The sequence below is a fragment of the Erythrobacter epiphyticus genome (assembly GCF_034653295.1).
In the GTDB taxonomy this organism is placed as follows: Bacteria; Pseudomonadota; Alphaproteobacteria; order Sphingomonadales; family Sphingomonadaceae; genus Erythrobacter.
The window spans coordinates 56,384-106,045 of the sequence record NZ_JAYEEU010000001.1 but is presented as its reverse complement, the minus strand read 5'-3'; the positions used below and the strand labels follow the sequence as shown (position 1 = coordinate 106,045).

The 49,662-nt window shown below is 63.8% G+C and carries 43 protein-coding genes and 1 tRNA gene (1 of these 44 running past the window's edge); 28 read left to right on the top strand and 16 right to left on the bottom strand.

What is annotated here, in order from left to right:
- The 6 genes from SOQ14_RS00500 to SOQ14_RS00475 all read left to right on the top strand — a co-directional run.
- Nucleotides 1-2,444 (top strand): SPM autocatalytic domain-containing protein (locus SOQ14_RS00500; RefSeq protein ID WP_322895758.1); only part of this gene is annotated, 2,444 nt, incomplete at its 5' end.
- A 130-nt stretch (nt 2,445-2,574) separates the two neighbouring features.
- Nucleotides 2,575-3,225, top strand: coding sequence for an OmpA family protein (locus SOQ14_RS00495; protein ID WP_322895756.1), 651 nt, complete (start codon nt 2,575-2,577; stop codon nt 3,223-3,225).
- A 66-nt stretch (nt 3,226-3,291) separates the two neighbouring features.
- Nucleotides 3,292-4,635, top strand: a complete 1,344-nt coding sequence (locus SOQ14_RS00490; RefSeq protein WP_322895754.1) for a TolC family protein — start codon at nt 3,292-3,294, stop codon at nt 4,633-4,635.
- Between the two features lie 28 nt (nt 4,636-4,663).
- On the top strand, nt 4,664-6,802 hold the full coding sequence (locus SOQ14_RS00485) for a type I secretion system permease/ATPase (protein WP_322895752.1): 2,139 nt from the start codon (nt 4,664-4,666) through the stop codon (nt 6,800-6,802).
- Nucleotides 6,802-7,836, top strand: a complete 1,035-nt coding sequence (locus SOQ14_RS00480; protein ID WP_322895750.1) for a cell wall hydrolase — start codon at nt 6,802-6,804, stop codon at nt 7,834-7,836. Before SOQ14_RS00485 ends, SOQ14_RS00480 begins: the two co-directional genes overlap by 1 nt.
- Nucleotides 7,833-9,098: an HlyD family type I secretion periplasmic adaptor subunit gene (locus SOQ14_RS00475; RefSeq protein WP_322895748.1), complete on the top strand. Its 1,266-nt coding sequence runs from the start codon at nt 7,833-7,835 to the stop codon at nt 9,096-9,098. Before SOQ14_RS00480 ends, SOQ14_RS00475 begins: the two co-directional genes overlap by 4 nt.
- On the opposite strand, the gene SOQ14_RS00470 is transcribed toward SOQ14_RS00475, so the two are convergent.
- On the bottom strand, nt 9,044-10,084 hold the full coding sequence (locus SOQ14_RS00470) for a transglutaminase-like cysteine peptidase (RefSeq protein WP_322895745.1): 1,041 nt from the start codon (nt 10,082-10,084) through the stop codon (nt 9,044-9,046). The genes SOQ14_RS00475 and SOQ14_RS00470 overlap by 55 nt on opposite strands.
- Nucleotides 10,085-10,187: 103 nt before the next feature.
- Nucleotides 10,188-10,940 (bottom strand): SDR family oxidoreductase, encoded by a 753-nt coding sequence (locus SOQ14_RS00465; protein WP_322895742.1) that lies wholly within the window; start codon nt 10,938-10,940, stop codon nt 10,188-10,190.
- A 154-nt stretch (nt 10,941-11,094) separates the two neighbouring features.
- On the opposite strand from SOQ14_RS00465, the gene SOQ14_RS00460 reads away from it, so the two are divergent.
- From SOQ14_RS00460 to SOQ14_RS00440, 5 genes are all read left to right on the top strand, one after another.
- Nucleotides 11,095-13,575, top strand: coding sequence for a zinc-dependent metalloprotease (locus tag SOQ14_RS00460; protein WP_322895740.1), 2,481 nt, complete (start codon nt 11,095-11,097; stop codon nt 13,573-13,575).
- A gap of 32 nt (nt 13,576-13,607) precedes the next feature.
- On the top strand, nt 13,608-15,062 hold the full coding sequence (locus SOQ14_RS00455) for a M20/M25/M40 family metallo-hydrolase (RefSeq protein WP_322895738.1): 1,455 nt from the start codon (nt 13,608-13,610) through the stop codon (nt 15,060-15,062).
- A 132-nt stretch (nt 15,063-15,194) separates the two neighbouring features.
- Nucleotides 15,195-15,425, top strand: a complete 231-nt coding sequence (locus SOQ14_RS00450; protein ID WP_322895736.1) for a hypothetical protein — start codon at nt 15,195-15,197, stop codon at nt 15,423-15,425.
- Nucleotides 15,422-16,444 (top strand): sensor domain-containing diguanylate cyclase, encoded by a 1,023-nt coding sequence (locus tag SOQ14_RS00445; RefSeq protein ID WP_322895734.1) that lies wholly within the window; start codon nt 15,422-15,424, stop codon nt 16,442-16,444. Before SOQ14_RS00450 ends, SOQ14_RS00445 begins: the two co-directional genes overlap by 4 nt.
- Before the next feature lie 267 nt (nt 16,445-16,711).
- A complete protein-coding gene (locus SOQ14_RS00440) occupies nt 16,712-18,202 on the top strand; it encodes a DNA primase family protein (RefSeq protein ID WP_322895732.1) in 1,491 nt (496 codons plus the stop codon).
- Between the two features lie 446 nt (nt 18,203-18,648).
- Here SOQ14_RS00440 and SOQ14_RS00435 read toward each other — a convergent pair whose 3' ends face one another.
- Entirely contained in the window at nt 18,649-19,287 is a 639-nt protein-coding gene (locus tag SOQ14_RS00435) for a TetR/AcrR family transcriptional regulator (protein WP_322895728.1), read from the bottom strand.
- Nucleotides 19,288-19,388: 101 nt separating this feature from the next.
- Between SOQ14_RS00435 and SOQ14_RS00430 the strand changes: the two genes are divergently transcribed.
- The 6 genes from SOQ14_RS00430 (at nt 19,389) to SOQ14_RS00405 (ending at nt 26,306) form a co-directional block, all read left to right on the top strand.
- Nucleotides 19,389-19,922 (top strand): TspO/MBR family protein, encoded by a 534-nt coding sequence (locus SOQ14_RS00430; RefSeq protein WP_322895726.1) that lies wholly within the window; start codon nt 19,389-19,391, stop codon nt 19,920-19,922.
- A gap of 225 nt (nt 19,923-20,147) precedes the next feature.
- The gene (locus SOQ14_RS00425) at nt 20,148-20,711 is read left to right on the top strand and encodes a TetR/AcrR family transcriptional regulator (RefSeq protein WP_322895724.1); all 564 of its coding nucleotides are present in this window, start codon (nt 20,148-20,150) and stop codon (nt 20,709-20,711) included.
- Between the two features lie 71 nt (nt 20,712-20,782).
- A complete protein-coding gene (locus SOQ14_RS00420) occupies nt 20,783-23,071 on the top strand; it encodes a TonB-dependent receptor (protein ID WP_322895722.1) in 2,289 nt (762 codons plus the stop codon).
- Nucleotides 23,072-23,157: 86 nt separating this feature from the next.
- Nucleotides 23,158-23,967: an alpha/beta fold hydrolase gene (locus SOQ14_RS00415; protein WP_322895720.1), complete on the top strand. Its 810-nt coding sequence runs from the start codon at nt 23,158-23,160 to the stop codon at nt 23,965-23,967.
- Nucleotides 23,968-24,290: 323 nt separating this feature from the next.
- Nucleotides 24,291-24,920 (top strand): alpha/beta hydrolase family protein, encoded by a 630-nt coding sequence (locus tag SOQ14_RS00410; protein ID WP_322895718.1) that lies wholly within the window; start codon nt 24,291-24,293, stop codon nt 24,918-24,920.
- A 156-nt stretch (nt 24,921-25,076) separates the two neighbouring features.
- A complete protein-coding gene (locus SOQ14_RS00405) occupies nt 25,077-26,306 on the top strand; it encodes a pyridoxal phosphate-dependent decarboxylase family protein (RefSeq protein WP_322895715.1) in 1,230 nt (409 codons plus the stop codon).
- A 728-nt stretch (nt 26,307-27,034) separates the two neighbouring features.
- Here the strand turns inward: SOQ14_RS00405 and SOQ14_RS00400 are convergent.
- Together SOQ14_RS00400 and SOQ14_RS00395 are read right to left on the bottom strand one after the other, a co-directional pair.
- Entirely contained in the window at nt 27,035-27,355 is a 321-nt protein-coding gene (locus SOQ14_RS00400; RefSeq protein ID WP_322895713.1) for a hypothetical protein, read from the bottom strand.
- Nucleotides 27,356-27,936: 581 nt separating this feature from the next.
- Nucleotides 27,937-31,146, bottom strand: coding sequence for a hypothetical protein (locus SOQ14_RS00395; protein WP_322895711.1), 3,210 nt, complete (start codon nt 31,144-31,146; stop codon nt 27,937-27,939).
- Nucleotides 31,147-31,283: 137 nt separating this feature from the next.
- Between SOQ14_RS00395 and SOQ14_RS00390 the strand changes: the two genes are divergently transcribed.
- The 7 genes from SOQ14_RS00390 to SOQ14_RS00360 all read left to right on the top strand — a co-directional run bounded on the left by SOQ14_RS00390 (nt 31,284) and on the right by SOQ14_RS00360 (nt 37,852).
- The gene (locus SOQ14_RS00390) at nt 31,284-31,883 is read left to right on the top strand and encodes an outer membrane protein (RefSeq protein ID WP_322895709.1); all 600 of its coding nucleotides are present in this window, start codon (nt 31,284-31,286) and stop codon (nt 31,881-31,883) included.
- Nucleotides 31,884-32,285: 402 nt separating this feature from the next.
- Nucleotides 32,286-33,365, top strand: a complete 1,080-nt coding sequence (locus SOQ14_RS00385; RefSeq protein ID WP_322895707.1) for a serine hydrolase domain-containing protein — start codon at nt 32,286-32,288, stop codon at nt 33,363-33,365.
- Nucleotides 33,362-34,261, top strand: coding sequence for a hypothetical protein (locus SOQ14_RS00380; protein WP_322895705.1), 900 nt, complete (start codon nt 33,362-33,364; stop codon nt 34,259-34,261). Before SOQ14_RS00385 ends, SOQ14_RS00380 begins: the two co-directional genes overlap by 4 nt.
- A 23-nt stretch (nt 34,262-34,284) precedes the next feature.
- Entirely contained in the window at nt 34,285-35,004 is a 720-nt protein-coding gene (locus SOQ14_RS00375) for a VV20781 family protein (RefSeq protein ID WP_322895703.1), read from the top strand.
- Between the two features lie 58 nt (nt 35,005-35,062).
- Nucleotides 35,063-36,550 (top strand): serine hydrolase domain-containing protein, encoded by a 1,488-nt coding sequence (locus SOQ14_RS00370; RefSeq protein WP_322895701.1) that lies wholly within the window; start codon nt 35,063-35,065, stop codon nt 36,548-36,550.
- A 57-nt stretch (nt 36,551-36,607) separates the two neighbouring features.
- Nucleotides 36,608-37,222, top strand: coding sequence for a hypothetical protein (locus SOQ14_RS00365; RefSeq protein WP_322895699.1), 615 nt, complete (start codon nt 36,608-36,610; stop codon nt 37,220-37,222).
- Nucleotides 37,223-37,324: 102 nt separating this feature from the next.
- Nucleotides 37,325-37,852, top strand: a complete 528-nt coding sequence (locus SOQ14_RS00360) for a dihydrofolate reductase family protein (RefSeq protein WP_322895696.1) — start codon at nt 37,325-37,327, stop codon at nt 37,850-37,852.
- Between the two features lie 269 nt (nt 37,853-38,121).
- On the opposite strand, the gene SOQ14_RS00355 is transcribed toward SOQ14_RS00360, so the two are convergent.
- Nucleotides 38,122-38,197 (bottom strand) — tRNA-Val (locus SOQ14_RS00355).
- Between the two features lie 84 nt (nt 38,198-38,281).
- Between SOQ14_RS00355 and SOQ14_RS00350 the strand changes: the two genes are divergently transcribed.
- Entirely contained in the window at nt 38,282-39,268 is a 987-nt protein-coding gene (locus SOQ14_RS00350) for an asparaginase (protein WP_322895694.1), read from the top strand.
- On the opposite strand, the gene SOQ14_RS00345 is transcribed toward SOQ14_RS00350, so the two are convergent.
- From SOQ14_RS00345 to fmt, 4 genes are all read right to left on the bottom strand, one after another.
- Entirely contained in the window at nt 39,269-40,381 is a 1,113-nt protein-coding gene (locus tag SOQ14_RS00345) for a zinc-binding dehydrogenase (protein WP_322895692.1), read from the bottom strand.
- A complete protein-coding gene (locus tag SOQ14_RS00340; RefSeq protein ID WP_322895690.1) occupies nt 40,378-40,779 on the bottom strand; it encodes a hypothetical protein in 402 nt (133 codons plus the stop codon). Before SOQ14_RS00340 ends, SOQ14_RS00345 begins: the two co-directional genes overlap by 4 nt.
- Nucleotides 40,776-41,531 (bottom strand): tRNA pseudouridine(38-40) synthase TruA, encoded by a 756-nt coding sequence (gene truA / locus SOQ14_RS00335; RefSeq protein ID WP_322895688.1) that lies wholly within the window; start codon nt 41,529-41,531, stop codon nt 40,776-40,778. The genes SOQ14_RS00340 and truA overlap by 4 nt, the downstream gene beginning before the upstream one ends.
- Nucleotides 41,532-41,634: 103 nt before the next feature.
- Nucleotides 41,635-42,540 (bottom strand): methionyl-tRNA formyltransferase, encoded by a 906-nt coding sequence (gene fmt, locus SOQ14_RS00330; protein WP_322895686.1) that lies wholly within the window; start codon nt 42,538-42,540, stop codon nt 41,635-41,637.
- A gap of 53 nt (nt 42,541-42,593) precedes the next feature.
- On the opposite strand from fmt, the gene recR reads away from it, so the two are divergent.
- The 3 genes from recR (at nt 42,594) to SOQ14_RS00315 (ending at nt 45,454) form a co-directional block, all read left to right on the top strand.
- Nucleotides 42,594-43,190, top strand: a complete 597-nt coding sequence (gene recR, locus SOQ14_RS00325; RefSeq protein ID WP_322895684.1) for a recombination mediator RecR — start codon at nt 42,594-42,596, stop codon at nt 43,188-43,190.
- Between the two features lie 44 nt (nt 43,191-43,234).
- A complete protein-coding gene (locus SOQ14_RS00320) occupies nt 43,235-43,807 on the top strand; it encodes a peptide deformylase (RefSeq protein ID WP_322895683.1) in 573 nt (190 codons plus the stop codon).
- A gap of 219 nt (nt 43,808-44,026) precedes the next feature.
- Entirely contained in the window at nt 44,027-45,454 is a 1,428-nt protein-coding gene (locus SOQ14_RS00315) for a DNA recombination protein RmuC (protein WP_322895681.1), read from the top strand.
- 219 nt (nt 45,455-45,673) lie between these two features.
- Here SOQ14_RS00315 and SOQ14_RS00310 read toward each other — a convergent pair whose 3' ends face one another.
- From SOQ14_RS00310 to SOQ14_RS00285, 6 genes are all read right to left on the bottom strand, one after another.
- Entirely contained in the window at nt 45,674-46,510 is an 837-nt protein-coding gene (locus SOQ14_RS00310) for a TrmH family RNA methyltransferase (protein WP_322895677.1), read from the bottom strand.
- Between the two features lie 30 nt (nt 46,511-46,540).
- Nucleotides 46,541-46,819, bottom strand: coding sequence for an HPr family phosphocarrier protein (locus SOQ14_RS00305; RefSeq protein WP_322895675.1), 279 nt, complete (start codon nt 46,817-46,819; stop codon nt 46,541-46,543).
- A 12-nt stretch (nt 46,820-46,831) separates the two neighbouring features.
- Nucleotides 46,832-47,257, bottom strand: coding sequence for a PTS sugar transporter subunit IIA (locus tag SOQ14_RS00300; RefSeq protein ID WP_322895673.1), 426 nt, complete (start codon nt 47,255-47,257; stop codon nt 46,832-46,834).
- 72 nt (nt 47,258-47,329) lie between these two features.
- The gene (rapZ, locus tag SOQ14_RS00295) at nt 47,330-48,292 is read right to left on the bottom strand and encodes an RNase adapter RapZ (protein ID WP_322895768.1); all 963 of its coding nucleotides are present in this window, start codon (nt 48,290-48,292) and stop codon (nt 47,330-47,332) included.
- 41 nt (nt 48,293-48,333) lie between these two features.
- Entirely contained in the window at nt 48,334-48,816 is a 483-nt protein-coding gene (locus SOQ14_RS00290; RefSeq protein ID WP_322895671.1) for an HPr kinase/phosphorylase, read from the bottom strand.
- Nucleotides 48,786-49,662: the 3' portion of a sensor histidine kinase gene (locus SOQ14_RS00285; protein ID WP_322895669.1), read on the bottom strand. 680 nt of this gene lie beyond the right edge of the window; the window shows 877 of its 1,557 coding nt (coding positions 681-1,557); its start codon lies off the right edge, out of view — the gene reads right to left on this strand; it ends in the stop codon at nt 48,786-48,788. Before SOQ14_RS00285 ends, SOQ14_RS00290 begins: the two co-directional genes overlap by 31 nt.

Genomic DNA, 49,662 nt, shown 5'->3' with positions numbered 1-49,662 from the left:
GTTCGCTGACCTATGCGCTGGACGTTGTGGCCGGTCCTTCGGGTCTGGTGGATACCGCGACCGGTCAGAACGTGATCCTCTCGCTGACGGCGGGCGGTGTGGTCGAAGGCCGCACGGCGGTCTCGGGTGCGCTGGTGTTCACGGTGACGGTGGCAGCCGATGGCACGGTGACGCTCGATCAGCAGCGCGCGGTGCGCCATGCTGATGCCAATAATCCCAACGACCCGTTAACGCTTTCGGCAGCGAAACTGATCACGCTGACAGCAACCGCGCGCGACTTTGATGGCGACACGGCCAGCGCCAGCCTCAACATTGCTCAAAGGCTGGTGTTCAAGGACGATGTCGGTACGCTCGGAACGTTCGTCGGGACGACTATTCCCAACGCAAGCGGCTCGGTGCTGGGGACTTTCTCCTACGTGCCAGGTGCAGACGGGCATGGCAACTTCTCGATCACTGGGCCTGACATCCCAGGCATCACCTATTCGACCGTACAGAACGCAAATGGTGCTTTGCTGACGGCGACAGCGATCTCTAATGGTAGCCCCGTGACTGTGTTCACCTTGCAGGTGAACACGGACGGAACCTATCAGTTCTCGCTTGTGACCCCTGATGCTGGCTCTACCGAAACCGTTTCGCTTCTCGGTTTGACTCCGGGTAGGCCGGTTGCGTTTGTCGAGACCCAGGACTTCAAGATTGAGTTCTCGAGCGATACAGGCGGCGTCAACTCTTCCACCCAGGGCTTCGGGATTGATAACCAGCGCATACGCAATGGTGAGAGCTTCACGATGGAGTTCTACAACCCCGGGCAGGCGGGCAACAACAATCCGACAGATCCGAACGCGGACTATGTCGATGCGCTGACATTCACGATTGAGAGTGTAAACGGCGGTGATGTTGAATTCCGGTGGACAGCGCGTAACACTGAAACCGGGCAAACCGATACCGGCACCTTCACGGTGAACAGTGCAGGCGCAGTCACCATTGATCCTGCGATTTCGTTTAACGTGATTGATATTGTTGCGATCGGCGGCTCTGCAACGTCAGGCCAAGGGGCGCGATTCACGTCCGTTGCTGTCACGCGGACAATCTTGCCGAACGACCTTAATCTGGATTTCGACATTACGGCCACTGACCGGGACGGCGATGCGACCGCGACCCAGACCTTGTCGATCTTTGTCGACGCCCACACCACCACCACCACCACCACGGTTATGCCCCCGATCGCGCTTGATCTCGACGGGGACGGCCAGATCGCCTTCCTTGGCCTCGAAGCGGGTGTCGCCTTTGATTACAATGGTGACGGTTCGTCCTTCAGCACCGCTTGGGTTGGCCCGCAGGATGGTCTGTTGGCTCGCTACTCCGAAGATGGCCGTTATGACATCGTCTTCACCGATGATGCATCGGGCGCCGAGACCGACCTTGAAGGTCTCGCCATGGCTTACGACAGCAACAGCGATGGCCAGTTCACCATTGATGACGCCGCCTTCACCAGCTTTGGCATATGGCAGGACGCAAACAGCAACGGCAAGGTCGATGCTGGCGAGTTCACCACCCTGGTCGATGCCGGTGTGTCCATCATCAACCTGTCGACCGATGGGCAAAGCTACACCGCGGCTGCTGGCGATGTGATCGTCTTTGGCAGCGGCAGCTTCACCATCAACGGGACGACCCATGTGCTGGCCGACGCCGGTTTTGTGGTGGGCAGCACCGCCAAAGCCATGGTCAACAAGGCTGAAATGCGCGCTCAGGATGGCGCGCTCAGCGCTGCGGCCATGGCCGGCTTCCTCGCGATCATGCCAACCGCGCTGGAAGCCTCTGTCGAAATGGGTCTGGCCCGACCGATCAGCCTGCCCAGCGAAGGCATTGCGGTCACCAGCGATCCCATCGGCGCGATCCGCACCGCTTCCGACGCTGCGTTCACCAGGCAAAGTGCCTGGGAGCAGGGCGACAATGCGGCAATGGCCGGCCCGGCGCAGGATAGCCTGTCGTCTGGCTGGGAGCGGGTGGACGTTCCGAGCAGTCCGTTTGACAATGTCGGCGCGCTGCTGGAGACGGCTGCGGCAGAGCCCTTCGCTGCAGACGGTGCTGCTGAGGTCGTCTCGGTGATGTTCAGCGGCCCGGATCTCGGTGCAGCGGGAATGATGGAGGCTTTGCTCCTGCAAGTTTCGGCCCCGGCGAATCAGGCAGAAGCGGGCATCATGGGCTTCGGGGACATCGCACAAGATGTGATGGCCGATGTTATCGCAGGCAAAATGGTCGACGAATTGCTCGATATTATGACGCCAAATGTTAACGAAGACAGTGCCGGTGCGGTTCAAATTGAGACGGGTCCACTTCTTGATCTGCTCTCGCAGGATATTTCAGGGATGAATGCGACAGTTCAGCCATTTACCTATGAGATATCGATGGACGAAGCTGCGCAAGCCGCGGTAGCCGTGGGCTAAGAGCGAATTACCAGAGGGGAAGGTACCTATGCGTCTTGCGAAGCGAGTCGTTACGTCGATCGCAGTTGGTGCAGCATTCGCGGCTTCGCCTGCTCTCGCGCAAACCACCGATGTTGCCACCCTTATGGCAATGGACAATTCGGGCCTGGTTGGTGAGTTGGACAGGCGATATCAGGATGGGCTCTCCGCATCGCTTGATCAGGCGGTGGTTGCGGCCAATAACTCGCGTTATCTGTGGGCCCTGGAAACCAAGGTGCAATGCGGGATCGCGCTCGGCTTCATGAAGTCGTCGCATCGTGACCCGACAAGTATCGGCAATTGCGCGCGGGCGCATGCCATGATGAACCGCGCCCCGGCGGCACCGCCGCGTGCAATCGCCCCGCCGCCGCGTGCGATCGTCCCGCCGCCGCCACCGCCTTCGCCGTCCCGGCGCGCGCCATTCTGCGAGGATGCGCGGGATACCACCGTATTCTTTGATTTCGACTCCTCCGAGCTCAAGCCTGGTTCGATGGTCACGCTTGATACGGTCGCCCAGCAAGCGCGCGATTGCGGCTGGGTGTCGCTGGCAGTCGTCGGGCATGCCGATCAGGCCGGTAGCGACGCCTACAATCTGGCGCTGTCAAGGCGCCGGGCTGATGTCGTTGCGGGCGTCCTGCGCGGCAAGTTTGCGCAGGGAATTGCGGTAAATGTCGATGCCAAAGGCGAAGCCAATCCGCGGGTCCCATTGGCCGATGGCACACCCAGCCCGGAAAACCGGCGCGTCGAAATCTCGGCACAATAAGGGGACGAGACAGTGAAAACTCTTCGCAGCATTGCAGTGGTCATGGCCTTGACCACCTGTGCGCCCATGGCTCTGGCGCAAAGCCAGACAGGCCCTGTCACCATGCGCGAGGCGATCGAAACCGCGATCACCTCCAACCCTGAAATCATTCAGGCGCAGATGAACACCGAGGCGATCCAGTTCGAACGGGAGCAGGCCCAGTCGCTTTACTTCCCGACGATTGATGTCGAGGCGTCCGCCGGCGTGCGGCGCCTTGAGAACCAGACGCGCCGCGTTCTGGGCATTGCCGATGACGAGCTGACCCCGCTGGAAGCGCAGGTGCGCGCCGACTGGACGCTGATCGATTTTGGTCGTCGTCGTGGCGAATTGCTGCGTCAGGCCGCGCGCGTTGATGGCGCGTCGCTGCGCGTGGTCGAGCGCTCGCAGTTCGTGGCCCTGCAGGTTGCCCGGCAATATCTGAATATTCTCCTCCAGGAGCGCATTCTGGCCGCTGCGACCGACAATGTCGTGTTCCACGAGCAAATGACGGTGAGCCTCAACGAAGGCGTCTCGCAAGGCTCGATCAGCGTCGCTGATCTCCAGCAGGCCGAGGAACGCCTTCAGGCCGCGCAAGTGCTGCGTGCTGAAGCCGAGGAAAACCTCATCAACGCCCGCAACTCGCTCAAGCGGCTGACCGGGGTGGATATCTATCAGGTCAATGTCCCGCCGGCGTTGATGCAAGCCCTTCCGGCCAACGAGGAAGCGGCAATCGGGCTTGCCCGGACCGCCAATCCGCTGGTGCGCGAAGCGCAGGCTGATGTCGATGCCACCAATGCAATGGTGATCTCGGCCAAGGGCGAGCTTGCCCCGCGTATCGGTGTCGATGTGACCGGTCGGATTGGTGAGGATATCGATGGTTTCCAGGGCGAAACCAATGATGTGCAGGGCCGCGTCTATATCCGCTGGCAGATGTTCGATGGTGGCCGCCGCGCGGCACAAGTGCAGGAAATGGTGCGTCGTTCGAGCGAAGCCCGTTACCGCCTGCATGATCGGGTGCGTCAAGCCGAAGAGGATGTCCGCAATTCCTGGACAGCCATGACGACGCAGAAGACCGTGTTCGCCGCGCTTGAGCGGCAGGCGCAGGTCAGCGATGATCTGCTGCTGTCCTACCGCAGCCAGTTCAACATCGGGCGGCGTTCGCTGCTGGATGTGCTGGATGCCCAGAACACCCGCTTCAACACGCAAGTGCGCCGCGAAACATCGCGGTTCTCCGAGCTGTTCGCGCAGTATCAGGTTCTGGCTGCGACCAACACGTTCCTCGAAGCGCTCAATCTGGCGCCGGGGGCTGGTGCAGGCATGAACGAGCGTGAGCGGTTCAACTACGGACCTTCGGTTTCTGCCGAATTGCAAAGGCGGCGGCTTCCCAAATAGGGAAGCGCGTTGCCGCAGGAGGGTCTAAGTGCATTACGCAAGAGAACTGGCCGAACAGCAAGGGCCAGACCCGCTGGTTGTGGCTATCTCACGGATAGCAACGACCTTCGGTCTGCGTGATCCGGCGCGGCTGTTCGACAGCCTGCCGCGTGATGGAGCCGGCCTGTTGCCCTTCCACCAGGCTGCTGCGGCGCTTGATCTCGCTGGTTTCCACTATGACCTCGGCAGCGGCAAGCGCTTGCCGCGCAGCGGGGATGCCTACCCGCTGATTGCACGGACGCAGAACGGCTCTGCCATCACCCTGATGGAGCTGGCCGGCACGGACGTGCTCGCCTTTGCGAGCGATGCGGCCGAACCGGTGTGGCGCCCCCTCACTGACGTGGAAGCCGAGTTTGCGGGGGAATATGTCTCGGTCTTCGCCAATCCTGATACGCTGCGCGAATCCGTCGCCCCGTGGCACGCCAAAGGGCGGGGGCACTGGTTCTGGTCGGAACTGCGCAACGAACGCAAGGCGTTCCAGCCGGTGCTGCTGGCCTCACTGCTGATCAACTTTCTCGCGCTGGCTCTGCCGCTTTTCTCGATGAATGTCTATGACCGCGTGATCCCCAACCGCGCCGAAGCCTCGCTTTGGGTGCTGGCTTCGGGGGTGCTGCTGGCTTTCGGGCTTGAATTTGCCTTGCGCCGGGCCCGCACCAATCTGGTCGACGAAATCGGACGCCGGCTTGATCTCAAATTCTCGCAGAAATTGTTCTCGCGCGTGCTTTCAACCCCGATGAATGCCCGCAGCGGCAGCACCGGTGCGATTGCGGCGCGGGTCGGAGAATATACGCTGGTGCGCGATTTCTTCGCGTCCACAACCGTGGTGCTGCTGGTCGACCTGGTCTTCCTTGTGCTGTTCATCGCCGTCATCGCCTATATCGCAGGCTGGCTGGCGATGGTGCCGCTGACCGCGATTGCGCTGATGGTGTTTGCGGGCATGATCCTGCAACGCAAGGTGACCGATGCGGCCCGCGATGCCCAATCGGATGCGGGCTTGCAGCAGACCGTGCTGGTGGAATCGATCGCAGGTGTCGAAACGCTCAAGAGCATGTCGGGCGAGCGGCGCTTGCTCGGCAAGTGGGAAGCGCTGTCGCGGATCGGCAGCCAGTCGCAATTGCGACTGCGCAACATTTCGGCGACCGCAGTGGCGCTCGCCACCTCGTTCCAGCAGATTTCGAGCGTGTCGCTGGTCGTCGGCGGCTATTACATGTTCGCCGCGGGCGAGATCACGATGGGCGCGATCATTGCGATCGTCATGCTCGCCTCGCGCTCGCTCGCTCCGGCCGGACAGATCGCCTTCCTGCTGACCCGCGGGCGTCAGGCCAAGGAAGCGCTGGTTTCGATCGAGCAGCTGTTCGCGGCGGAAGACGAGCGGCGCCAGGGCGGCATGAGCCTGCCCAGGTCGCAGCGCGGCGGCTACAAGCTCGAGCTTGAAAATGTCTCTTTCGCCTATCCCGGCAGCCCCGTTTCCTGCGTCAGCGGTATCAATCTCACCATCGAGCCGGGCGAGCGCGTGGCGATTGTCGGGCGGGTCGCTTCGGGCAAGTCGACGCTCGGGCGCTTGATCTGCGGCCTCTATCCGCCTGATGAAGGGGCTATCCGGATCGACGGAATTGATAACCGCCAATTCAATCCGAGCGATGTGCGGCGCCATTTCCGCTTTGTCGGGCAGGATGCCAACCTTTTCACCGGAAGCATGCGCGAGAATATTGCGCTGGGTGCACCGGGCGCGCTCGATCAGGAAGTCGTCGAAGCCTTGGTCAAGACCGGGGCAGACCTCTACCTTTCACGCGATGCCGCCGGTTTCGAACGCGAAGTGGGCGAACAGGGCAGCAAGCTGTCGGGCGGGCAACGCGCCTTCCTGTCGATCTCGCGCGCTTTCATGACCCCTTTCGAACTGCTCTATCTCGACGAGCCTTCGGGGGCGATGGACTCGCACACCGAAGCGCTGCTGGTTGAACGGCTCAAGTCTGCGCTGACCAAGGAGCAGACCCTGATCGTCGCCACCCATCGTCCGGCGCTGTTCGATATTTGCGACCGCATCATCGTGCTGAACGAAGGCCGGGTGGTCGCCGATGGGCCAAAGGCAGACATCCTCAAGAACGTCGCCGGACAGGTCAGCAACTGATGACAGCCTGGCCCGCCTCCCTCGGTGCAAAACCGGCGGCACGTCCGGCCATGGTGCTCGGCGTGGGTGGGGTGCTGTGCGCGCTGGCGGTCTTGTCGCTCGCCCCGCTGCCTGCGCCTCTGCCCGCTGCCGAAGGGCCGCCGCAGGCCTTGCCCGCGGATCTCGCGCGCGAACTGCAGGATTTCACGGTCAGCCCTGAAGCTCTGCTCGAAACCACACCGGCCAGCGCCGAAGAGCGCAATGCCGAAATTCCGCTGGTCACGACCTCGACCGGCCTGCCGCAGCCGTTCAAGGCGATCCGCCCCGGCACGGCGAGCCATCAGACCGCGCTGCATTGTCTTACCGAGGCGATCTATTACGAAGCGGCCAATGAAAGCGTCGCTGGCAAGCGCGCTGTGGCGCAGACGATCCTGAACCGCGTCGCCCACTTTGCCTATCCGTCATCGGTGTGCGGTGTGGTCTATCAGGGCTGGCGCGAACCGGTGTGCCAGTTCAGCTATACCTGCGACGGATCGCTCGCACGGCGGCCCCTGCCGCGGCTGTGGGACGAATCGCGCAAGGTGGCGCTTGCCGCCCTGAACGGCCATGTCGAAACCAGTGTCGGCACGGCGACTCATTATCACGCCGACTACGTGCTCCCCTATTGGGCCTTCCGGCTTGATAAGGTCCATGTGGTGGGCCGTCACATCTTCTACCGTTTCAAGGGACGCGCGGGCCATGCCGCCAGCCTCCATGCGCGGTGGGCCGGAAGCGAATACTATCCGAGCGCTGCCGATCGGCAACTGGCTGCGGCTGAAGATGTGTCTGCCCAGACCGAGATTGCCGCCGTTTACCCCACCCACCTGCAACGCGCCCCGACCGAGCGGCGCGCGGATAATGATATTGGGGGCCGCATGAATCCCGCTACCGGCTGGAAATTGACGATCCCCGATCCGGTCGATGCCAGCAAAGGGTTGCAGGCGAAGCTGGAAGAGCAACGCCTTGCGGCGGCGGCTTCCGGGCAGGCTGACAAGACGGTACAAAATCTGCCATGACGTTTCTTGAGAAATTCCAGAGTTGGGACAGCAACCGGAAGCTGGTTTTCGTTTCCGCGGTCTCGTTGCTGCTGTTCGTCGTGTGGGCTAGCCTTGCCCAGATTGACGAGATCACGCGAGGCACCGGCAAGGTGATCCCGTCAAGCAAGGCGCAGCTTGTCCAGCCTGCCGAGCCATCGATCATCGCGGATATTCTGGTGCGCAGCGGCCAGCGCGTCAAAGAGGGCCAATTGCTGGTTCGCCTGGATGACAGCATGGCGGCATCGGAGTTGGGGCAGTTGCAGGCCGAGAACGCGCGTCTCGAAGTGCGGGCAGACCGGCTGGAGAGCGAAGCGTCAGGCGGCCAGATGGGCTGCGCGCCGGGCTCGGTCTGTGCCGAGGAACAACGGCTCCAGCAAGCTCGCCTTGCTGCTGCACGCAGCCGCGAATCCGCCCTGTCGGCCGCGGTCGAGCAGCGCCGCCGTGATCTTCAGGAAGCCGAGGCGACAGCCAATTCGCTCGCCCAGAGCGTGCGCCTGGCGCAGGAACAGGTGCGGATGCTCGAACCACTCGCCGCGCAGGGCATTGTCCCGCAGACCGAACTGCTGACAGCACGGCGCGAATTGGTGGATGTGCAAGGCCGTCTCGCCGCCGCGCGTCAGGCCGCCGCGCGTGCCTCGGCCTCGATCCAGCAGGCGCAGGCCGATTTCCAGTCCGCGCGGCTCGATTTCCGTCAACAGGCGCTCAACGAGCGCAGCGAGATCGAAACCCGCATCGCGGTGAACCAGGAAAGCATCAGAGGCGCCTCGGCGCGGCGCAACCGCAACGAATTGCGCGCACCGGCGACGGGTATCGTCAACAATCTCCAGATCACCACGCAAGGCGGCTTCGTCAATGCGGGCGAGACCATCATGCAGATCGTGCCGGTGGGGGATCGCTTGCTGGTGGAAGCGCGGATCAACCCGCGCGACATCGGTTTTGTCGCGGTGGGTGACCGGGCCAATGTCAAGATCACCGCTTATGACTTTGCGACCTACGGCGGGCTGACCGGCAAGGTGATCGAGGTGTCGGCCGACAGCATCTATGACGAAGTCGAACGCGAAGCCTATTACCGGGTGCTGGTCGAAACCGATCGCAGCTTTGTGCAGAAAGACCGGCAGAAGTTCCCGATTGTCCCCGGGATGATTACCGATGTGGAAATCATCACGGGATCAAAGAGCATCCTGTCTTACTTGTTCAAGCCGGTGACCCGCGCGCTCGACACCGCGCTCTCGGAGAAGTGAGCGAGGCGCTTCGTTCCCCCTAGCGTATAGTTATGCGGCGGCGTGGTGTAGCCATGCAGCCAGGCAGCATTCTGGCTGTAGCTGAGGCGCGCGGTGTATTCCTGCCCGGCATTGGCCGGCAGCAATTCCTTCGTGTTGTTGTCGAGCAGATAGAATTGATCCGCCATCTTCACGATCAGCACGGCGTGATCGCGGTTGCGCACCCGATCCCGCGCAAGGGTAAGGAACATGTCGGACGGGGCAACGCCCATCTGCATCAGGATCTGGTATTTGAGGATCGCGTAATCCTCGCAGTCGCCTTTGCGCTTGCGCAGGGTTTCACTCGCCGTCGCCCAGTAATCGCGCTGACCGTAGAGATCGATGTCCTCGGCGTAGGTGATGGTGCGGTTGACCCAGCTGTTCACCTTGCGAACGGCGTCGAGATCCACCCCGGCTTGCGGAGCGAAGATGGTCCGCAGCTTGCCTGAGGCGCTTTTCCGCGACACGCGCGCCCATGCCTGATCGAAGGGGGTGCGGCCAATGCTGATCCGGGCGCTGCCGAGAAAAGCGTCGGCGGGCAGGGCCGGGCGATCAAGCGGATCGAGCGATGGCGTGCGCCCTGAGAAGGCTGGCGCGCACAGCGCTGATCCGCTGGTCCAAGCTGCCGCGACCGCAGGCGCCAGCGCCGTCGCCGCAGCAGGGGCCAGCGCGGCGCCGTTCTGATCGGATTGCTGGGCGCTAATGATATCAAGCGCGCTGGGTTGTCCGCCGAGAATGGCCGAAGCCTTGTTCTGCGCCCCCGCTTCCTGATCACGCATAGGCGTCGTCAGCCCGGCTGGTGTGGGCCCGTTGCATTGCAACGCCACAATCAAGGCCGCGGGCGGCAGGGCCGCCGGCGAGAGGGCGGCATGGGCCGGAGCCTGCGGCACCACGGCCGTGGCGCCAAGCGCTCCGAGCAGAAAGACCGCTTTGGCACGGCGCTGCCATTGTGTTGCGGACGTGACCATGGCCTAACCATGACCCACGCGCTCATAAGACTATCTCAAGAGTTATGGTTAACAGCCTCTTTAGAATTTCGCGGCTGGAAAGCAGGCGGTGCGAGCGTGCGAGCTAGAGCGTGACAGTCTGCCCGCCGTCCACCTTGATCGCGCAGCCAGTGATGAAGCCCGCTCGCGGGCTGGCGAGAAAGGCCGCCACATCGCCGAATTCTGCCGGGTCTCCGAAACGGCCCGCCGGAATGGCGGCCAGCGCGCGGGCGCGCACCTGATCGGGCGTCATCGCGCTGCTTTCGGCCATCGCCGTGTGCAGGCCGGCGAGCTGGTCGGTCGCGATCTGGCCGGGCAGCAAAAGGTTTACGGTCACGCCATCAACGGCGACTTCACCCGCCAGTGTCTTGCACCATGATGCGAGGGCTGCCCTGACCGCATTTGACAGCACGAGGCCGGGGATCGGGGCGATCACGCTGGTGGAAGCAACCGCAAGGATCCGCCCGAACCGGCGTGCCCGCATATCGGAAAGGAATGCCTGCACCAGTGCCACTTGGGCATGGAACATGCGGTCAAAGGCAGCCGCGAAATCCGCCGGGCTGGTTGCTGCGGCGGTGCCGCGCGGCGGGCCGCCACTGTTCAGCACGAGGATATCGAGCGGCCTTCCGCCAGCCCGCACTGCGGCGATGATGGCGGCAGGAGCCTGCGGATCATCAAGGTCTGCGCTGATATGATCAAAACCCTGCGGCCCTTGCGATGCCCGCGCCACCGTGATGACACGCGCGCCTTCATCAGCAAGGCTTTGCGCCATCGCGAGGCCCAGTCCCTTGCTCGCGCCGAGCACGAGCGCGGTCTTGTTATCGAGCTGCAAATCCATCGCGCCTTCTCCCTGTGATCGGGTTGCTGGCATGGTAGGGCACCGCCCGCTGCCCGCCTGTGTGTTTTCTTGCTTGAGCTTGGACGGTTCTTGCCCGAACACTGCTGGTGATCAAGGCATAGGGGCGAACCGTGCCGGTTAACAGGGGACAGGGATGAAAACGCTGCGCCGGATGCGTCGGGGAGCATGGCTGCTGGCTCTGGCATGGCCGATGGTACCGCTGGCGGCGGCTGATGCGTCGCAGCCCGTTGTCATGCCTGCGGGCGAGACCCCTTTGCTGCCGGTGCGAACCGAGGCGGCCAAGGGGCGCATTCTGCTGACGCTTCCGGCCCCCGGTGATGATGGTGTGGCGCTGCGCCTGCTTTACAACACCGCGCTCAAGACCGGATTGGGTTCGGCACCGCTAGGGTTGGATCGCGGGCGGATCGGCAACACCCAGCTTCTCGCCTTCCGCCGGATCGGCGGCAAGATCGCGGTGCAGTTTGAAAATCCGCGTTTCCGCGCCAGCGCCGGCCTGCCCGCACAGCAACGCGCGGTCGCCAGCGATTTCGGGATTTCGACCGTCTGGATGACGGACATTGCCGAAACGCTTCCCGATGGCCGCGTGGTGATCGACCTCGCGCCCTTCCTTGCGCTCGACACGCTGGGCATTGCCGCCTCGCTCAATCAGGAAGTGGATGTGCTGGGCGTTGGTGCGGCCACCGCGATTGCCGGGCAAGGCTTCCGGCTGGATGACAAGCTGAGCCTTGCGGAACCGGCATCAGTGCGGGTCTTCCCCGACAATCTCGAGGTGGACGCGATCCAGACTTTCGTGTCCGACCGGCCGGGCGCGGAAGTCGAGAATATCGTGCCCGAACCCAAGAAGCTGACGCTGACGGTGCATCACAGCTTCGTGCGCCTGCCCGAACCGGGTTTCGTCCCGCGCCCTTTCGATCCTCGGCTTGGCGGCTTTGCCACGCAAGCGGTGGACTTCTCGGCCCCGCTGGGCGCACCGGTGGTGCAGGATCTCGCCAATCGCTTCCGGCTCGAAAAGCTTGATCCCGCCGCTCCGCGTTCGCGGGTGAAGAAGCCGATCACCTTCTATCTCGATCGCAACACGCCCGAAGCGATCCGGCCGGCGCTGCTGGCGGGGATCGGATGGTGGGCCGATGCCTTCGATCAGGCGGGCTTCATCGATGCCTTCCGGGTCGAGATGCTCCCCGAAGGGGCCGATCCGCTCGATGTGCGCTACAACATGGTCAACTGGGTCGACCGGGCGACACGCGGCTGGGCCTATGGCCAGCAGATCGTCGATCCGCGCACCGGGGAGATCGTGAAGGGGATGGTGGTGCTCGGCTCCTTGCGGGCGCGGCAGGACATCCAGATCTTCCAGGCGCTGGTCGGTGCCGCCGAACTGAACAGCGGCGGACCGAACGATCCGGTGAAGGTCGCGCTCGACCGGCTGGCCCAGCTTGGGGCACACGAAGTCGGCCATACGCTCGGTTTTGCGCATAACTTTGCCGCCAGCACGCAAGACCGCGCCTCTGTGATGGACTACCCCCCACCGCGCATTGGGCTGGTCGAGGGCAAGCCCGACCTGTCGGACGCCTATGCCAAGGGTATCGGCATATGGGACGTGGCGACAGTGCGCTGGCTCTATGCCGACGCCAGCGAGCGCGAGACAGCCGAAGCGGCGGCACGCTACCGCTTTGTGCAGGACGATAACGCCCGCGCAGCCGACACCGCCCAGGTGTGGGGCGGCTTGTGGGACGATGGCGCGGACCCGACCGCTGAGCTCAACCGGCTGATGGCGGTGCGCGCCGCCGCGCTGTCCCGCTTCGGGCTCGAAGCCCTCAGCCCCGGCGAGCCGGTTGCGAACCTTCGTCGGCGGTTCGTACCACTCTGGTTGCTGCATCGTTATCAACTGGTTGCCGCCGCCAAGGCGATTGGCGGGGTCGATTTTGTCTATGCTGTCAACGGTGGCGGCCGCGAAGCGGCTGCGCCGGTGGCTCCAGCGCAACAGCGCGCGGCACTTGATGCGGCGCTGGCAACCCTCCGGCCCGAGGCCCTGCGCGTCCCGCCCGCGCTGGTGCCGCTGCTCTCAGCCGCGCAGAACGGGACGACTGACCGTCAGTACGAGACCGAGATCTTCGCCACCGCTGGCGGCCCGGTGTTCGACCCGCTGGTCGCCGCCGACGCCGCCACCCAACTCACCGCCCAGACGCTGCTCGCCCCGCGCAGGTTGGCGCGATTGGTGGTCCAGAGCCAGAGCGATGCTTCGGCGCTGGGCGTGGGCGAGCTGCTCGACCGGCTGACGGCGACCGTGCTGGCCTCGCCCGGCGACGACCTCGGCCGCCGTATCGCCTATCGCACGCTGGCGACGATGGCGCAGGTGGCGCGCCGTCCGGATGCCACGCCCGAAGTCGCCGCCGCGATCGACCAGAAGCTCTCCGATATCGGCGCCGCCTTGGCCAAGCGCAAGGCGAGCGGAGCCGAACGGGCCTGGGCGCTGAGCCTCTCGCGGCGCTTGCTCGATCCCGCGCAGCGCGATCAGCTGGCGGCCAGCCTGCCGCGCATGGTGACAGTGCCGCCGGGCGATCCGATTGGCGAGGATGACTGGATGGACCTGTCCAGCCTGCTCGCGCCGGTCGATTGATCGCGCACAGAAGAGACAATGGGAAGGGGATGATGATGATGACCAAGGCAACCACCGCGCGGCGCTTCGGACTGCGCACCGCCACGGCGCTGGCACTGGCCGCTGGCGTGCTTGCATCAGGCGCCGCCGCCCGCGGGGCCGAGCGCGCGCCGCTGACCGCGGATCAGCAGCAGGCCTTCGATATCTACCGCGATATCATCGCGATCCGCACCGCGCGCGGGCAAGCCAAGACGCCCGAGATGGTCGCCTACCTGGTGGCGCGGCTGAAGCAGGCCGGGTTCGCCGATGCCGACATCATGGTCAGCGACTACGACAGCAATGGCGAACGCGTACAGGGTCTGATTGTGCGGTTTGGCGCCGCCAAGCCCGATGGGCGCAAACCCATCGTGCTGCTCGGCCACATGGATGTGGTCGACGCGCTGGCCGAGGATTGGGAGCTCCCCCCCTTTACCGTGACGGAGAAGGACGGCTTCTTCTTCGGACGCGGCACGACCGATAACAAATATGGCATCACCAACCTCACCCAGACCTTCATCCGTCTGAAGCGTGAAGGCTGGACGCCCCGGCGCGATCTCTATCTGGTGTTCTCGGGCGACGAGGAGACCGGCATGATTTCGACCCGCGCGCAGGCTGACTATGTCGCCAAGTCCATCGACCCGGCCTATGTGCTCAATTCCGATGCGGGCGGCATCACGCTGGCGCCCGACAACAAGCCCTTGGCAATGGCAGTACAAGCGGCGGAAAAGACCTTCGCCACCTTTGAACTCACCGTGACCAACCCCGGCGGCCATTCCTCACGCCCGCGCAAGGACAATGCGATCTACGAATTGTCCGACGCGTTGCAGAAGATCGCCGCCTATCGCTTCCCAGTGCAGGCGACGCCGCTCACCCGCGCGTTCTTTGCCGAGCTCGGCAAGACCACCCCCGGCGACATCGGGGCGGCGATGCGGCGTTTTGCCGAAGATCCGTCGAATGAAGCCGCCATCGCCGTGCTGCGCGCCAATCCCGAGACGGTCGGCACACTGGGCACCACCTGCGTTGCCACCATGCTGCGCGGCGGCCATGCCGAGAACGCGCTGCCGCAATCGGCCACCGCGACGGTCAATTGCCGGATCTTTCCGGGCGAAGGCGCCGCCGCGACCGAGGCGGCGCTCAAGCAAGTGATCGGCAACGACAAGGTGCAGTTCAAGCTGGTTACCGACGTCACCGAAAGCCCCGAATCCGCTGTGCCTGCGGAAGTCATGGCGGCGCTGCGCAAGGTGATCGATGCGCGCTATCCCGGCCTGCCCATCCAGCCCTATATGGAATCCGGCGGGACCGACGGAATGCATTACCGCGCGCGCGGGCTTGCCACCGTCGCAATCTCCGGTGCGGCGAGCCGCCCGCAGGACATGTTCGCCCACGGCCTGAACGAGCGGCTATCGGTCGATGCTTTCTACAGCGGGCTCGATCACTGGTATCTCCTGCTCAAGGACATTGCCGGCTGATCGCCTTGCCTTGGCTCCTTGAGGGCGCTGGCAAAAGTTATCCGCGTCAGTAACGATACGCATGACAGCCTTACGGGGCAAAAACCCCTTGCCCGTTAGAGCGCGCTCATCGTGAACCGAGAGCCGCTCTCCATGAACACTGCGCACGAACTCGTCGAACAAGCTGTGGGCGATCATCGGCACCACAATGTGCCGCCTCGTATCCGGGAAATCGTCGATCGCCATCACCAGACTCTGCTGGGTCTGGCGAATGCGCTCATCGCAGCGGGCCGCGACGAAGACGAAGTGGTGCAGATCATTCAAAAGGCATCGGAAAGTTTTTCCATCAAGCTGAGAACAGAAACGGAAAGTCTGTCATCATGAATGCTGTCTGTGACCTGAATCACTTCGCGAAAGCCAAGTTTGACGAACCCGGCAGGCAGCGTGCGCTCGATCGGCTGAAGGTGGTGGATTCCCAAGCGGAGCCGCCCTTTGAGCGCATCGTCGATCTCGTCAAAACCACGCTCAACGCGCCGATTTGCGCGGTGACGCTTGTGGATAATGACCGCCAGTGGTTCAAGGCGTTTCGCGGGCTGAATGTCGATCAGACGCCGCGCGATGTCGCCTTCTGCGATCACGCGATCCGGGCCGAGGCGCCGTTCATCGTCGAAGACGCCACCAAGGACGCGCGCTTCGCCAACAACCCGCTGGTGCTGTTTGAACCGCATATCCGCGCCTATCTCGGCATCCCGCTCAAGATGCCCGATGGCTATATCGTCGGCACTTTGTGCGTCATCTATCAGGAGCCGAAAGCCTTCTCCGAGCACGAGATCGCGATCCTGCAGAACTTCGCCAATCTGGTGGTTGGCGAGCTGGAATTACGCACGATTGCTTTCACCGACGGGCTGACCAATCTGCTGTCGCGCAAGGCGTGGCGGGATCGGGTCGAAGCCGAGATCGATCGGGCAGGGCGCTACACCAATGCCGGTTCGATCTTGTTGCTCGATCTCGATCACTTCAAGAGCATCAACGACACCTATGGCCATGATGTGGGCGATCTGGTCCTGCGCAAGACGGCTGAGATTGTGAATGCTGTGCTGCGCAAGCACGACATTGTCGGGCGTCTCGGGGGCGAGGAATTCGCGGTGTGCGTGGCCAATGCGCCAGCGAGTGTTGGTTTTGCGGTGGCCGAGCGGCTGCGGGTGCAAATCGCTGCGCTGGCCTTTCCCGATCATCCCGGCCTGTCGTGCAGCGCCAGCATTGGCGTTGCCGCGTTCGAACCGGGTGCGACGGTCGACGCCTTGCTCAAGCAGGCGGATGAGGCGCTTTATGAAGCCAAGCGGATGGGGCGCAACCAGGTCCGGATGGGAGAAAGCGCGGCGTTGCCTTCTTGGACTGATTAAGGCCCCACACGCCCTTGCAGGTGTGAGGTGCACACGGAACATTCAAGGAATGGTGGGCGGTAACGGGCTCGAACCGCTGACCCTCTCGGTGTAAACCGGCATAATAATATTATCAAGAAGTATTATTAAATATCAAGATTAAGGCATTTTACGACGTAAAATATTGATTTTAAGTGCTTTTTGTGATACACCTCGATGCGCCAGATATCACCCTAACCCGCTCTGCGCGGATATACCCACGACACTTGCGTGCGCGCAGTTTCCAGCATGGTTGCACGAGGCTGGCCCGACGATGCCATTCTGACTCGTATTCGCCGCGCGAAGCGGGAAGCCTGTGAACAGGCGGGTGAAGCCTATGACTGGCCAAAAGACCTGCAAGCCATTCAGGAGTGGATCGATAGCTCCCGCGAGAAGCACTTTGGCTCGCGGAGATCGAAATCGAAGCCTTCGCACGGCGAACTCGCCAATTTCGTCGTCGCCAAACACGGCAACATTATTCGCCGCGACAGAGGACGTCGGGACTGGTGCGTGTTCAACGCCAAGTTCTGGGGGGAGGGGGCGACAGAGGAGGTGAAGACCCTCATCCGATCGTGCCTACCCGACGAGCAAGTGTTCAAGGGCACCATCGACGGCATCGAAGGTGTGATGCGGCTCTATCCCGAACTCTCGGTCGAACCTGACCGGTGGGACGCCGACAAACACCTACTGAACTGCCCGGATGGGACCTACGATCTGCGTACGGGGGAGCGGCATGATCACGATCCTGGCCATCACATCACCAAGATCACCCGAGTTTCCCCGCGGTTCGACTATCAAGAAAGCCGGTGGCTCAAGGCGATCGATACCTGGTTCGGGGGCGATCCGGTTGAGATCGCGTACATCCAGACCCTCTTCGGCTTGTTTCTGACCGGCGAAACCCGCGACGAGTGCGTTGCCATGTGGATCGGCAAAAGTGGTGCGGGCAAAACCAAGATGACCGACATCATGGGCTACATTCTGGGCGATTATGCCCAGACGGCGACCGATACCGCATTTCTTGAGGTCCGCTACCACCCTCACCAGGAGGAGGTGGCCCGGATGCGGGGCAAGCGGCTGGTCTTCATCCACGAGGTTGAGGGCTACTTGAACCTTAGGCGGGTGAAGTCCATCGCCTCAGGCGAGGCGGTTTCCGCCAGTTTCAAGGGCAAAGACAGCTTCGAATTCCGGCCGGAAGCGAAGATCTGGTTCGTTGGCAACGAGGCCCCGCCTACCAAGTCGTTGGGCCTCGAATTGCAGCGCCGGTTCCATGTCTACGAGTTCATTCGCCAAATCGAGGAAAAAGACATGGACCTCAACCTCGGAGCTAAGCTCCAGGAGGAGGCCGGCCAAATCCTCGGATGGGCGATCGACGGCGCCAAACGATATTATCAGGAAGGGCTGGTGCGGTCACCTCACGTAATCGAGTCCACGAAGCGGTACTTTGCTGACGCGGACATTGTCGAGCAGTGGATCGAGGAGCGTTGCGTCGTTGAAGCCGGCGCTTCTGAGATAGTCGCCAACTTGTTTGATAGCCACAACATGTGGGCTGATGAATGCGGAATCCGACATAAGCTGGACAAGGGGCGGCTTTCGCAGCGACTCAAGGCAAAGGGATTTGCCCTCGAGCGCAAGGTTAAGTTTACCGGCAAGCCGGCTGTGCGTGTCGTGGTTGGCCTTCGGCTCCGTACCGATGCTGAATTGCCCTTCCGCGGCGTGGTCGAAGATGGGGACAAGTTCTGAATGGGCACCAAGTAGGGGATGGTGGGCCGGTGCGGCTTGATGGTCATGACGGCAGTGACACTGTTCTGTGAACTGTGGTGCTCACGCTCACGGCGGAGGAGGATGTTCTCCTCCTCCGGTGCCCACCCCATGAACCGCACCGCGCTGGTGTCAGCATGTCACTGACGTCATCTGGGGTGCTGCTCGAGCACGGTCCAGTTGGTCGCCTTGTGGGACTTTGCGGTCCTTCCCAGACGGCATGCCTAATGGCTGGGTTCGCTAATACCGGTCAGTCAGCTTCGGCCCGGGTCTTACCAAAAGCAGAAAATCTGAAAGCGACCCCATGTCAGACGTTGCGCAGCATCAATTTGAACCGCAGGGCCGCGCGAAAAGCACACATTTATGAAGCCCTCACCAAACGGTGCGGACTGGTCTTGTGAAAGCCGCTGCCAGAATTAGGCACTATGTCATTCAGGTGCGAGGCTGGCACGATGAGCCCTCAGAAATGAGCGGCCATGGCTTTCGAAAAACCCGTTGAGGTCGACCGGATAATCTTGGGCGCCATGCAGTTGCTCTTGATGAAGAAACAGAAGCAAGGGAGGTGCGAGAAGCATGAGGGCCGCGTGGCGCGGTTCGACATCGCGGCGCATGTCCCCCCTTTGCTGATGGCTAGCCAAGCGTGTGGCCAGTGCAGCGATCGACGGCTCGAGCACCGTATCGACCGTGATCGGGCCAATCGTTGCATTGCGCAGGCCTTCGACCAGCGCCAGCGCGTGGATCTCACCAACACCGAATTGCTCAAAGCCGAGGCGCAGCTGTCTCAATGCTGCGACGACAGACTCTTCAAGCGAGCCCAACGGTTCCGCCAATGTGGCAAAATGCGGCGCAGCTGCCGCCTTTGCCTGACTGAGCACCGCCGCGACAACCTCGTCCCTGCGGCCGAAATAGTGTTGCAGGGTCGATAACGAAACTCCGGCGGCCGCGGCCAGCTCGCGATATGAGGCATGCATCGCGTTGGCTTCGGTCAACCGCTGGGTCAACCGGGCGAGGATCTCAAGCCGCCTTGCCTGATGGGACTTCCCCACCGCACCAGTTGAACGCGCCATTTGTGGTTCCCGTCCTTTCGCTTCGCTGGGTCGGAAGCGCCCTTGCTGACCATATCAATCAATGGTACGAGTGTACCAATTAATTATCCGGAGGTACCGCCATGATAGATTCAGTCCCCCACCGCGTCATGCCTCAATACCCGAAATTCGTATGGTGGCATGCTGCGGTGTTCTTGCTCGTGGTCAACATCCCGGGCTCCCTTGTTGGATTCCGGGATGAGTTGTATCCGGGATATCGTGTGCCGCCGCTGCGGCCCCCGGCCGAACTTTTTCCGTTCATCTGGCTCGGGATCAATATCTGCACGCTTTGGGCCGGACTGCGAATCCTGAACAATCGCAACCTCAATCGTCGTCCGATCCACATAGGGTTGCAGGCGGCGTTCTGGCTGGATTTCGCTATCTTTCCCTACTTCTTTTTCGGTCAATCGAGTCCCGTTTTGGGGGGCTTGCTGACGATGCTGATTTTTGTCGTCGCGGCCGCTGAGTGCGCTCTGCTTTGGCGCGATGACCGAAAGGCGGCGTACCTGATGATGCCCCTCGTAGCTTGGGGAGCCTTCGCGGGTCTTTACGCATCCACGTGGCAAATGTTTTTCAACGCGGACCCGTATTTGGGAACGGCAGCGTTGCTTGGCTGAGCGGGCGCGTAAAGCCAGGGGGCGCAAGGACCGACAGCCTTTTCGCTGATCCTCAGCTTCCGGCCTTTCGTTGAATGAGTTTCATTGGCCCGAGCACGCGGGCACTTGCTAGACGTTACCGATCAGTTACAATAAGCCATGGCCGAAGCCCGAGCACCTACAGCACATAGTGCGATCCCGATCAGACAAAGGCGGGCGCGGGTTGACCATGCTGAACGCCGCGATTTGATACTCAAGACAGGCGCCGCTCTGTTCGTCGAGCGCGGCTTGCGCGGCGGAACAATGGACGAGATCGCCGTGCGCATGGGACTGTCGAAGGTGGTGATCTACCGCGAATTCGGCTCGAAGGATGCACTGGTCGCAGCCATTTTCGAAGACGTGTTGACGGCGCTGGAGGCACTGAAGAGCGAGCCTTGGGGCGGATATGATGTCGGCACAATCGGCACAATTGCAGCTGCCAGGGATCAGCCTGACGCATTCCTTCTGCTCTATCGCGATTGCCGGAGCGATCCGCTATACCGTCAGCATTTCGACCGTTTGCAGGCGCTCTATGTCGACTGGCTGATGGGCTATTTCGAGCATGAGCGCGGTAGCGGCTCACATCAGGAGATGCGGGCAGAAATGGCGGTCCGCGATCTCACCGCCTTCCTGTTTGAAGCGCTTGCGAACTGGCTTTTGACGGGCACGCCGCAAGAAGATCCGATCTTCGCAAGCTGGATCGGAGACATGATCCGCGACTGGCGCTGGAACACCGAGCAGAAGTGGAAGATCCTCCGTCGCCGGGAGTGACGCGGGACCTTGCGTTTAATGTAACTCATCAGTAACGTCACCCTTAAGTAACGATAAGGGGGGATGGGACTATGACACGCTTCAACAGCTGGAAATGCGCTTTGATCGGTGGCACCGCGCTGGCAGGCTTCGCTGAGCCCGCGCTTGCGCAGTCAGCAATTGACGCTGATCAGCAATTGCCGACTTCGGCATCCGAGCCGCAGCCTGGTGACATCATCGTCACCGCCAAGCGGCGGGCCCAGTCGGACCTCTCCGTTGCGGCGGCAGTCACGGCCATTTCTGCCGATATGCTTGAACAAGCTGTCATCCGCGATACGCAGGATCTCTCCCAGCTTGCGCCCGGCCTTGTGATCACCACCGCAGCATCTGAAGCGACGGCCGCCACCATCAGGCTGCGCGGCATCGGCACCAGCGGCACCAATCTGGGGCTCGAAGGATCGGTCGGTGTTTTCGTCGACGGCATCTACCGCGCCCGGTCGGGCATTGCTCTGGCTGACCTGTTCGATGTGGCTCAGGTCGAAGTTCTGCGCGGACCGCAGGGGACCTTGTTCGGCAAGAACACCACGGCGGGCGCGCTGCTGGTTCAGACCCGCGCGCCAACTTATGACTGGAACGGCGAGATTTCCGCCGCTTACGGCAATCGTGACAGCTTGCGGCTGATGGCCGCCATCGGCGGGGTCATTGCCGAGGACAAGGCTGCGTTCCGGATTTCGGGCGTGGTGACACAGCGCGACGGGTATCTGGACGATCAAGGCACGGGCCTTCAGGTCAATGACCGGGATCGCTTTGCGCTGCGCGGACAGTTGCGCCTCGATCCGTCCGAGCGCGTGTCGATCCGACTGATTGCCGATTACAGCCGCAAGCAGGAACAATGCTGCGCCGCGATTGTCACGCAAAACGGTGCGCGCGCGCCTGCCATTGCGGCGGTGGGCGGCTTTGTTCCTACTGAATTCGACGAATACACCACCGCCAGCAACAGCCGCTACGAAGCCGACACCCGCGAGTGGGGCCTTTCCGCTCAGACCGATATCAGCTTCGACAACGTCCAGTGGACGACCCTGCTTTCGTGGCGCGATTTCACCTCGCAGCGCAATACGGACAGCGATTTCAGCAGCGCCAATCTGCTCAACACGCCGTTCGAGGACACCAAGGACCGGTTGTTCACCGCCGAAACCACGCTCAAAGGCACGGTCGGCCCGCTTGACTGGCTGGTGGGCGGCTTCCTGTTCGATCAGCAAACCGACCAATCGAGCGCGATCGTGTTCGGCAGCGATCTGACGCGATTCCTGCAATTGAGCTTCCCGGCGGCCGCCGCGCGTCTGACCGAGCTTTACCCGGTCGGCGGCGGCGACACCCAGCGAGATTTTGACCAGAGCGCGTTCGGGTGGTCGCTCTTCACCCACAACATCTTCACGCTTGCGCCCGGTCTGATAGCCACAGCAGGCCTTCGGTATCTGAGGGAAGACAAGACCGGCACCGGCGAATTCGCCTTCAACAGCCCTGCCTGCGGGCGTGTCGGCGTGCCGATCGGGGCGCAGCTCTTGTGCCCGACGCCCGATTTCGAAAGCCGCTTCGAAGACGAACAGGTGGTCGGCACTGCCGGCCTGTCATACGAGCCTGCGCCGGGCGCGCTGATTTATGCAAGCTTTTCGCGCGGCTACAAGGCGGGCGGGCTTAACCTCGATCGTACGGGCGGACTGGCCGGAGACGCCGGCGCGACATTCTTGCCTGAAGAGGTGGACAGTTACGAACTCGGCGCGAAAGCCCGGTTTCTTGATGGCAAGGCCCGCGTGGCGCTGACGCTGTTCACTTCGGACATCGTCAACTTCCAGCAGAATGCCTTTACCGGCACGGCCTTCACGATCTCCAACGCAGCCGAAGTCAGAAGCCGGGGGGTCGAACTGGAGACGACCCTGCGGCCAGTGCCATGGCTGACCTTCGCGAATTCGGTGATCTATAATGAGGCCACCTATGGCGAGGCCACCGAACCGGCGGCCCTGCGCGGTCGTCAGATAGTCAATGCTCCCAAGTGGACCTGGCAGAGCCAGTTCATGATCGAGCGTCCTCTGGGAGACGGGGGTTGGACCACGCATTGGGCCGCGAACCTGCGGATGATTTCTGACATGAACACCAGTGTGGCCCTGATCCCGCAGGCTGAGGAGGACGGTTATTTTCTGCTGGGTGGCCGGATTGGCATTCGCAGCCCCGATGACCGCTTCGACGTCTCGCTGTTTGCGCAGAACCTCACCAACACCTTCTATCGCACCATCGTGTTTGCAGGCGTTCTGCAACCGGGGACTTTCAACGCCTATGTTGGCGAGCCGCGGCATTACGGGCTTGAAGCGAGGATGCGGTTCTGATGCGGGGTCTGCTCTGCGCTGTCTGGATTGCCTGTGCGACACCGGCCTTGGCAACGACGCCAGCGTGCCAGCAGCCTCAGGGCCAAGTGGAACACCGCGGAGCCAAGCTATCGGTCGTCGTCGAAGGCGCTGGCCCCCCTGTGCTGATGATCCCGTCGCTCGGGCGTGGGCCATCGGATTTTGACGAGCTTGCCCGCGACCTCGTTGGCAAGGGCTACACAGCGGTCCGATATGAGCCACGTTGGTTCGGCGCATCGCGCGGGCCGGAGCGTGCAACGCTGGACGATCTAGCGGCCGATGCGCGCGCGGTAGCGACAGCCTCCTGTCCCGATCAGCCTGTCGTGATCATCGGTCATGCGTTGGGCAACCGGATCGCCCGGGCGATGGCAGCGGCAGACCCGCGGCACACCACTTCGATCATACTCCTGGCAGCGGGCGGGCAAGTTCCGATCCCTCCGGAAATCCAGCAGGCGATCTCCGTCTCGGCAGCGGAAGGCCGTCTCCCGAATTCCGAGCGCCTCGCGGCCCTTAAGCTCGCCTTTTTCGCCCCCGGCCAGAACGCGCGAAGCTGGTTGACCGGATGGAACCCGCGGGCCGCCGAATTGCAGGCAAGGGCCGTCACGGCGACCGCGAGCCGGGATTGGATCACAGCCGGAGGTGTTCCGCTGTTCATCATCCAGCCCACACGCGACCCGGTGGCGCCGGTTGCCAACGGCGAAGCCCTGATCGCGCAATACCCGGGACCGGCGGTGATGGTTGCGCTCGATCATGCCAGCCATGCGATCCTTCCCGAACAGCCCGATGCCATCTCTGCCCTTGTTGCGGCATGGCTGATGGGGGAGCGCAAGGCTGGGCGTTTGCAGCAAATTTCGGACGAATGGACAGTGCAACCATGATCATAAGAATTGTCACCGCAGCCCTCGCGCTGGTGTCCGCTTCATTGGCGCCTGCTCAGGCAGATAAGCCAGATGCAGGCTTGGTGTGTGATGGGACGGTGCAAGATGCGGCGCGCGCGCAGCGGCAGATCCCCCTTCGCGTCAGACTGCCCGCTGGCGAGGGTCCGTTTCCGGTTATCCTGTTCAGCCATGGCCTTGGCGGGTCGCTCGACGCTGGAACCCGCTGGGCCGAGGCTTGGACCGCGGCGGGTTTTGCCGTGGTCCACTTGCAGCATCCTGGCTCTGACGCATCGCTGTGGAAGGGGCTGAAGGGCAAAGAGGCGATGGCGGCGCTGCGCAAGGGCATGGATGCAAAGCAGTTCATCGCCCGGGTGGCGGATGTGAAAACCGTGCTTGATGCAGTCGGCGGCCCGTTGCTGATCGGGAATTGCCCGATGGCGAGGCTCGATGCCGGCAGGATCGGCATGGCGGGACACAGCTTCGGCGCACAGACCGTGCAGGCCGTCGCCGGGCAGCAGTTCCGCGCACCGACAGGGCTGTTCAGCGTCGCCGATCCGCGGATCAAGGCCGCCATTGCTTTCAGTCCGGCCCCTGCACTGGCTGAGCCGGATGAGAGCGCATTCGGCAAGATCAGCATCCCGTTCCTGTCGGTAACCGGAAGCAAGGACGCTGTGCCCGGCCTAACCAAGGTGACGCCCAAGGATCGAACCCGACCGTTTCACGCCATGCCGCCGGGAAGAAAGTATCTGCTGGTTGTCAACGGGGCCGATCACTTGATCTTCAGCGGCGGCGAACAACGCCGTGCACCGACGCCAACCGATCGCCGCACGGAACTGATCGTGGCTGAGACGACAGCCCAGTTTTGGCGTGCAAACCTTGTGGCTCCAACCGCAAAGGGCTCGCTTGCGGCTCCTGAGGCGTTGGGTCCTGAAGACGTCTGGCTGGCGAGATAGGTCGTGCTGCATCAATGTTGTCCGCGCAAAAAGCAGCAAATCACCTTCCTACCCGATTACGGTCATAACCGGGGCCGATGTGCGACCACAAAGGTGTCGAACTGTTGACCGACAGGATTCCCATGGCGCAATGTCCCCGCCGCGCTAAAAGTATGTATGGCCGACCCTGACTTCTCCCTTGATCGTAAAGCCCTGGTCCACGCGGTTAAACTCATGGGTGCGCGCAGCGAGGGCAATAAGGGCGCGCTTTCCCTGCCCGCCGCAATGCCGGAAATGGGTCTCGGTGAGCGCGCTACGTTGGATTTTCTCGCGCCCACAGTTCTTGGCAAGGCCAGCGCGCTCGGCGATGTGACAGCGCTTGCACACATGGATCCGCCCACACCGTGGATCACCTGGGCGACGACCTTATGGAACGCATCGGTTAACCAGAACCTGCTTCATCCGGCGACCGCCCCGGCGGCGCGGGAGATCGAAGACAGGGTCATCGACTGGCTCTCGCCATTCTTCGGGATGGATGGCGGGCACATGGTGCCCGGTTCGACGATCGCCAATCTCACTGCGCTATGGGCGGCGCGGGAATGTGCGGGGGTCAAAGAGGTGGTCTATGGAGATTCCGCTCATTTGTCCGTGGGCAAGGCTGCCCACATTCTCGGCCTCGCCGCGCGTCCGCTCCCCTGCGGTCCATCGGGGGCGCTGGTGCCGGAGGCGGTGCCTGAGGACCTGCGGCATACGGCTCTGGTGCTGACCGCAGGCACGACCAGCACGGGCGCGGTCGACGATTTGTCACTGTGCGGACGCGCCGCTTGGACCCATGTCGATGCGGCCTGGGCTGGGCCCTTGCGGCTCAGCCAAGCGCACGCGCACGTGCTCTCCGGCATCGAGGGGGCGGATTCGGTAGCGGTGTCGGCGCACAAATGGCTGTTTCAGCCCAAGGAGTCCGCCTTCGTGCTCTTTAGTGATGCAGCCAGAGCGCACGATGCGATTTCCTTCGGCGGGGCCTACCTTGCCGCGCCAAATGTCGGGGTTCTGGGCTCCCACGGCGCGACCGCCGTTCCGCTCCTTGCTACCCTGCTCGCGTGGGGGCGGCAGGGGACGGCCACCCGTATCGACGCCCTGATGGCGGCGGCGAGCGAGCTTGCATCCGTTATATTGTCCCACGACCAGCTCGAAATTCTGGCTATGCCGCAGACCGGGGTGGTTGTCTGGCGGCCGAAGAGCACGGGCCTCACCGAGCCACTGTTTGCGGCGATGCCGCCGGGATCATGTTCGCTCACCAACCTGGGCGGCGAACGCTGGCTGAGAAATGTCGCGGCTAACCCGAACTTCGAGTTGGATGCCTTCGCCACCGCCATGAAAGTGGCGCTGCATGGCTTGGGCATCCCATAAGCTGCCATTCGCCAATCCACCCAGCTTCAGTCATAAGCTGGGCCGATCGGCGATCCCGAGACCGGAATGGCGGCTTCGGGCGAAACCAGACGATGAGCGCCGCGACCAGGAATGGCCGGGTCTGGGGCGAGAGGCGACGCATTGCTCGGCTGCGATCAATGGCAGCTATTGTGCTTTGTTGCCCCGAATGCGGTCAGGCGGCTTCCCACCCACTTGCGGTCATGAGCGAGGTCGGTGCTCGATCCCGAAAGCTGCATGGCGGCTTTCGGCAGAAGCAGACGATCTCGCCGCCAATGCGGAACGACTGGGTCTGGGGGCGGGAGCGGCCGTTCCTGACTGTTCAGTTGGTGACTGCATCTGCCACTGAGCAAACGACTTAATTCCTGAAACTTAGATTGGGCTATCCATGATCGATGCGCCTGAAGCTTACGAGGAATGATGAGCTACACCGAGTTGGCCGAAAAAATCACGTCCTGGAACTTTAGCCCTAGGGATCCACAGCTTTTCAGGCTCTTGGACGAGGTATCCCGTGAGGAAAACGAAGACGGAAGGGGGCTTCTGTCATGCATTGTTGTCCATAAAGTTGGAGACATGGAGCCCGGTACCGGATTTTACGACTTGGCTGTGCAGTTGGGCCGGTCGGGTGACAAGCTCGATCTCTGGGTCAACGAATTGCACAAAGTCCATGCAGTGTGGGAGCGAGAGAAGCTGCGCAGAGGACTCTAAGGTTAGGCCAGGCCCGCCAGTTTAAGCAACCGCGCAGCCATCGAGAGATCTTCGCTGCGCCCACTCTCGTCGGTACCCGCGCGTAGCAGTAGCCGCGCCGCCAGTACGAGCCGTCCAAGACGGGTCTCCGGATAATCCAGGATACTAAAGGTGGGGTAGGTACCTGCCACTGCCTCGAGAGCGAGGGAGATAGCTTCCTCGGCCTCCCAGGCGGTGTCTGCGACTGGTGCCGGGTCTCCACCATTCTCCCAGCACTCGCAGGCCTTGGAGGCCCTATAAGCAGCATCTGCGGCAAGGTTCAACAACACGTCGATTTGATCCATCTATCTCAACCAAATAATTGAAAATGAATATTTTATCACATCGGCACGGATTGCTACAATTTCTCGACTGTGCCGGAGAGCGAAGGGCCGGCGGCGCCGATCAGGACCTGACGCTCTGACACTCCTGACGCCTCGGTCCAGGTTCTCGTAACGGTATCGCGGAGGAGGGCGAGGATGTTTTTCCTCCCTCCCCCTAGCGTTCGACCACACCACCTAGCCGTCAGGATGTCAGATCAGGGTGCTGGTGGGGTGGGGGCGATTGCGTCGGCAATCAGGAAAATACGTCGGAATACGGCTCGATCCTGACGTAGATGGGGCGGTCAGTGTCACAGACCGTCCGGGCTGAGTAGCAGCTTCGTCAGTTTTCTAAATGACGCAACTGGGCCAGTTGCTGAATGGCGGCTCTCGGCGGCGAGGCGCAGAATCGAGCCGTCCGATCAAGGATCAACATTGTAGGTTCCCGCCCCACACCCTGTCGTTCAAGTTCGTCGCAATGAGCGTCTTGTTCTCTCAGAAGCAGCCATTCCGTTTTCGGGGCCGTACAATGACCATCTTCATATGCGGAGCAGCAAAATCGGCCATCAGTCAGGCACACCGCCGGCACGCACCGCCCCGAAGTAGCGCTCACGGCAGGCAGGGTCTTCGAAGGGCAGTGACTGGATGATGAAATCGCCCAGACCCTTGGGATAGATTGCGAGGAAGCGTGCGCGGCGGCTCTCGAGCTCCGTATCGAGGCCGAGCGCCGCAGCGGTCGCTATGCCTGTCATAAGCGCGGAAGGGTGGCCGTCATCAGTCGCAAGTGCGGCGCGGATGTGCTCCTCGGCGCTCTCGATCTTGCCGATCATGAAATCGGCCATGGCTCGCCCGGACAGCAAGCCATTGGCACCATAGGCCAGGGGGTTCAAACGCGTGCTCCGGTCGAACATCCGGTGCGCCTCGGCCGCTTCGCCCTTCATGGCATGCATCCACCCGCCGCAGATCCACGCGGTGTATTCGTTGGGGTTGAGGCCGATGGCCCGCTCAATCGCACTACGAGCCGCCGCGAAGTCCTTGGCCATGTAGAACAGCGCCGTTCCGGCCGTGGCCTGAGTGCGGGCATCATTGATCCCGAGCCGCAGCGCGGTGCGGCTCATTTCGGCATAGTGCTGAATTTCCTGCGGACCGGTGATGGCATTGGCATAGGCCGCCGCCCATGGCGCCATCGCCAGAGCGGGATGAAAATTGGGGTCGAGCGCGATCGCCTGCTGGAAAAATCCCAGTGCGATTGGATAGTCCCGCCCCTCCAGACTGAAGCCAGCGAAGAGCCCTTGCAGGTAGAGATCATAGGCTGCGGGCGAGGCGGTGGGGCGCTCGCAGCGAACCCGATGGGCCTCGGCCTGCGCGCGAGGCTCGACTTCCACTGCAATCGCCGTCGCCGCGCTCTCCTGCAAGTCCCAGACATCGTCCAGCGTTCCCTCGATATCGCCCAGCGCCAAAGGCTGGCCGGAGAGGCCGTCCAGCGCCCGCCACCGCAAACGCAGGCGGCCATCGGGGGAACGGGCGATGCTGCCGGTCACCAACATATCGGCACCAAGCGATTTGGCTGCCTGCACCGGATCGAAGATTTCACCGCGCATGGTCGCGGTCGATGCCCCGGCCACGACATCGATCGAGCGAAACCGCGACATCGCGTGGATCAGTCCTTCGAAGAACCCGTCAAGCACATGGCCGGACAAGGGCTCCATACTGTGATCGGCGAATGGCAGCACTGCCACCAGCGGACTTGCCGCGCTTCGCGTCCGGCTTGCTTGACGCTTGTCCGCAGGTGTGCGCTCCTTTGCGTCGAGCTCTCCCGCCATCGCGCAAGCCGAGGCGACAGCCTCCAGCAGCTCGCCCTTACGGGTCTGGTCACGGATCGGGATGGACTGGATCGCCGGTGACTCCGGCCCCAGCGGGAACACCTTCAGGAACCGCTGCGCAACGCTCCGGGCCTGCGCTTGGTCACCCAACGCGACCGCCGCAGCCATTGCCACCACATGACCGCCGACATGACCCGGCAGGCGTTGCAGCGCACGTTCGGCAAATTGCAAGGCCGCTTCGTGGCGTCCGGCGAGCCAGTGGCAGAAGGCACGGCCGCCATCGACATTATCGAGGTGGGCATCGTCGGGGTCGCATTGCTCGGCCCGGTCGAAGTGCATGAGCGGCTGTTCCGGTTCTCCAGCCATCGCCCGTATCCAGCCACTAGTGCTCCAGGCTACCCGGGACAGGGGATTGGCCCGGACTGCCTGTGCGGTCGCCCTCAGCCCGGCGTCGAAATCGAGCCCAACATGCACCGCCGCCCATGCCCCCACGGAAAGCGCCTCGGCATCGTCGCTGCCCAGCGCAATCGCGCGGTGCGCCTGCATCAGGGCTTCCTGGCGCTGGTTGTCCTGCTCGCGGTAGCCGAGACAAGCCTTGGCCCAAGCGGCAGCGCCAATGGCTCGGGCAAAGCGATCGTCCAGCGCAACCGCGCGTTCGAAGCTGGCCAGCGCCCTGGGATAATCCGCTGGCGTCGCGGCGAGGCCCAGCACCACGCCGGCGTGGAAATGATCCCACGCGCTGCGCCGGTCTTCGGGCATGGCGAGGGCTCTGGCCCGCGCGACCTGCGTGAGCGAACGCGAGGCCTGCACGGCAAGCCGGCCTGGCAAATCATCGATCATGGCCTGGGGATCATTCGCCGGGTGGACGGCTTCCCAGCTCAGCAAGACATCACCCCCTGCTGCCTCGATGATGCTCGCCCGGACCTTGATCACCCCCTCGCGTGTCAGAATCGACGCACTCAGCAGATGCCCCACCCCTAGGCTCGCTCCGATTTCGGCCGGATCCGCGATCGTGCTTGCATGGTGCAGTACCGCAGACGGGCTGCACACTCGGACTTCGCGGAAACGCGCCAGCATGAGAGCGGAAGTTTCCGCAAAAGGCGCGACAAGATCAGACGGGATTGTACCGCGCGAGTGATCGATCAGGGGAAGGATCGCAATGCTGGGCCGTCCGTCTCCCGGCACTGGGGCTGGTGCCACAGCTGAAGCTCTGCCGGAAGGCCCAGCCTCACCGGACTTGAGCAGACGCTGCAAGCCCGGTTCCTCGGGCAGGCCAAGCGATCGGCGCTGGCGCTGCACGCTAGCCACAAGCTCCTCTGCCTCGATGCGCCGGCCGGTCTGAGCAAGGGTCGCAATCAGCGTGGAGGCAGCGTCCGGATCGGCCGGGTCGAGCTTTAGTAAGCGGCGCAGGTGGCTGACGCGCTCCTCGCCATCGGCATCGCGGACAAGCTGGCGGGCCAAGCGCAGCGCGATCATCCTGAAGTCCTGCCGCTGCGCTTCCAGCCAGGCGGTATACTCGGGGCGGTCCGGCAGCTCGCAATCCTCGAGCAATTCACCGTGCATAAGATCGAGCACGGCAAGGCACGCCGCCTGATCGCCGGTCTTCGGATCAATCGCGGCGGCCAGGGTCTGGACGGACAGGGCATCGACCTCGGCGCCCGTGCAATCGATCCGAATCGCATCGCGTTCGCTGATGAGGCGTTTGTGGTCGTCGCCGTCGAGCAGCGGGCGCAGCTTCGACAGGCTCCAGCGCAGCGCGGCGCGCGGATCGTCCGGAAGATCGAAGAAGATGTCGCACAGCCGCTGGCGGGACACCGGGCGCGGGGACAGCGCCAGAAAGCCGAGGATCGCGCGGGTCTTGCGCGATGCCGGTAGCGGCAGGCCCGAGCCGTCCCGCTCGACATACAGCGGGCCGAACAGGCGCAAGGCAAACGGGGCGGGGTCGGCGCTCATAGCCCCGTTTATCAATTTCAACGCCGATTCAAACGCCATTTCCACGGATCACACGACGCTGACGCAAACGCGGCGCGCTGAAAGGGCCGCCAACCCAAAACCGGCAGACACTGCCACAGCCAAGAGAAAGACCGACCATGAGAACGACCTATTTTGCGATGATGATCCCGGCCTGCGCGCTGGCCGCGCCGTGCCAGGCCAATGACCACCCCTTCGAGGGCCCCCGCGCCGGGGTCGAAGTGGCCTACGAGGACTACGGCTCGGGCGCGAGTGGCGAAGCCGTCGCGGTCGTGGCTGGGTGGGATTTCCGCCTCGGCGAGAAGGTCGTGGCCGGGTTGGACGCCCGCTACACCGTTCACGGGGTCGATGGTTCGGAGACCACCACCACGCCGGCGCAACTGGTGCAGACCGTCGACCTCTCGATCGAGGACAACTGGGGCATTGGCGCGCGGATCGGCTATGCCGTCAGCGACAACGTCCTGATCTTCGCGCAGGGCGGCTATGAGCATCTCGGCATCGATGCTGTCCGCACGGTTCGCGCGCAGGCCTGCGTTCCGCCCAACGGCTGCCAGATCAGCCGCACCGATTTCTCGTTCGACGATGACATGTGGACTGTCGGCGCGGGCGTGGAATGGGCCGCGACCGAGAACATCCGCCTGCGCGCGCAATACACCTACGGCGAAAGCGACAGCTACGATCGCAACCGCGTGAGCCTCGCGGCTGCGTTTCAGTTCTGACCTCTGCCCCGCCAGACATCGGACGGCACGGCAAGGCGGCCCTGCAAACGTGACCCACGGCGACCAGCCTGGCAGGGGAACCGGTCCAGACCGGAACCCCGGAGACAGCTCCTCCCCCCCGGAGCTGTCTCTTGCCGTGCTGGAATGTGACGAGTGCGACGCTCAGGCTCACGTCGCTGCGCTTCAAGCGCTGGTGCAATCGGCGGCCGGGGCCGTCTGCGTCACCGAAGTCACCAGCACCTGCTTTGCGATCGAGATCGATGTACCGCCGGCTGCCTTGGCGCGCCTCAAGGGCGCTCTCAAGCTCGCAGGCGCAACGATCATGACCGGGGTGGCCGCGGGCGAGCACCCTGTGTGCGTCATTCTGTCGATGCGCCCACCCCCACAAACGGATCCCCTGACATGACGATTGCCCGCAACCTTGCCGGAGCCCTGGCGCTCCTTGCCGTTCTCGTGCCCGTGCCGACGCTTGCTGCTGAATGCGCCATCGTTCTGCCCCCCGACTTCAACGGCGTCGCCGCTGTCGGTGCGGGGACGATGCCGCAGGTGGTGGTGCAAGGCCAGGTGGGCGAGGCCGGCACTGCGGCGATCGATCCAGCCACGCGGTTCAACCTTGGCTCGGTCGGCAAGATGATGACCGCGACCGCGATCGCGCAACTGGTCGAGCAAGGGCTCATGGCCTTCGACGACCCACTCGGAAGGCACGTCGCGGGCCTCCCGCCTGAGCTTGCAACGTTGCGGATCGAGCAACTGCTGAGCCACACCGCAGGCCTCTCGCTGTTCCTGCGCCCCGACCTTGTCGCGGCCATCAATGACGCGCCGACTGCAACCGCGCTGGTTCCGCTGGTGATCGCCGAGCGTCGCGGCGAGCCGGGCGCGTTCCGCTATTCCAACGCGGGTTACGTCCTGCTTGGCGCCGCGATCGAGGCTGCCTCCGGGCTCTCCCATGACGAATACATCTCGCGCAACATCCTGCCCGCTGCCGGGATCACCCCTCAGCCGCTCGGCTGGCAGGCGGGCGACGCAGAAGGCATCGACCCGGCCGAACAGGATTTCGCCCGTGCCATCACCCGGGTGCGCCCCTGGCCTGCGGGCGGCATTGTCCTTTCGGCAGCGGACCTGTGGCGCTTCGGCCGGGCGCTTGCGGGCGGACGGCTGGTGCGTCCCGAAACGCTCGAGGCGATGATGCGCGGCGGGATCGAGCTGCGCGCTGCAACGCCCGAACGGCCCGCCTCGCGTTACGGCCTCGGCCTTGGCGTGTCAGGCGAAGGTTCCTCGCGGGTCATCGGCCATACTGGCGGCGCGCCTGGGATCGATGTGTCGCTGCGGATCCATCCTGCCAGCGGCCGGGTGGTGGCGGTCATGTCCAACCACTCCGGGTCCGACGATCAGAACGCGTCGAGCATCGCGAAGGCGATCCTCGCTGAACTCGAGAGCGGCCTTTGCGCCGAACAATCACAAGCCACAGGAGCAAACCCATGAACCTTCGGTGGTTCTTCACAACAACCGCGACCGCGATCGCCATCGCCACGGCAAGCCCAGCCGCGATGGCGCAAAATCCCGATGCGTCCGTCATCACCCGCTACATCGAGCTTTGCGAATGGTTGACCGACGTGCGCTACACCCCCGCTCAGCGGCAGCAATTGCGCGCGCAGGTGGAGGCTTATTGGCAGCGGGGCGATCAGCGCCGGATCGACACCGTCCTCAGCAGCCTCGACATGCACAAGCAATTAGCAGACGCCTCGCCCACTTTGCGCGAGACGACACTCGCCAAGATTCGCCCCGGGGTGCTGGTGTCGCTGCAGAAGGATGCCGCTGACGGCGGCACCGATTCCGCCTGGCTTTACCAGCAATTCCTCGCCGCCAATCCGCCGCTGGCGCAGGGTCGTGCAGGGTCAGTTCCGCTCACCCGCGACATGGTGGATGCAGCGCTCGATTACGAGCATTTCATTCAGGGCACCGTGCTAAACCGGGGTGCTCCTGCGCCGACCGCGGCAGCGCGCCGGGCCGCCTATGCCGCCGCGGCGCGGGACTATCCGCGCCTGTCCGTCGCCCAGCAGCTGGAGATTGCCGCGCAGCCCGGCCGCCTGATCGAAGAGCGCAATCTCTGGCAGCTGGCCGGGCGGCAGGGGCAGGCGTTCCTGCGCGCCGAGATGGGCGGCAACCTGACCGTGCAGGATCAGGCACTTATTGCCGAGGCGCGGCAGGCGCAATCCGGCGCTGGGTGGGCGGGCATCCAGTCCGAGATTAACGCCTTCAACCAGAACACCCAGACCATCATGGGCAGCGGCACCACCTGGAACTCGGCCGCCGGACGCTGGGAACAGCGCGGCGGCATTGTCACCGAATACGACAGCGGCGTGGTGCGCGTGCCGTGAACACGAGCGCCGGAGACATGAACATGAAAGCACTCCCGATAGCCCTGATTACCACGCTGCTCGCTGCCTGCGCGGCGATCCAGCCTGCGCGCATGGCGCTGCCCGCGCCGCTGGCCGAGGAGCCCGCACTTGTCTTCGAAGGCATGGGGTTTGGCCAGAAGGGCCACTTCACCGCCGGCCCCTATGTCGCCAGCTTCACGCGCTCCGACACGCGCCTAGCGCTGTTCGACGCGCTGGTCGAACGGCGCTCGGGCAAGACATCCTTCGCCTTGGAAGGCCCAGGCATCGACGGCGCGATCGAGGCCGAATGCCGCGTCGGCGAGCGCACGATCAATATCAGCGTGATCAGCTTCACCCCCAAGCCGATGGCCTACCAGTGCCGCTTTTCCCACCACGGCCGCGCTCTGCCTGCGCGGTTCGAATTGCAGGAGGAACGCCGCGGGCTGGTCGGGATGCTGATGCGGCAAGGCCGCCGGGGCCAGCTCGCCTTCGATCATGTGGTGATCGACATGATCTCGGTGCACCGGCTGCAAGGCTCGGGCATCGAGACGGGGACACCGATCGGCTACCTGTTCGAAAGCGAAGAGGCTCCGGTCGGCTCGGTCGAGCTTAACGGCAAGCCTGCTGTACGCTTTGCCTCCGGCACCGATGCCCCGACCCGCCGCGCGGTGATGATCGCCGCGACTGCGCTTGGTGTGCTGTGGGACCCTGCCGAAAGCGCCCTCGGGCGCGAGGCGGAATAGCGCGTTGCTGCAAGCCAACCCCGATAACTTCCAATCCCGAATTGAAAGGCCCCAACCCGTGTCCAGCACTTCTCTCCCGCTTACCCGTCGCAGCCTTATTGGCTCCAGTCTTGCACTTGCCGCGCTGCCGCTCCCGGCTTTTGCCCAGAACCCGGCGCCGCTCGACCCGCACAGCGCGGCGGTCTTGGCCTTGTTCGAGCCATCGGCCGGCCCGGCAGGCCGCGCCGCTTTCCATGCCGAGCGGCTTTCGAGTGCCGGTCAACAGCGCTGGCCCCTGACGCGGTTCGACAAAGTATTTGGCGAGATTGCCGACCTGTCGGGCGGTTTCGATTTCGTGGCGGCCGACCGGCGCGGCGCGACCTTGTGGCTGACGGTTCGCGCGCGCCGCCAACAGGTCGAACGCACATTGCGCGTTCGGATTGACCGCGAGGATGTGACGCGGATCTTCGACATTCTGGCCTCGCCGACGCCGACCCCTTTTGTCGGACCGCTGCCCCAAGGCGCGATTGCTCCTGCCGATCTGCCTGCACTGGTCGCGAGCAGAATCACTTTTTCGGCGATGCGTGACGAGTTTTCGGGCGTATGCCGGGTCGTCGCACCCTCAGGCGAAGTCGCATACGAAGCGGCCTTCGGGCTTGCGTCGCGCGGTTCCCAGGTGCCCAACACGCCTGCGACCCGGTTTCATCTGGGTTCGGCCGACAAGAGCTTCACCGCGCTGCTGGTGGCAGGGTTGGTGGCCGAAGGACGGCTGACCTTCGACACGCCGCTCGCCGAGGTATTGCCGGATTATCCCAACGCCGACTTCGCCCGCGCTTGCACCATCCGCCATCTGCTCAGCCATGCCGCAGGTCTTGGCGCGCTGTTCAATCGGCCCGGTTACGATGGAGACAAGCCTTACTCACGCGTTGCCGAACTACTCCCGTCCTTCGCCGCCGAGCCTCCGGCTTTCGCGCCCGGTAGCAGTGCCGCCTACAGCAACGAAGGCTTTGTCGTCCTTGGTGCAGTGGCCGAGCGCATCACGGGCGAAAGCTGGTACGACCTGCTCGACCGGCATGTTTATCGCCGCGCTGGCATGCAGGCGAGCGGCCATTTCCTGCATCAGCAACTGCCTGAGCGGGTCGCGGTCGGATACCGCTATCATCAGGACGATCACCTCGGCCTCTCACCGCGCCAGCCCAATGATGATTTCCGCGGCTATCGCGGCAATTCGTGTGGTGGCGGCTATTCGACCGTGGCTGACATGACGGCCTATCTGCGTGCCCTGCGCGACGGAAAGCTGCTCGATCGCGCGCTACTCGGTCAGATGGTGGTCCAACAGCCGGGAGGCCTCGGCGAATATGGTCTGGGCTTCATGGCCGAACCGCTCGCCGAGGGGCGCACCCTGATCGGCCATGGCGGTGGCGGGCCGCATAGCGGTGTCGACGGCATGAACGGGATCATCTGGGAAACCGGTTGGGCCTTCTCTGTGCTGGGCAACTACGATGCCCCCTTCGCTGGCACGATCGCAGACGACATCGCCGCGATGCTCGCCCGGCTGCCCGGTTAGGGGCCTGCCTCGGAGCCTCTTGTCCCCATCGCTCTCAAACCGAATGGAGTTTCCCTCATGCCGATTTCATCACTCCCGATTGCCGCCGCGCTCGTTCAAATGGCTCTGGGCACGGCCGCCTTGCCTCAGGCTACGGCACACCAGGTGTCCCTCGATCGCGAGGATGCGCTGACCGCGCTTGGCACTGCGGTCAATGCGCCTGAAGGCGGTCGGGTTTCCTTCACGATCCAGCAGGCCGCGATTTCCGACAGGCCGATCTCCGCTTCCTGCAACATCAAAGCCGGTCGTTTTGCCAGCAGCAATGGCGCGATACAAAAGCAGCCGCGCGCAATCGTGTGCCGCTTCTCCGAGGCAGGGCGCTGGCTGCCGGTTCGCCTTGAACTGCAAAGCTCTGCGGTTCGCCGAATGGACAGTGATGGATCGAATGCCATGCGCGGCGAACTGTCATATGGAAGGCTACGGTTTGCCGTCAGCCCGCTGGCGACGGGTTTCGCGAGTGGCGGTCCAACGTCTAACCGTTATCTCTTCACGATCGACGAAGCGCCCGCCGTCAACGTCGCCATCGGCGAGAAATCGTCGGTTCGCGTCGCGCAAGGCGTCGACGCATCTGGCGTGCGGGCAATTCTACTGGCTGCAGCCGCCATGACCGTCCTGTCACCCTCGGCAGGATAAGGCTCCCGGCTCCAGCTTCGCGTCAGCCCGGACTGCGCTGTTGCCAGCAGGCGCAGCAGCCTCGGTCCCTCAAAGGACATCACCCAGCAAACCGGAGCAGGTATGGCTCGGATCATCGGTTACATCGCAGCAAGCCTTGATGGCTACATCGCTGGACAAGGCGACAACATGGATTGGCTCGCTGCCTACGATGGCATGGATCTTGGCGAGCATGACTTTGCCTCCTTTATGGCCCGCGTCCGAACAATTGTGATGGGACGAGCGACCTACGATTTCCTCGAGCAAAGCGAGGCAGACTGGCCGTACGGCGCGCACCAGGTTTTCGTCGTCACATCGCGGCCAATCACGGGCCGCAAGGGGCCTGTAGAAGCGAGGCAGGACATCGACCGGCTAATCGACGAAATGCGCACGCTGGATGAAGGGCCGGTCTGGATGCTCGGTGGTGGCCGCCTGCAAATGGCCTTCATGGAACGCGGCGCGCTCGACGAGATCGAGATTTTTGTTTTTCCCGAATTGCTCGGCGGCGGCACCCCGCTGTTCCCGGCGACAGGGTTGCGAAGCAGCCTGCGACTGATCAGAGCGACAACCCTCGATCGGGGCTGCGTGAGGCTGCATTACAGTTTCGAATAGGTCCGTGAGTGTCGGCTTAGAGGAGAAACTAGCGGTTCGACGCAACGCCGCCGAACGACTGCAAAGTCCCAGACCAAGCCATCAAGCCCATCTTGCATCTATGTCCGCTTTCAGGCGATCGACAAATGACCAGCTATGACCAAGATTGCCCCTAGTCGGTCGTTCCACGGCGGGATTCGTTGGATACACGACGGATACACAGACCTAAGCTGGTCTGGCCGCAGGACCCTCAAGAATATTCGGAAACCGCGGTTTTCCGCGGGTTTGCGTGGTGGGCGGTAACGGGCTCGAACCGCTGACCCTCTCGGTGTAAACGAGATGCTCTACCAACTGAGCTAACCGCCCTGCGTTGCGCGCTCTTTAGCGCCTGTGCGGGCAATTGCAATTGGGCTGTGGCGCAGCGCGCGCGGGGCGAGTAGGGCAAGCAGCATGACACGCCCTCGCATTCTCGTTCTTGGCACTGGCGGCACGATTGCAGGTGCGGCCGGGTCTGCCACCGGTGGCGGATACCGCGCTGGCGGCCTTGCGCTGTCGGCGATGCTGGACGCCGCAGCCGGGCTTGGCCTTGAGGCCGAACTTGTGGGAGAGCCGATCGCGCAGATCGGCTCGCAGGATATGGGCTGGGATCAGTGGAGCGCGCTCCATGCCGCCTGCCTTGCGGCCTGCGGCGATCCGGCGATCAGCGGCATCATCATCACCCACGGCACCGATACCGCGGAAGAAACCGCGCTGCTGCTTGATCTCACCTTGCCTGCAGGCAAGCCGGTGGTGCTGGTCGGCGCGATGCGGCCCGCCGATGCGGTGGGGAGCGATGGGCTGCGTAATCTTGCCAATGGCGTGGCGGTAGCCAGCGATCCGCAGGGCGGCGGGCGCGGCGTGATGGTGGTGATGGGCGATGCGGTGTTCGCCGCGGTCGATGTGCGCAAGGCCGCGACGGCCCATATTGATGCGTTCCGAGGCTTCCCGCGCGGCCCGATTGCCAGGGTAACCCCGTCACAGATCACGTGGTTCGGCCCGCCGCATCGGGCTGATGCCCCCGCATCTTATGCCTGGCCGCAAAGCTTGCCGCGCGTGGCGATCCTCACCGCCGGGGCAGGGATGGATGCCAAGCCCGTCGAGGCGCTGCTCGGCATCGGATGCAAGGGCATTGTGCTGGCCGGGATGGGGCAGGGCAATGCGCCGGGATGCGTGCTTGATGCGCTCGCAGCCGCGGCAAAGGCTGGCATTGCGGTGGTGCGCTCGTCACGCGTTGATGAAGGCATGGTCGAGCGCAATGTCGAGGTGGATGATGATGCGCGCGGGTTTGTGGCAGCGCGCGCGCTTGGCCCGGCCAAGGCGCGCATTCTGTTGCAGGTCCTGCTCGCCAACGGGATCAGCGATCCCGCCGGCGTGCAGGCGGCATTCGACAATTTGTAATTACCCCCAGGGCGTGACGAGGTATTTCTCGCCGGTCTTCATCTGGCGGTAGTCGAGTAGATTGTCCTTCTCGAGCATGCCTTCCAGCGTCACCTTGGCCTTGTAGTGGCTGGCAAAAGTGGTGTTGAGGTTGGCCTGCACACGGCTACGCATCCGCACCACGGTCTCCATGCCGGCGCGCTGAAGGAACGGGGTCAGCAGCCAGCCCGCGATGCTCCATTGCAGGCCGTAGGACGGCGTCAGGATCGTCGGGCTGAGATCGAGCCGGCCGTAGATGTACATCTTCTTCTGCTGGTTCGAGCCATAGCGCGAGAACTCGCCCATCTGGCTCGCGGCGACTTGCTCCATTGCCTTCAGCACGCTGTCTGACGCCTGCCCGCCGCCGATCGGATCAAAGCCGAGGTAGGCGCCGGTCTCGGCAATCGCGGTGCGCAGGTCGGCCATGTAGGTCGGGGCGGATGAGTTCACCACGTAGGTCGCACCTTGCGACTTCAGCAGTTCGACATGCTCGTCCTTGCGGACGATGTTGATGAGCTTCATCCCGTCTTCGATGCAGATGCGGTTGAGCATCTGGCCGAGATTGGACGCCGCGGCGAGGTGGATGATCGCCGAATGGCCTTCCATCTTCGCGGTCTCGACAAAGCCCAATGCCGTCATCGGGTTGACGAAGCTGGAGGCGCCAACCTCGCAGGAATTCTCGCCGAGCGGCAGGCACATCATCGCATCGGCAATGGCATATTGGCTGAAGGCATTGCCCGGCACACAGGCGACGCGCTGACCCATCAGCGCCTTGGCCATGTCGGAATCGCCGGTGGCGATCACCGTGCCCGCGCCCTCGTTGCCTGCGGGCAGGCGCTGGCCGTGGCGGCCCTTCTGGCCCGACAGGAACGGCTCGGGCATGGTCGCGACGACCTTGCCGGGGGTGTAGTCCGCCGTCTCGAAATTGGCGGCGCTGGTGAGGATCGCGAGATCAGAGGGGTTGATCGGCGCGGCTTCCATCTTCACCAGCACCTGATTGCCGGTGGGCGCGGGGAAGGTGCTTTCCGCCACCTCGAGCGTCAGGTTGCCGTCGGCGGTGAGGGTGGTGAAGAGCTGCTTTCCGGTGGTGGTCATTGTGGTGTTTCCTGTTTTGCGGTGGTTTCGGGCGGCACTTTGCGCGGTGCCAACTCGGTCAGCAGCACCATAGCGGTCCATACGATCAGCGTGGGTTGAAGCTTGGTGATGGGTGGAATATCGAGGCTTTCGAGCATCGGGGGCAGAATGGCAATGGCAGCCGCCGCACTCAGCGCCGATTGCAGGCGCCTCTCGTCCATGCCGAGCATCAGAATTTGCGAGACCGCGACTGCGCTGGTGGCCAGCACGAACATGAAGTCGGACGCGCTCAGATTCTCGGTCTTGGTCAAGACCACGCCCAGCACCGCGCCGAACACGATGTTTATGCCGTTGTTCATCGACTTGTATTCGGCTTCGGTCATGCCCAGCGTTGCGGCGAGGCGGTTGCGCAGGTTCATGGCGCGGGCTCCTCGGGATAGGTGGCGGCGACAAAATAAAGCCCATGCGGCGGCGCGTTAAGCCCCAGCGCGCCCCGATCGCGCGCGGCGAGCGCCTCGGCGATGCGGACCTCGGGCCAATTGCCCGCACCGACCAGCTTGAGGCAGCCCACCATCGAGCGCACCTGATGATGCAGGAAGCTGCGCGCGGCGGCGTGGATGTGCACTTCCTCGCCGACCCTTTCCACGTCCAGCACGTCCAGCGACTTCACGGGGTCAGCGGCCTGACAATGCACCGAGCGGAAGGTGGTGAAATCGTGCCGCCCCACCAGCGCCTGCGCCGCGCGGTGCATCGCGTCCGCGTCGAGCGGCTGGGCGACGTGCCATGCGCGGTCACGCATCAGGGTGAGCGGCGCGCGGCGGTTGACGATCCGGTAGAGATAGCGCCGCCCGGTGCAGGAGAAGCGCGCGTGCCAGTCGTCCGGCACCACCTCACAGGCGATCACCGCGATCCGCTCGGACCGCAGGTGGGCGTTGAGCGCTTCCATCAGGCGGAAGGGGTCGAACGACTTGGCGATGTCGACATGGCTGCGCATCGCCAGCGCATGGACGCCCGCATCGGTGCGCCCGGCGGAGTGGAGGGTGACTGTCTCGCCCGTGATCCGGTGGAGCGCGTCTTCGATCGATTGCTGCACGCTCGGCCCGTGGGCCTGACGTTGCAGGCCGAAGAAGGGCGTGCCGTCGAATTCGAGGGTAAGGGCGAAGCGGGTCATGCCATCGCCGTCACCCCGGCGAAGGCCGGGGCCCAGAGCCCAGAGCGCGGCGCGTGCCGCACTGGGTCCCGGCCTGCGCCGGGATGACGACCGAGGTGAGCTATCACAACAGCACCACTCCCACTGCGACCGACCTCCCGCGCAGGAAGTCCGCGCGTGCCAGCACCGGCTTGCCCGCCCGTTGGAGTTTCAGGGGCCGGATCGCGCCCGATCCGCAGGCGATGGTGAAGTCATCATCGCGCACCGTTCCGGGCACGCCGCTCGCATCCACCACCTCGGCGAGCAACAGCTTCACGCGCTCCCCTTCGAGTTCGAACCAGGCACCGGGGAAGGGAGCAAGCCCGCGCACCTTGCGCTCGATCACCTCGGCGCTCTCAGCCCAGTCGATCTTCGCCTCGGCCTTGTCGATCTTGGGGGCATAGATCGCCGCCGCATCATCCTGCACCTCGGGCGGGAAGGCGGCGAGATCGGCCAGCACCTCCACCATCGCCGCTGCGCCTACATCGCCCAGTTCCGCAAACAGCTCGCCGGTCGTCTTGCGCCCGACCGGCACGGCGACCTTGTGTAGCATCGGGCCCGTGTCGAGCCCCGCCTCCATCTGCATGATCGTCACGCCCGTCTCGGCATCCCCCGCCAGCACCGCGCGGTGGATCGGCGCGGCTCCGCGCCAGCGCGGCAGGAGCGAAGCGTGGATGTTGAGGCAGCCATGCATCGGCGCATCAAGCACCGCCTGCGGCAGGATCAGGCCATAGGCTGCGACAACCGCCACATCGGCCCCAAGCGCGGCGAATTCCGCCTGCGCTTGGGCGTTCCGCAGCGACACCGGTGTGCGGACCGGCAGGCCCAGCTCTTCAGCGGCCTGCTGGACGGGCGAGGGCATCAGTTTCTTGCCCCGCCCCGCCGGTCGCGGCGGCTGGGTGTAAACGCACATAATGTCATGGCCCGCGGCATGCAGGGCGCGCAAGGCCGGGACAGCGAAATCCGGCGTTCCCATGAAGATGATGCGCATAAGCTTTGCCTGCGGCCTTTGTGAAGCGAGCCGTAGCCCCTATCTCTCCCCCCATGGCATCGCAAGAGATCGAAGCATTGGCCGGCGCGCTCGCCCGCCTGCCGGGGCTTGGCCCCCGCTCGGCGCGGCGTGCAGTGCTGTGGCTGGTCAAGAACCGCACCGCTGCGCTGCCGGCGCTGCTCGATGCGCTGGGCGAGGTGGCCGAGCGGCTGGTGGAATGCACCACCTGCGGCAATGTCGATACCTCCGATCCCTGCGGCATCTGCGCCGATCCGCGCCGCGATGCGCGGTCCTTGTGCGTGGTCGAGGATGTGGCCGATGTCTGGGCACTGGATCGTGCCCGGCTGTTTCCGGGGCGCTATCATGTGCTGGGCGGCAAGCTGTCGGCGCTTGATGGCATCGGGCCGGAGGATCTCAACATCGCCTCCCTGCTCGCCCGCGTGGCCGATGGCGCGGTCGATGAAGTGGTGCTGGCGATGAACGCGACGCTCGAAGGGCAGACCACCGCCCATTACCTTGCCGAACGGCTCGAAGGCCTGCCGCTGCGGGTGACGCAATTGGCGCATGGCCTGCCGGTGGGCGGGGAGCTGGATTACCTCGATGAAGGCACGCTGGCGCAGGCGCTGCGCGCGCGCCGTCCGGTGGGCTGATCTGCGCGTTGAATAAATCGCGCTCTGCGCCTACATAGCGGCGCATGGCTATCCGCGAAATCCTCGAAGTGCCGGACCCCCGGCTCAAGATCGTCTCGACTCCGGTTGAACCGCATGAGTTCAACGGCGATCTGCGCGCGCTCGTCGCAGACATGTTCGAGACGATGTATGATGCCCCCGGCATCGGGCTGGCTGCCATTCAGGTCGGCGTGCCCAAGCGGGTGCTGGTGATCGATCTCCAGCCGGAAGACCCGGACGCCGAGCCGATCGAATGCAACCATGATGGCCACAAGCACACCCACCCGGCCACCAAGAAAGAGCCGCGGGTGTTCATCAACCCGGTGATCCTCGATCCGGCGGCGGAGCTTTCGACCTATCAGGAAGGGTGCCTTTCGGTGCCCGAAATCTACGCCGATGTGGATCGTCCGGCGACTTGCACGGTGCGCTATCAGGATCTCGACGGCAACACCCACGAGGAACATCTTGAAGGGTTGATGGCGACCTGCCTCCAGCACGAGATGGACCACCTTGAAGGCATCCTCTTCATCGATCACCTCTCGCGGCTCAAGCGCGCGATGGCGCTGAAGAAGCTCAAGAAAATCCGGCAAGCGGCGTAGCTTGTCTTTCGGGCGCGCCTCCGCGCGCTCGTCCTCGCTATGCGAGCAGCAAAGCTGCGTCCGCTGCGGGCGGGCGGTCGCCCTTGCGGCGCTACGCGCCGATGTTTGTGCCAAGCGATCCTTCCTCGTCACCCCGGACGTGATCCGGGGCCCCGCTTTCTTGTTGGAAAGCACAAAGCGGGCCTAGCGTTCCCTATACGTTCCTTGTAGGTTGGTTAGATGGACCCTGCAATCCTTGCGATTCTCGCTCTCGTCATCGGTGCCGCGCTTGGCTGGTTTCTCGCCTCGCGGCCGCTCGCGGATTTGCGCACGCGGCTGGCGGCGGCGGAAAGCGCGGCGGCCGAACGCGATACCGAATTCAAGCGCGCCATTGCCGAGCTCGGCGAAGCGCAGGTTCAGGTGGCAGCTTTGGGTGAGCGTGCGGGCCGGGTCGATGCCTTGACCAGCCAGCTCGAAACCGCCCGCGAGGAAAATGCCCGCTTCCGGGCCGAGCGTGCCGGGTTCGAAGAACAGAAGCGTCTGCTTGAAGAATCGCGCGCCAACCTGCTCAAGGAATTCGAGAACACCGGCGCCAAGGTGCTGGGCGAAGCGCAGGAATTGCTGCTCAAGCGCGCGGAAGAGCGGCTGGGCCATTCGGAAAAGGCGAGCGAGGAAAGGCTCAAAGCGTTGCTTGCGCCCGTGGGTGAGCGGCTCAAATCCTATGAAGACCAGGTCAAGGCGCTTGAGGAAAAGCGCGTCGATGCCTTTGGTCAGCTCGCCGGCGTGATCGAGGAAATGCGCAAGGGGCAGGACGAAGTCCGGCGCGAGGCGCAGCGGCTCGGCAATTCGCTCACCAATGCCCCCAAGGCGCGCGGGCGCTGGGGGGAACAGGCGCTGCAAAACGTGCTCGAACAATGCGGGCTGGCCGAGCACACTGATTTCCATCTCGAGCAATCGATGGACACCGCCGATGGCCGGTTGCGGCCCGATGCGATCGTCAATGTGCCGGGTCAGAAGAAGCTGGTGATCGACGCCAAGGTGTCGCTCAATGCCTATCAGGCCGCGTTCGAGGCGGATGACGAGGGTGAGCGCAAACGCCACCTCGATCTTCACGCCAAATCGATGCGCAACCATGTCCAGACGCTGGGATCGAAAGGCTACCAGAGCCAATTCGCTGATGCGCCCGATTACGTCGTGATGTTCGTCCCGGGCGAGCATTTCGTCGCCGCCGCATTGGAACATGATCCCGAATTGTGGGACTTCGCCTTCCGCAACAAGGTGCTGCTGGCAACCCCCACGAACCTTGTGGCCATCGCGCGCACGGTCGCGCAGGTCTGGCGGCAGGACAAGATGGCCAATGAAGCGGCAGAAATCGGGCGGATGGGCGCGGAGCTTTATGATCGTCTCGCCACCGCCGCGGAACACCTCAAGCGCGTCGGCGGCGGGCTGGAAAGCGCGGTCAACAATTACAACAAGTTCGTCGGCAGCTTTGAACGCAATGTCCTGTCGTCCGGGCGCCGCTTGGCCGAAAAGGGGGTCGAGATCGGCAAGCGCGAGATCGAAGCGGTGCCACTAGTCGAAAGCGCCCCGCGTTACAATGCGGCTGATAGCGCTGCGGTGGAGGCCGCGCATCCAGCGCTCGAAGACCGCAAGGACGCCGCAGAGTAGCGTCAGGCCCGGTGTCCGGGTGGGGCTTTCCTACCGCGTGACCCGTTGTCAGAATCGGCGGGTTCTTTCGCATCGTTGGCTACCCCGCCGGAACCCGCAAGCGCCATTGTGACACGCTATCCCCTGTCCGTCCGGGGCGCTCCAATGAGAGCATGGCGCTGACTTTGCAGAAGAAAAATCGCCCATTTCAAAGCTGATGGGGTGTCCGCTTGGTCCGCTTCAGGCGCCCAGCGTCGCCAGCACTTCATAGGCGAGCACCGCGCCCGCAACAGCGGCGTTGAGCGAATCCGCGCGCCCGCGCATCGGCATCGTGACGCGCAGATCGCAGGCGGCTTCATAGGCTTCGGGCAGGCCTTGCGATTCGTTGCCCACCAGCACGAAGCACGGCGCGGCATAGGGCGCACCGCGATAGGGCACTGCCTTACGCAAGGACGCGGCAACCAACTGGCCCGGCCCGCTGCGCAGCCACGGCAGGAACGCCTCCCAGCGCGCCTGCGCCACCGGCACGGTGAAGATCGCGCCCATGCTGGCGCGCACCGCTTCGGCGCTGAAGGGATCGGCGCAATCATCAATCAGGATCAGCCCGCCTGCACCCACCGCATCGCCGGTGCGCAGCATTGTGCCGAGATTCCCGGGATCGCGCAGCGCCTGCGCCACCAGCCAGATCGGCGCGGCATTACGTTCCAAGCGGGCCAGGCCGGTGTCCCATTCATCGAACACCCCGGCCACGCTCTGCGCGTTTTCCTTGCCGGTGATCTTGGCCAGAATATCCGGCGTGGTGGTGATGATCTCGCCCCCGGCCTCGGAGACCGCATCCACCAATCGCGCGAGCACGGCGTGCCCCGTCGCCGCGCGCTCATTGCTTTCGGCCATCACCAGCATTTGCGGGATACGGCCCACACTGCGCGCGTCTTCGAGCAGCCGCAGCCCCTCGACCAGAAACTGCCCCGCGCGCTTGCGGTTTTTCTTGTCGCGCAGCGCGCGCAGATATTTCACCGTCGGATTGGAGAAGCCGGTGATGTGCTTGGGCACGGGGGCGAGATCAGGTGCGGGCATAGAGCGGTGTTTGCGGGACGGATGCCCGCATCAATCCTCGCCGAAACCGGCTTCGATCAGCCCGCACAGATCGGCAAGGACAGCCTCGGCATTGTCACCCGCCACGGCCACTTCGACGACATCGCCCTTGGCCGCGCCCAGCATCATCAGCCCAAGGATCGAGCCGCCAGCCGCGCTGTTCGGGGTCTTGGACACGGTCACGCTTACGCCTTCGGGAAGGCTCGCGACCGCGCCGACGAATTTCGCGCTGGCGCGGGCATGGAGGCCCCGCCGGTTGACAATGGTCACGCTGCGCCGCGCTTCCCCCATGGCTCCGCCCCCTCAGGCCTTGGCGGTGGCAGCGCCCGCGCTCTGCCCCAGCAATTCGCTCGCCACGGTGATGTAATTGCGCCCCGCTGTTGCAGCAGCGGCCACCGCTGCCGTCACATCCATCGCCTTGCGCGCCCCGGCGAGGCGGATCAGCATCGGCAGGTTGATTCCCGCGATCACCTCGACTCGCCCGGAATCGAGCAGCGAAATCGCAAGGTTCGAAGGCGTGCCGCCGAACAGATCGGTGAGGATGATCACGCCGCTGCCGCTGTCGACCACCCGGATCGCCTTGGCGATTTCCGAGCGGCGCTGCTCCATATCATCATTAGGGCCGATGCAGATCGTCGCTACCGCGGGCTGCGGGCCAACAACATGTTCCATTGCTTCGACAAATTGGTCGGCAAGGCGGCCATGGGTTACAAGGATCAAACCGATCATGCGGAGAAAAGCATCCGTGCTGCGACTACCCGAAGGCAGCGATGGAATGAGAGGGGTGAGGGGGCACGTCCGTCATCGGCGCCTGTCCTGTTCGATTTCTTCGGCCGCGCGGCTACCCAGATTGCGATGGCGGACAGTGGGCGAAAATCCTGCGTCGCGCAAGTGTCGCGCCATGTGCTCGGCGGTGTAAACCGAACGATGCCGCCCGCCAGTGCAGCCGAAGGCGACATGGACATAGGGCTTCCCCTGGGCCTGATAGCGCGGCAGCAACAGCAGCAGGAGATCGCGAATCCGGGTGAAGGCTTCGGCAAAGGCGGGGTCGCGCTCGATATGCGCGCCCACCGCCGGGTCCTGCCCGGTCTGTGCGCGCAATTCCGGCACCCAGTGCGGGTTGTCGAGAAAGCGCATGTCGAACACCAGATCGGCGAGCGGTGGCATCCCGCGGGCAAAGCCGAAGCTCGACAGGGTCAGCGTGAGCGGCACCGCGCCGTCCGCGCCGCCCTCCTCCTCGGGAGAAGAGGCAGCGGCGAACATCCCGCGCACATGATCCTGCAAATCCTTGGCCGTGAGCGCCGTGGTGTCGATTACGATCTCGGCCCAGCGCCGCAGCGGTTCGAGCAACTCGCGTTCGGCAGCAATGCCTTCCATCACGGGGCGATCCTGCGCCATCGGATGGCGGCGGCGGGTTTCGTTGTAGCGCCGTTCCAGTTCATGGCTGGCGCAGTCCATGAAGATGAAGGAGACCGCCAGATCGCTGCGCCCGGCAATGTCCTCGGCCAGCGCCATGATCTCGGCCGGGACAAAGCCGCGGGTGCGGGTGTCGAAGCCGATCGCCAGCGGGCCGCGCTGTTCGCCGGGGGCGCGCTCGCCGGTTTCGGTCGCCACCAGCCGCTTGAGCAGACGCACGGGAACATTGTCGATCGCCTCCCAGCCGAGATCCTCAAGCGCATCAAGCACGGTCGATTTGCCCGCACCGGCGAGCCCGGTGACAAGCAAGAGGCGTTGCGGAGCAGGAGCGGGCGAGACGGTGGTCATGGCTGCGGTGGTGGCCTTGGCTGGGCGCGGCAAGAGCGCGCTTATGCGGGATCGTGGGCCGGGCTGGCAAGCCCATGGATCGCCAGCGCCCATGCGGCGCGTGGCGCGGGGGCGATGGTGCCCGGATCGAAGGCGAGCACCGGAATGCTGACCCCGAGGATCGCGCGCGTCGCTACCTGTTCGGGCAGGCGCGGCCCGTGCGCCTCACCCAGCGCGAGGATCAGCGCGAGGGGCGCAGGCTCGGCCAGCGGCAGGCGCACAATCCCGATTCCGCGCAGTTCAAGCAGGCCGGCAATGTTGGGCGGCGGGAGGACGATCACGTGCTCGCCGGCGCGGCGCAGCGTCACGGCATCATCGCCGATCAGTCCGGCCCCGCGATCCAGCAGTGCGAGCGCGAGCGAGGTCTTGCCGCTGCCGGGTGGTCCTTCGATCATGAGCGCGCGCCCCGCGATCACGACGCAGCTCGCCTGCACGACCTGTTCCTCGGCCATGATCAGGCAACCGGGAGCTTGAGGCGCAGACACGCGCCCGGCGCGCCATCAGGGCGGTCTTCCACGGTGAGCGTGCCATCATGGGCTTCGGCAATGGTGCGCGCAATCGCGAGGCCGAGCCCGGAGTGATTGCCGAAGCTTTCCCCGTCAGGCCGGTCGGAATGGAACCGGCGGAACACTTTTTCGCGCGCTTCGGCGGGGATACCGGGGCCGCTGTCGATCACATCAAGGCTGACCCAGCGCCCATCATTATCAATCCGCACTTCGATGGGTGCATCGGGCGGCGAAAAGGACACCGCATTATCGAGCAGGTTTTCGACCACCCGTTCAAGCCGCATCGGCACGCCTGCCACATTGGCGGCGAAGCCTTGCGTGGTGAGATGGATCGGGTGGCCTTCATTGAGCGCGCGATCTTCGCGCCCGCCGATGATGGCGCGCACCAGATCGGCCAGATCGAGCCGTTCCAGCGTCGCGCGCGACATTTCGGCATCGATCCGGCTGGCATCCGAGATTTCCGAGACCAGCCGATCAATCCGCCGGACATCGTGGGTTGCAATCTGGATCAACTCGGCGCGCAGTTCGGGATCTTCGACACGCGGCAGCGCTTCGATCGCGCCGCGCAAGGACGCGAGCGGGTTCTTGATCTCATGCGCCACATCAGCGGCAAAGCTGTCGACCGCATCGATCCGCTGGCGCAGCGCCGCTGTCATGTCCGAGACGGTGCGGGCGAGCACACCGATCTCATCGCTGCGCTGCGGCAGACGCGGGACTTCGACGGCACGCTCGCGCCCCTGCCGCACCTTCACTGCCGCGCTGGTCAATTGTTGCAATGGGGTCACGATGGTGCGCGCGAGAAACAGCGAGAGAGCGACAGATGCC

Excerpts from the sequence above, each read along its gene's own strand:
- SOQ14_RS00475 (WP_322895748.1), top strand. The coding sequence starts at position 7,833 with ATGACGTTTCTTGAGAAATTCCAGAGTTGGGACAGCAACCGGAAGCTG.
- SOQ14_RS00495 (WP_322895756.1), top strand. The coding sequence starts at position 2,575 with ATGGACAATTCGGGCCTGGTTGGTGAGTTGGACAGGCGATATCAGGAT.
- SOQ14_RS00455 (WP_322895738.1), top strand. The coding sequence starts at position 13,608 with ATGATGATGACCAAGGCAACCACCGCGCGGCGCTTCGGACTGCGCACC.
- SOQ14_RS00430 (WP_322895726.1), top strand. The coding sequence starts at position 19,389 with ATGATAGATTCAGTCCCCCACCGCGTCATGCCTCAATACCCGAAATTC.
- SOQ14_RS00340 (WP_322895690.1), bottom strand. The coding sequence starts at position 40,779 with ATGAACCTGCGCAACCGCCTCGCCGCAACGCTGGGCATGACCGAAGCC.
- SOQ14_RS00470 (WP_322895745.1), bottom strand. The coding sequence starts at position 10,084 with ATGGTCACGTCCGCAACACAATGGCAGCGCCGTGCCAAAGCGGTCTTT.
- SOQ14_RS00480 (WP_322895750.1), top strand. The coding sequence starts at position 6,802 with ATGACAGCCTGGCCCGCCTCCCTCGGTGCAAAACCGGCGGCACGTCCG.
- SOQ14_RS00405 (WP_322895715.1), top strand. The coding sequence starts at position 25,077 with ATGGCCGACCCTGACTTCTCCCTTGATCGTAAAGCCCTGGTCCACGCG.
- SOQ14_RS00460 (WP_322895740.1), top strand. The coding sequence starts at position 11,095 with ATGAAAACGCTGCGCCGGATGCGTCGGGGAGCATGGCTGCTGGCTCTG.
- SOQ14_RS00375 (WP_322895703.1), top strand. The coding sequence starts at position 34,285 with ATGAAAGCACTCCCGATAGCCCTGATTACCACGCTGCTCGCTGCCTGC.
- SOQ14_RS00400 (WP_322895713.1), bottom strand. The coding sequence starts at position 27,355 with ATGGATCAAATCGACGTGTTGTTGAACCTTGCCGCAGATGCTGCTTAT.
- SOQ14_RS00350 (WP_322895694.1), top strand. The coding sequence starts at position 38,282 with ATGACACGCCCTCGCATTCTCGTTCTTGGCACTGGCGGCACGATTGCA.
- SOQ14_RS00440 (WP_322895732.1), top strand. The coding sequence starts at position 16,712 with ATGGTTGCACGAGGCTGGCCCGACGATGCCATTCTGACTCGTATTCGC.
- SOQ14_RS00395 (WP_322895711.1), bottom strand. The coding sequence starts at position 31,146 with ATGAGCGCCGACCCCGCCCCGTTTGCCTTGCGCCTGTTCGGCCCGCTG.
- SOQ14_RS00310 (WP_322895677.1), bottom strand. The coding sequence starts at position 46,510 with ATGCCCGCACCTGATCTCGCCCCCGTGCCCAAGCACATCACCGGCTTC.
- SOQ14_RS00450 (WP_322895736.1), top strand. The coding sequence starts at position 15,195 with ATGAACACTGCGCACGAACTCGTCGAACAAGCTGTGGGCGATCATCGG.
- fmt (WP_322895686.1), bottom strand. The coding sequence starts at position 42,540 with ATGCGCATCATCTTCATGGGAACGCCGGATTTCGCTGTCCCGGCCTTG.
- SOQ14_RS00315 (WP_322895681.1), top strand. The coding sequence starts at position 44,027 with ATGGACCCTGCAATCCTTGCGATTCTCGCTCTCGTCATCGGTGCCGCG.
- rapZ (WP_322895768.1), bottom strand. The coding sequence starts at position 48,292 with ATGACCACCGTCTCGCCCGCTCCTGCTCCGCAACGCCTCTTGCTTGTC.
- SOQ14_RS00445 (WP_322895734.1), top strand. The coding sequence starts at position 15,422 with ATGAATGCTGTCTGTGACCTGAATCACTTCGCGAAAGCCAAGTTTGAC.
- SOQ14_RS00360 (WP_322895696.1), top strand. The coding sequence starts at position 37,325 with ATGGCTCGGATCATCGGTTACATCGCAGCAAGCCTTGATGGCTACATC.
- SOQ14_RS00390 (WP_322895709.1), top strand. The coding sequence starts at position 31,284 with ATGAGAACGACCTATTTTGCGATGATGATCCCGGCCTGCGCGCTGGCC.
- SOQ14_RS00435 (WP_322895728.1), bottom strand. The coding sequence starts at position 19,287 with ATGGCGCGTTCAACTGGTGCGGTGGGGAAGTCCCATCAGGCAAGGCGG.
- SOQ14_RS00365 (WP_322895699.1), top strand. The coding sequence starts at position 36,608 with ATGCCGATTTCATCACTCCCGATTGCCGCCGCGCTCGTTCAAATGGCT.
- SOQ14_RS00305 (WP_322895675.1), bottom strand. The coding sequence starts at position 46,819 with ATGGGGGAAGCGCGGCGCAGCGTGACCATTGTCAACCGGCGGGGCCTC.
- SOQ14_RS00410 (WP_322895718.1), top strand. The coding sequence starts at position 24,291 with ATGGCGGCGCTGCGCAAGGGCATGGATGCAAAGCAGTTCATCGCCCGG.
- SOQ14_RS00490 (WP_322895754.1), top strand. The coding sequence starts at position 3,292 with ATGGCTCTGGCGCAAAGCCAGACAGGCCCTGTCACCATGCGCGAGGCG.
- SOQ14_RS00320 (WP_322895683.1), top strand. The coding sequence starts at position 43,235 with ATGGCTATCCGCGAAATCCTCGAAGTGCCGGACCCCCGGCTCAAGATC.
- truA (WP_322895688.1), bottom strand. The coding sequence starts at position 41,531 with ATGACCCGCTTCGCCCTTACCCTCGAATTCGACGGCACGCCCTTCTTC.
- SOQ14_RS00420 (WP_322895722.1), top strand. The coding sequence starts at position 20,783 with ATGACACGCTTCAACAGCTGGAAATGCGCTTTGATCGGTGGCACCGCG.
- SOQ14_RS00345 (WP_322895692.1), bottom strand. The coding sequence starts at position 40,381 with ATGACCACCACCGGAAAGCAGCTCTTCACCACCCTCACCGCCGACGGC.
- SOQ14_RS00300 (WP_322895673.1), bottom strand. The coding sequence starts at position 47,257 with ATGATCGGTTTGATCCTTGTAACCCATGGCCGCCTTGCCGACCAATTT.
- recR (WP_322895684.1), top strand. The coding sequence starts at position 42,594 with ATGGCATCGCAAGAGATCGAAGCATTGGCCGGCGCGCTCGCCCGCCTG.
- SOQ14_RS00380 (WP_322895705.1), top strand. The coding sequence starts at position 33,362 with ATGAACCTTCGGTGGTTCTTCACAACAACCGCGACCGCGATCGCCATC.
- SOQ14_RS00465 (WP_322895742.1), bottom strand. The coding sequence starts at position 10,940 with ATGGATTTGCAGCTCGATAACAAGACCGCGCTCGTGCTCGGCGCGAGC.
- SOQ14_RS00385 (WP_322895707.1), top strand. The coding sequence starts at position 32,286 with ATGACGATTGCCCGCAACCTTGCCGGAGCCCTGGCGCTCCTTGCCGTT.